The 56,151-nt window shown below is 43.3% G+C and carries 63 protein-coding genes, 1 rRNA gene, 2 riboswitches and 1 other annotated feature (1 of these 67 only partly in view); of the genes, 24 read left to right on the top strand and 40 right to left on the bottom strand.

The window, feature by feature from the left end:
* Positions 1-335 (bottom strand): 16S ribosomal RNA (locus ACFODW_RS01865); the annotation flags it as partial.
* Between the two features lie 496 nt (positions 336-831).
* The gene (locus ACFODW_RS01870; RefSeq protein WP_390302103.1) at positions 832-1,140 is read right to left on the bottom strand and encodes a rhodanese-like domain-containing protein; all 309 of its coding nucleotides are present in this window, start codon (positions 1,138-1,140) and stop codon (positions 832-834) included.
* 106 nt (positions 1,141-1,246) lie between these two features.
* On the opposite strand from ACFODW_RS01870, the gene ACFODW_RS01875 reads away from it, so the two are divergent.
* Positions 1,247-1,990 carry a hypothetical protein gene (locus ACFODW_RS01875; RefSeq protein WP_390302106.1) on the top strand — a complete coding sequence of 248 codons (744 nt, stop codon included), beginning with the start codon at positions 1,247-1,249 and terminating at the stop codon, positions 1,988-1,990.
* Between the two features lie 119 nt (positions 1,991-2,109).
* Here ACFODW_RS01875 and leuS read toward each other — a convergent pair whose 3' ends face one another.
* Positions 2,110-4,524, bottom strand: coding sequence for a leucine--tRNA ligase (gene leuS, locus ACFODW_RS01880; protein WP_390302109.1), 2,415 nt, complete (start codon positions 4,522-4,524; stop codon positions 2,110-2,112).
* 60 nt (positions 4,525-4,584) lie between these two features.
* Positions 4,585-4,808: a binding site (T-box leader), on the bottom strand.
* 107 nt (positions 4,809-4,915) lie between these two features.
* Here leuS and ACFODW_RS01885 point away from each other — a divergent pair.
* On the top strand, positions 4,916-5,473 hold the full coding sequence (locus tag ACFODW_RS01885; protein ID WP_390302112.1) for a class I SAM-dependent methyltransferase: 558 nt from the start codon (positions 4,916-4,918) through the stop codon (positions 5,471-5,473).
* A 22-nt stretch (positions 5,474-5,495) separates the two neighbouring features.
* Here the strand turns inward: ACFODW_RS01885 and ACFODW_RS01890 are convergent, their stop codons facing one another.
* Positions 5,496-6,566 (bottom strand): tetraprenyl-beta-curcumene synthase family protein, encoded by a 1,071-nt coding sequence (locus ACFODW_RS01890; RefSeq protein WP_390302115.1) that lies wholly within the window; start codon positions 6,564-6,566, stop codon positions 5,496-5,498.
* 88 nt (positions 6,567-6,654) lie between these two features.
* Between ACFODW_RS01890 and ACFODW_RS01895 the strand changes: the two genes are divergently transcribed.
* Complete coding sequence (locus ACFODW_RS01895) at positions 6,655-7,167, top strand: gamma carbonic anhydrase (protein WP_390302118.1); 513 nt, start codon at positions 6,655-6,657, stop codon at positions 7,165-7,167.
* A 38-nt stretch (positions 7,168-7,205) separates the two neighbouring features.
* Here ACFODW_RS01895 and metK read toward each other — a convergent pair whose 3' ends face one another.
* Positions 7,206-8,405 carry a methionine adenosyltransferase gene (gene metK / locus ACFODW_RS01900; protein WP_390302121.1) on the bottom strand — a complete coding sequence of 400 codons (1,200 nt, stop codon included), beginning with the start codon at positions 8,403-8,405 and terminating at the stop codon, positions 7,206-7,208.
* 207 nt (positions 8,406-8,612) lie between these two features.
* Positions 8,613-8,720, bottom strand: a riboswitch (SAM riboswitch).
* Between the two features lie 211 nt (positions 8,721-8,931).
* Here metK and pckA point away from each other — a divergent pair.
* The 4 genes from pckA (at position 8,932) to ACFODW_RS01920 (ending at position 13,303) form a co-directional block, all read left to right on the top strand.
* Positions 8,932-10,518: a phosphoenolpyruvate carboxykinase (ATP) gene (gene pckA / locus ACFODW_RS01905; RefSeq protein WP_390302124.1), complete on the top strand. Its 1,587-nt coding sequence runs from the start codon at positions 8,932-8,934 to the stop codon at positions 10,516-10,518.
* A gap of 176 nt (positions 10,519-10,694) precedes the next feature.
* Positions 10,695-11,684 carry an ABC transporter substrate-binding protein gene (locus tag ACFODW_RS01910; protein ID WP_390302126.1) on the top strand — a complete coding sequence of 330 codons (990 nt, stop codon included), beginning with the start codon at positions 10,695-10,697 and terminating at the stop codon, positions 11,682-11,684.
* Between the two features lie 13 nt (positions 11,685-11,697).
* Entirely contained in the window at positions 11,698-12,507 is an 810-nt protein-coding gene (locus ACFODW_RS01915) for an ABC transporter ATP-binding protein (protein ID WP_390302129.1), read from the top strand.
* Positions 12,497-13,303: an ABC transporter permease gene (locus tag ACFODW_RS01920; RefSeq protein WP_390302132.1), complete on the top strand. Its 807-nt coding sequence runs from the start codon at positions 12,497-12,499 to the stop codon at positions 13,301-13,303. The genes ACFODW_RS01915 and ACFODW_RS01920 overlap by 11 nt, the downstream gene beginning before the upstream one ends.
* A 9-nt stretch (positions 13,304-13,312) precedes the next feature.
* Here the strand turns inward: ACFODW_RS01920 and ytkD are convergent, their stop codons facing one another.
* The 8 genes from ytkD to ACFODW_RS01960 form a co-directional block, all read right to left on the bottom strand.
* On the bottom strand, positions 13,313-13,789 hold the full coding sequence (gene ytkD / locus ACFODW_RS01925) for an RNA deprotection pyrophosphohydrolase (RefSeq protein WP_390302135.1): 477 nt from the start codon (positions 13,787-13,789) through the stop codon (positions 13,313-13,315).
* A 21-nt stretch (positions 13,790-13,810) separates the two neighbouring features.
* On the bottom strand, positions 13,811-14,362 hold the full coding sequence (locus tag ACFODW_RS01930) for a hypothetical protein (protein WP_390302138.1): 552 nt from the start codon (positions 14,360-14,362) through the stop codon (positions 13,811-13,813).
* Positions 14,363-14,471: 109 nt separating this feature from the next.
* The gene (locus ACFODW_RS01935; protein WP_390302141.1) at positions 14,472-14,792 is read right to left on the bottom strand and encodes a hydrolase; all 321 of its coding nucleotides are present in this window, start codon (positions 14,790-14,792) and stop codon (positions 14,472-14,474) included.
* 104 nt (positions 14,793-14,896) lie between these two features.
* Entirely contained in the window at positions 14,897-16,345 is a 1,449-nt protein-coding gene (locus ACFODW_RS01940) for an o-succinylbenzoate--CoA ligase (RefSeq protein ID WP_390302144.1), read from the bottom strand.
* Positions 16,346-16,469: 124 nt separating this feature from the next.
* Positions 16,470-17,288, bottom strand: a complete 819-nt coding sequence (menB, locus tag ACFODW_RS01945; RefSeq protein WP_390302147.1) for a 1,4-dihydroxy-2-naphthoyl-CoA synthase — start codon at positions 17,286-17,288, stop codon at positions 16,470-16,472.
* 54 nt (positions 17,289-17,342) lie between these two features.
* On the bottom strand, positions 17,343-18,143 hold the full coding sequence (gene menH / locus ACFODW_RS01950) for a 2-succinyl-6-hydroxy-2,4-cyclohexadiene-1-carboxylate synthase (protein WP_390302150.1): 801 nt from the start codon (positions 18,141-18,143) through the stop codon (positions 17,343-17,345).
* Positions 18,133-19,887 carry a 2-succinyl-5-enolpyruvyl-6-hydroxy-3-cyclohexene-1-carboxylic-acid synthase gene (menD, locus tag ACFODW_RS01955; protein ID WP_390302153.1) on the bottom strand — a complete coding sequence of 585 codons (1,755 nt, stop codon included), beginning with the start codon at positions 19,885-19,887 and terminating at the stop codon, positions 18,133-18,135. Before menD ends, menH begins: the two co-directional genes overlap by 11 nt.
* A 2-nt stretch (positions 19,888-19,889) precedes the next feature.
* A complete protein-coding gene (locus ACFODW_RS01960) occupies positions 19,890-21,278 on the bottom strand; it encodes an isochorismate synthase (protein WP_390302156.1) in 1,389 nt (462 codons plus the stop codon).
* A 263-nt stretch (positions 21,279-21,541) separates the two neighbouring features.
* Here ACFODW_RS01960 and ACFODW_RS01965 point away from each other — a divergent pair, with 263 nt between their 5' ends.
* The 3 genes from ACFODW_RS01965 to ACFODW_RS01975 are packed head-to-tail and all read left to right on the top strand — an operon-like array spanning position 21,542 to position 23,255.
* Entirely contained in the window at positions 21,542-22,477 is a 936-nt protein-coding gene (locus tag ACFODW_RS01965) for a 1,4-dihydroxy-2-naphthoate polyprenyltransferase (RefSeq protein WP_390302159.1), read from the top strand.
* A 37-nt stretch (positions 22,478-22,514) separates the two neighbouring features.
* On the top strand, positions 22,515-22,883 hold the full coding sequence (locus ACFODW_RS01970) for a hotdog fold thioesterase (protein ID WP_390302805.1): 369 nt from the start codon (positions 22,515-22,517) through the stop codon (positions 22,881-22,883).
* Positions 22,884-22,898: 15 nt separating this feature from the next.
* Positions 22,899-23,255, top strand: coding sequence for a hypothetical protein (locus tag ACFODW_RS01975; protein WP_390302162.1), 357 nt, complete (start codon positions 22,899-22,901; stop codon positions 23,253-23,255).
* Positions 23,256-23,331: 76 nt separating this feature from the next.
* Here the strand turns inward: ACFODW_RS01975 and ACFODW_RS01980 are convergent, their stop codons facing one another.
* Entirely contained in the window at positions 23,332-24,330 is a 999-nt protein-coding gene (locus tag ACFODW_RS01980) for a M20/M25/M40 family metallo-hydrolase (RefSeq protein WP_390302808.1), read from the bottom strand.
* Positions 24,331-24,590: 260 nt separating this feature from the next.
* On the opposite strand from ACFODW_RS01980, the gene ACFODW_RS01985 reads away from it, so the two are divergent.
* The 3 genes from ACFODW_RS01985 to yugI all read left to right on the top strand — a co-directional run bounded on the left by ACFODW_RS01985 (position 24,591) and on the right by yugI (position 26,709).
* Positions 24,591-25,145, top strand: a complete 555-nt coding sequence (locus ACFODW_RS01985; RefSeq protein ID WP_390302165.1) for a thioredoxin family protein — start codon at positions 24,591-24,593, stop codon at positions 25,143-25,145.
* Positions 25,146-25,246: 101 nt separating this feature from the next.
* Positions 25,247-26,245 carry a potassium channel family protein gene (locus ACFODW_RS01990; protein WP_390302168.1) on the top strand — a complete coding sequence of 333 codons (999 nt, stop codon included), beginning with the start codon at positions 25,247-25,249 and terminating at the stop codon, positions 26,243-26,245.
* 98 nt (positions 26,246-26,343) lie between these two features.
* Positions 26,344-26,709, top strand: coding sequence for a S1 domain-containing post-transcriptional regulator GSP13 (gene yugI, locus ACFODW_RS01995; protein ID WP_390302171.1), 366 nt, complete (start codon positions 26,344-26,346; stop codon positions 26,707-26,709).
* Positions 26,710-26,752: 43 nt separating this feature from the next.
* Here yugI and ACFODW_RS02000 read toward each other — a convergent pair whose 3' ends face one another.
* Positions 26,753-27,001: a DUF378 domain-containing protein gene (locus tag ACFODW_RS02000; protein ID WP_390302174.1), complete on the bottom strand. Its 249-nt coding sequence runs from the start codon at positions 26,999-27,001 to the stop codon at positions 26,753-26,755.
* A gap of 146 nt (positions 27,002-27,147) precedes the next feature.
* Here ACFODW_RS02000 and ACFODW_RS02005 point away from each other — a divergent pair, with 146 nt between their 5' ends.
* Both ACFODW_RS02005 and ACFODW_RS02010 read left to right on the top strand, forming a co-directional pair.
* Entirely contained in the window at positions 27,148-28,494 is a 1,347-nt protein-coding gene (locus ACFODW_RS02005; RefSeq protein WP_390302177.1) for a glucose-6-phosphate isomerase, read from the top strand.
* Positions 28,495-28,796: 302 nt separating this feature from the next.
* On the top strand, positions 28,797-29,963 hold the full coding sequence (locus tag ACFODW_RS02010; protein WP_390302180.1) for a MalY/PatB family protein: 1,167 nt from the start codon (positions 28,797-28,799) through the stop codon (positions 29,961-29,963).
* 39 nt (positions 29,964-30,002) lie between these two features.
* Here ACFODW_RS02010 and ACFODW_RS02015 read toward each other — a convergent pair whose 3' ends face one another.
* Entirely contained in the window at positions 30,003-30,575 is a 573-nt protein-coding gene (locus ACFODW_RS02015) for a superoxide dismutase family protein (RefSeq protein ID WP_390302183.1), read from the bottom strand.
* Between the two features lie 115 nt (positions 30,576-30,690).
* Entirely contained in the window at positions 30,691-30,885 is a 195-nt protein-coding gene (locus ACFODW_RS02020; RefSeq protein WP_390302186.1) for a hypothetical protein, read from the bottom strand.
* A gap of 118 nt (positions 30,886-31,003) precedes the next feature.
* Here ACFODW_RS02020 and ACFODW_RS02025 point away from each other — a divergent pair, with 118 nt between their 5' ends.
* Positions 31,004-31,396 carry a kinase-associated lipoprotein B gene (locus ACFODW_RS02025; RefSeq protein WP_390302189.1) on the top strand — a complete coding sequence of 131 codons (393 nt, stop codon included), beginning with the start codon at positions 31,004-31,006 and terminating at the stop codon, positions 31,394-31,396.
* Positions 31,397-31,479: 83 nt separating this feature from the next.
* Here the strand turns inward: ACFODW_RS02025 and ACFODW_RS02030 are convergent, their stop codons facing one another.
* Entirely contained in the window at positions 31,480-31,743 is a 264-nt protein-coding gene (locus tag ACFODW_RS02030; protein ID WP_390302192.1) for a phosphocarrier protein HPr, read from the bottom strand.
* A gap of 210 nt (positions 31,744-31,953) precedes the next feature.
* On the opposite strand from ACFODW_RS02030, the gene deoD reads away from it, so the two are divergent.
* Entirely contained in the window at positions 31,954-32,661 is a 708-nt protein-coding gene (gene deoD / locus ACFODW_RS02035) for a purine-nucleoside phosphorylase (RefSeq protein ID WP_390302195.1), read from the top strand.
* Between the two features lie 227 nt (positions 32,662-32,888).
* Entirely contained in the window at positions 32,889-33,362 is a 474-nt protein-coding gene (locus tag ACFODW_RS02040; protein WP_390302198.1) for a divergent PAP2 family protein, read from the top strand.
* A 142-nt stretch (positions 33,363-33,504) separates the two neighbouring features.
* Here the strand turns inward: ACFODW_RS02040 and ACFODW_RS02045 are convergent, their stop codons facing one another.
* The 3 genes from ACFODW_RS02045 to ACFODW_RS02055 form a co-directional block, all read right to left on the bottom strand.
* The gene (locus tag ACFODW_RS02045; protein WP_390302201.1) at positions 33,505-34,167 is read right to left on the bottom strand and encodes a 3D domain-containing protein; all 663 of its coding nucleotides are present in this window, start codon (positions 34,165-34,167) and stop codon (positions 33,505-33,507) included.
* A gap of 59 nt (positions 34,168-34,226) precedes the next feature.
* Complete coding sequence (locus ACFODW_RS02050) at positions 34,227-34,538, bottom strand: YuiB family protein (RefSeq protein ID WP_390302811.1); 312 nt, start codon at positions 34,536-34,538, stop codon at positions 34,227-34,229.
* A gap of 272 nt (positions 34,539-34,810) precedes the next feature.
* A complete protein-coding gene (locus ACFODW_RS02055; RefSeq protein ID WP_390302203.1) occupies positions 34,811-36,028 on the bottom strand; it encodes an NAD(P)/FAD-dependent oxidoreductase in 1,218 nt (405 codons plus the stop codon).
* 316 nt (positions 36,029-36,344) lie between these two features.
* On the opposite strand from ACFODW_RS02055, the gene ACFODW_RS02060 reads away from it, so the two are divergent.
* Positions 36,345-37,331, top strand: a complete 987-nt coding sequence (locus ACFODW_RS02060; RefSeq protein ID WP_390302206.1) for an NAD(P)/FAD-dependent oxidoreductase — start codon at positions 36,345-36,347, stop codon at positions 37,329-37,331.
* 33 nt (positions 37,332-37,364) lie between these two features.
* Here the strand turns inward: ACFODW_RS02060 and ACFODW_RS02065 are convergent, their stop codons facing one another.
* The 4 genes from ACFODW_RS02065 to ACFODW_RS02080 form a co-directional block, all read right to left on the bottom strand.
* On the bottom strand, positions 37,365-37,496 hold the full coding sequence (locus tag ACFODW_RS02065; RefSeq protein ID WP_390302209.1) for a helix-turn-helix domain-containing protein: 132 nt from the start codon (positions 37,494-37,496) through the stop codon (positions 37,365-37,367).
* 160 nt (positions 37,497-37,656) lie between these two features.
* Positions 37,657-38,013 carry a HesB/IscA family protein gene (locus tag ACFODW_RS02070; RefSeq protein WP_390302212.1) on the bottom strand — a complete coding sequence of 119 codons (357 nt, stop codon included), beginning with the start codon at positions 38,011-38,013 and terminating at the stop codon, positions 37,657-37,659.
* 64 nt (positions 38,014-38,077) lie between these two features.
* Positions 38,078-38,950, bottom strand: coding sequence for a diaminopimelate epimerase (gene dapF, locus ACFODW_RS02075; RefSeq protein WP_390302215.1), 873 nt, complete (start codon positions 38,948-38,950; stop codon positions 38,078-38,080).
* A 14-nt stretch (positions 38,951-38,964) separates the two neighbouring features.
* Positions 38,965-39,300 carry a YuzD family protein gene (locus ACFODW_RS02080; protein ID WP_390302218.1) on the bottom strand — a complete coding sequence of 112 codons (336 nt, stop codon included), beginning with the start codon at positions 39,298-39,300 and terminating at the stop codon, positions 38,965-38,967.
* A 143-nt stretch (positions 39,301-39,443) separates the two neighbouring features.
* Here ACFODW_RS02080 and ACFODW_RS02085 point away from each other — a divergent pair, with 143 nt between their 5' ends.
* Positions 39,444-39,668, top strand: coding sequence for a NifU family protein (locus ACFODW_RS02085; RefSeq protein ID WP_390273917.1), 225 nt, complete (start codon positions 39,444-39,446; stop codon positions 39,666-39,668).
* Positions 39,669-39,863: 195 nt separating this feature from the next.
* Here ACFODW_RS02085 and ACFODW_RS02090 read toward each other — a convergent pair whose 3' ends face one another.
* On the bottom strand, positions 39,864-40,829 hold the full coding sequence (locus ACFODW_RS02090) for a 2-hydroxyacid dehydrogenase (RefSeq protein ID WP_390302221.1): 966 nt from the start codon (positions 40,827-40,829) through the stop codon (positions 39,864-39,866).
* Between the two features lie 25 nt (positions 40,830-40,854).
* On the bottom strand, positions 40,855-41,835 hold the full coding sequence (locus ACFODW_RS02095; RefSeq protein ID WP_390302224.1) for a hypothetical protein: 981 nt from the start codon (positions 41,833-41,835) through the stop codon (positions 40,855-40,857).
* Positions 41,836-41,973: 138 nt separating this feature from the next.
* Here ACFODW_RS02095 and ACFODW_RS02100 point away from each other — a divergent pair, with 138 nt between their 5' ends.
* Positions 41,974-42,441 (top strand): phosphatidylglycerophosphatase A family protein, encoded by a 468-nt coding sequence (locus tag ACFODW_RS02100; RefSeq protein ID WP_390302814.1) that lies wholly within the window; start codon positions 41,974-41,976, stop codon positions 42,439-42,441.
* Positions 42,442-42,488: 47 nt separating this feature from the next.
* Here the strand turns inward: ACFODW_RS02100 and ACFODW_RS02105 are convergent, their stop codons facing one another.
* Together ACFODW_RS02105 and ACFODW_RS02110 are read right to left on the bottom strand one after the other, a co-directional pair.
* Positions 42,489-43,262, bottom strand: a complete 774-nt coding sequence (locus ACFODW_RS02105) for a TIGR01457 family HAD-type hydrolase (protein ID WP_390302226.1) — start codon at positions 43,260-43,262, stop codon at positions 42,489-42,491.
* Positions 43,263-43,322: 60 nt separating this feature from the next.
* Positions 43,323-43,760, bottom strand: coding sequence for a DUF86 domain-containing protein (locus tag ACFODW_RS02110; RefSeq protein ID WP_390302229.1), 438 nt, complete (start codon positions 43,758-43,760; stop codon positions 43,323-43,325).
* A 139-nt stretch (positions 43,761-43,899) separates the two neighbouring features.
* On the opposite strand from ACFODW_RS02110, the gene ACFODW_RS02115 reads away from it, so the two are divergent.
* Positions 43,900-44,175 (top strand): hypothetical protein, encoded by a 276-nt coding sequence (locus tag ACFODW_RS02115; RefSeq protein WP_390302232.1) that lies wholly within the window; start codon positions 43,900-43,902, stop codon positions 44,173-44,175.
* 26 nt (positions 44,176-44,201) lie between these two features.
* Here ACFODW_RS02115 and ACFODW_RS02120 read toward each other — a convergent pair whose 3' ends face one another.
* Positions 44,202-44,477, bottom strand: coding sequence for a YutD family protein (locus ACFODW_RS02120; RefSeq protein WP_390302235.1), 276 nt, complete (start codon positions 44,475-44,477; stop codon positions 44,202-44,204).
* A gap of 133 nt (positions 44,478-44,610) precedes the next feature.
* On the opposite strand from ACFODW_RS02120, the gene ACFODW_RS02125 reads away from it, so the two are divergent.
* Complete coding sequence (locus ACFODW_RS02125; protein ID WP_390302238.1) at positions 44,611-45,156, top strand: YhcN/YlaJ family sporulation lipoprotein; 546 nt, start codon at positions 44,611-44,613, stop codon at positions 45,154-45,156.
* A gap of 33 nt (positions 45,157-45,189) precedes the next feature.
* On the top strand, positions 45,190-46,170 hold the full coding sequence (locus ACFODW_RS02130; RefSeq protein ID WP_390302241.1) for a M23 family metallopeptidase: 981 nt from the start codon (positions 45,190-45,192) through the stop codon (positions 46,168-46,170).
* A gap of 252 nt (positions 46,171-46,422) precedes the next feature.
* Here the strand turns inward: ACFODW_RS02130 and ACFODW_RS02135 are convergent, their stop codons facing one another.
* The 10 genes from ACFODW_RS02135 to ACFODW_RS02180 form a co-directional block, all read right to left on the bottom strand.
* On the bottom strand, positions 46,423-46,530 hold the full coding sequence (locus tag ACFODW_RS02135; RefSeq protein ID WP_390302244.1) for a MetS family NSS transporter small subunit: 108 nt from the start codon (positions 46,528-46,530) through the stop codon (positions 46,423-46,425).
* Position 46,531: 1 nt separating this feature from the next.
* Entirely contained in the window at positions 46,532-48,067 is a 1,536-nt protein-coding gene (locus ACFODW_RS02140; RefSeq protein ID WP_390302247.1) for a sodium-dependent transporter, read from the bottom strand.
* Between the two features lie 408 nt (positions 48,068-48,475).
* Positions 48,476-50,020 (bottom strand): Na+/H+ antiporter NhaC family protein, encoded by a 1,545-nt coding sequence (locus ACFODW_RS02145; protein ID WP_390302250.1) that lies wholly within the window; start codon positions 50,018-50,020, stop codon positions 48,476-48,478.
* A 168-nt stretch (positions 50,021-50,188) separates the two neighbouring features.
* Positions 50,189-50,364: riboswitch (Lysine riboswitch) on the bottom strand.
* Positions 50,365-50,413: 49 nt separating this feature from the next.
* On the bottom strand, positions 50,414-51,190 hold the full coding sequence (yunB, locus tag ACFODW_RS02150) for a sporulation protein YunB (protein ID WP_390302253.1): 777 nt from the start codon (positions 51,188-51,190) through the stop codon (positions 50,414-50,416).
* A 135-nt stretch (positions 51,191-51,325) separates the two neighbouring features.
* On the bottom strand, positions 51,326-51,634 hold the full coding sequence (locus ACFODW_RS02155; protein ID WP_390302256.1) for a YunC family protein: 309 nt from the start codon (positions 51,632-51,634) through the stop codon (positions 51,326-51,328).
* 59 nt (positions 51,635-51,693) lie between these two features.
* Positions 51,694-53,097 carry a bifunctional metallophosphatase/5'-nucleotidase gene (locus tag ACFODW_RS02160; protein WP_390302259.1) on the bottom strand — a complete coding sequence of 468 codons (1,404 nt, stop codon included), beginning with the start codon at positions 53,095-53,097 and terminating at the stop codon, positions 51,694-51,696.
* Positions 53,098-53,109: 12 nt separating this feature from the next.
* Positions 53,110-53,928 carry a sulfite exporter TauE/SafE family protein gene (locus ACFODW_RS02165; RefSeq protein WP_390302262.1) on the bottom strand — a complete coding sequence of 273 codons (819 nt, stop codon included), beginning with the start codon at positions 53,926-53,928 and terminating at the stop codon, positions 53,110-53,112.
* A gap of 116 nt (positions 53,929-54,044) precedes the next feature.
* Positions 54,045-55,442 carry a Fe-S cluster assembly protein SufB gene (gene sufB, locus ACFODW_RS02170; RefSeq protein WP_390302265.1) on the bottom strand — a complete coding sequence of 466 codons (1,398 nt, stop codon included), beginning with the start codon at positions 55,440-55,442 and terminating at the stop codon, positions 54,045-54,047.
* 46 nt (positions 55,443-55,488) lie between these two features.
* Entirely contained in the window at positions 55,489-55,923 is a 435-nt protein-coding gene (sufU, locus tag ACFODW_RS02175) for a Fe-S cluster assembly sulfur transfer protein SufU (protein WP_390302268.1), read from the bottom strand.
* Positions 55,910-56,151: the final stretch of a cysteine desulfurase gene (locus ACFODW_RS02180; RefSeq protein WP_390302271.1), read on the bottom strand. Its footprint extends 982 nt past the window's final position; only the last 242 of its 1,224 coding nucleotides appear in the window; its start codon lies beyond the right edge, outside the window — the gene reads right to left on this strand; the stop codon is at positions 55,910-55,912. The genes sufU and ACFODW_RS02180 overlap by 14 nt, the downstream gene beginning before the upstream one ends.

A 56,151-nucleotide genomic window follows, 5' to 3' on the forward strand; every position in this document is an offset into this window, starting at 1 on the left:
GGCCGATCACCCTCTCAGGTCGGCTACGCATCGTCGCCTTGGTAGGCCATTACCCCACCAACTAGCTAATGCGCCGCGGGCCCATCTGTAAGCGACAGCCAAAGGCCGCCTTTCAACTTCCGTCCATATGAATGGAAGTGTTATCCGGTATTAGCCCCGGTTTCCCGGGGTTATCCCAGTCTTACAGGCAGGTTGCCCACGTGTTACTCACCCGTCCGCCGCTCGTTCCACAGGTGTCACCCCCGAAGGGGTTCTACCTGCTTCCCGCGCTCGACTTGCATGTATTAGGCACGCCGCCAGCGTTCGTCCTGAGCCAAGATCAAACTCTCCAAAAAGTTTGGGCAAGATTGACACCAATCAATCCTACCGAATGTCTTAGCTTTGCAGAAGCAATGCTTCTGCTTGTTTATAAGAAAAAACGAGTTGTTTCTTCTTGACATACTGGTTGTTTTGTTCAGTTTTCAAAGAGCAAATTGTTTCAGTCGCTTTTTCAGCAACTTAATTAGTATACCATCGGAAACATCCGATGTCAACACCTTTTAGTACGAATAACTTATTAAAATTCCAGCAGGATGCAACAAATAATTCCTTCCCTGTCACCGAAGTATTATATTTCAATCTCATTCGATAACAGCCCGTTTATTTCGGGATATTTATTGTAGCATTCCCCCGCCCACATGTCAACAATGTCTATGAATTTTGTCGATATGCTGCTGCCTTTTTTGAAGCGCAAGAACAATAATATACCCACTCGAGGAAAAAGTCAATTTGAAATATTTCCCAGATATTACACCGTGGGTACATTATTGTATTACTTGAATGAAGTTCCGCTTACCTCGTAACTTTCCCTTTCCACTCAAGCATTCCTCCGGCCATATTTTCAACTTTAAAGCCATGTTCCTTTAAATAGTTGGCAGCGTTCATGCTTCGTCTGCCTGATCTGCACACTAAGACATAATTATCAGCTTTATCAAGGCTGCTTACAGATTCAGGTATTTCCCCAAGAGGAATATGTTTGGCACCTTCTATCATGCCTTGCTCCACTTCTTCATCCTCTCTGACATCTATCACTGTAAGATCATCACCATTATTCAGCCGATTTTCCAGCTCCTCTGGCTGTATTTCTTTTATATTGTCCATCTCTTTCACCCCATTTTTTATTCTGCTTTAATGATACGTATTCTTAGAATAGGTTGCAAACATCCTACACAAAATACTATGTAAGAAAATAGATAGGAGGCAAAATATGATTTTTTCCCATATATTATTGTTCTTCCTTGCAACCGCCCTCCCCTATAACATTCCAACCGACTCGGAAAGTCAGGAATCAAGCATTATACAAACATTCCAAGAGGATGTCACCGGAGATGGCTATGATGAAACAATCGAGCTTAAAGGGACATTATTTTCTGATGACACTAATTACTATCGTAATATATGGATTGATGTCTCCAACAAATTTGAAAAGGAATGGAAAACTTCTTATGGCGGCGGCTATGAACCGGAACTGTATTTTAATGATCTTAATCATGATGGGGTGAGAGATATACTCTACCAGAGCGCAACAGGTGGTAGCGGAGGATTGTATAATTATCAGCTGCACACACTCAAAGATAATAAATTGGATGAAATTTCTCTTCCTGAACAACCTGTAAGCGGAGAGTTCCGGGATGATTTCAAAGTGGAAATCAAACTCACTCCCACAGATAAAGGGCAAGTTATAGATGTCAGCAGCCGAAAAACAGAATATATCAAGCTGGGTATTTATAATGAAACCGGAAAGCTAATAGAAGCCAAATCAGTTATGATTGACCCGATTGCCTTTTTTGAACCCTCCTTAATCAGCGTGAGCAAAGGATACGGTTTAAAAAGCTATCAGCAAATCAGTGGTGCCTATCGTGCCGACCAGCTAGGAACAGTGGAAACTTTGTGGTATTACGAAGATGATAAATGGATTATACTGCAAACAAAATGGATTCCTTCAGAGTAGTAGGACAGAAAGAAAAAAGCTGCTGTCTGGTAGAGGCATAGACTTCCTGAGATATAAAAGACCCCTCCATAAATATATCCACGACAAGGATATTATAAAGAGGGGTTTTTTATTTAAAATCAGTTTGCAACGATATTTACAAGCTTGCCTGGGACAACAATCACCTTACGTATAGTCTTTCCTTCAATAAGCTCTTTAATCCTTTCATTATTCAAAGCTTTCTCTTGAAGTTCGTCTTTGGAGATATCCTTGGCAACATTCATCTTAGCTTTTACTTTACCCATAATCTGAATAACAATCTCAATTTCATCTTCGACCAATTTACTCTCATCGTACTCTGGCCATGGTTCATAACTGATCGTGTCAGAATGTCCTAGACGCTCCCAAAGCTCTTCGGCAAGGTGAGGAGCTACCGGGGAAAGCAGTTTGACAAAGCCTTCTATATAATCTTTCGGCAAGTTTTCCGCCTTATAACCTTCGTTGATAAAGACCATCATCTGGGATATCCCCGTGTTGAAATGAAGGTTCTCAAAGTCTTCCGTGACTTTCTTGACTGTTTCATGATAAACCTTCTCCAATTTGTCATTATGTTCATTGGTTATCTTTTCAGACAAAGATCCGTTTTCATTGATAAACAATCTCCAAATGCGGTCAAGGAAGCGCCGTGCACCGTCAAGGCCATTCGTAGACCATGCAACGGCTGCATCCAGCGGTCCCATAAACATTTCATAAAGCCGTAGGGTATCTGCTCCATGAGAAGAGACAATGTCATCCGGGTTAACCACATTCCCTTTTGATTTACTCATTTTTTCATTGCCTTCCCCAAGGATCATTCCCTGGTTAAATAATTTCATGAATGGTTCTTTTGTAGGAACCACCCCTATATCATAAAGGAATTTATGCCAAAAACGGGCATAAAGAAGATGAAGTACAGCATGCTCTGCTCCTCCAATATAAATATCAACTGGAAGCCATTGTTCCAGTGCTTCCGAGTCTGCCAATTTCTCTGAATTGTCCGGATCAATATAGCGTAGGAAATACCAGCAGCTGCCCGCCCATTGTGGCATCGTGTTTGTTTCCCTGCGCCCTTTCATTCCGGTTTTCGGGTCTGTGACATTTACCCATTCAGTCGCATTTGCCAGGGGTGATTCACCCGTACCGGATGGTTTAATTTCATCCATTTTTGGCAATTCCAGTGGAAGTTCCTCTTCAGGCACTGTTGTCATGGAACCATCTTCCCAATGAATTACCGGAATAGGCTCACCCCAATATCGTTGCCTTGCGAAAAGCCAATCACGCAGCCGATAGGTCACTTTCTTTTCACCGGTGCCTTCCTCTTTCAGCCAATCAATCATTTTGCTGATGGCCTCTTGTGTCTTTAGCCCGTTTAGAAAGTCGGAATTTACATGCTCGCCATCACCGGTATATGCTTCGGCGGAAAGGTCACCTCCTGCAACAACCTCTTTAATCGGAAGGTCGAACTTGGTGGCAAATTCGTAATCCCGCTCATCATGGCCGGGAACTGCCATAATGGATCCGGTCCCATAGCTCATCAACACGTAATCCGCCACCCAAACAGGGATCTTTTCCTGGTTTGCAGGATTGATGGCATAAGCCCCGGTAAACACACCTGTTTTATCCTTCGCCAGATCAGTCCGTTCCAACTCGGATTTTGTCTGGATTTCATTAAGGTATGCATCCACACTCTCCCTCTTCTCATCCGTTACAATCTTCTCTACTAACGGATGCTCGGGAGCCAGGACGGCATAAGTCGCACCAAATAATGTATCAGGCCTTGTAGTAAATACGGTAAACTTCTCATCATGGCCATCAATATAGAAGGTGACCTCTGCCCCTTCCGACCTTCCGATCCAATTACGCTGCATATCTTTAATGCTCTCTGGCCAATCTACTTCGTCCAGATCTTCCAGTAGACGATCTGCATAAGCTGTAATCTTCAGCATCCATTGTTTCATAGGTTTACGTACAACAGGATGCCCGCCACGCTCGCTTTTTCCGTCAATTACTTCTTCATTGGCCAGTACAGTTCCCAAAGCCGGACACCAGTTTACTGCCACCTCATCCATGTAGGCAAGGCCATGTTCGTAAAGCTTGGTGAAAATCCACTGGGTCCATTTATAATAGTTCGGATCCGTCGTATTAATTTCACGGTCCCAATCATAGGAGAAGCCGAGTTCCTGTATCTGTCGCTTGAATGTCGCAATATTCTTGGCCGTGAAAGCTTCCGGGCTGTTCCCGGTGTCAAGGGCATACTGCTCTGCAGGCAGGCCAAAAGCGTCCCAGCCCATGGGGTGCAGAACTTCAAACCCCTGCATCCGTTTCATTCGTGAAAATATGTCCGTTGCTGTATAGCCCTCCGGATGGCCTACATGCAGCCCCGCTCCGGATGGATACGGAAACATATCCAATGCATAAACTTTTTCCTTCTCCGAATAAGTATCCGTTTTGAATGTTTTGTTGTCTTTCCAATATTTCTGCCACTTGTCTTCTATGTGACGATGGTCAAAACTCATTGAATTTCCTCCTCTGATGACGATATAGAATGCAACAAAAAAAGCCACTCCTCCCTATAAATCAGGGACGAGCAGCCTTCAAGGGCCCCGCGGTACCACCCAAATTAACGTAATTAAACGTTCACTCGAATCTTTAACGCAGATTTACGGCAAGGACTACTAAACAAACCGTTCATCCCTGCAACTCCGAAGGCGAGTTCATAAATCTCCGGGAGCAGTTTCCACCTGCCACTGCCTCTCTCTACCCAGATTAATTTATTACTGATCCTTCTCCGTGTCGTTGCATTATGTATATAGAATAGTAATGAAATGTGGGGACTTTGTCAAGACAACCCCCTTTTCATCTGCTATGATGAATATTGTACAAGCAAAAAAAGGAGTTATCACCATTATGATCAAAGGAATCCTCGATTATTCACATGATTTACTGAAGCATTCTGTCGAAGAAGGAGACATTGTCATGGATGCAACTTGCGGGAATGGCCATGATACTATTTTCCTTAGCGGGCTGACAGGCCCAAGCGGAAAAGTGTTCGCATTTGATATACAGCAGCAGGCCATCCGAAACACTAAACAACTGCTCTCGGATGCCAAGCATCAAAATGTCACACTTGTCCACGACAGCCATGCTAATGCTTCTGAATATCTACCGGAAGGGGAACTTGGCGGTGCTATTTTCAACCTCGGATACCTTCCAAAAAGCGATAAATCAATCGTAACGAAAGGCAGCTCCACTATTGAAGCAGTCAATAATCTTCTGCCCCGCCTAGGCAGGGGGAAAATTATCGTACTTGTCGTTTACCATGGACACCCGGGTGGCAGAGAAGAGAAAGAAGCAGTAGTGAATCATGTTCAACAATTAGAACAAAAAGATTATGCTGTGCTCCGCTACGGCTTTATCAATCAAAGAAATAATCCGCCTTTTATATTGGCTGTTCAAAAGAGATAACATTCACCGTTCGGTTGCCTCCTCAGCCCCGCCCTCCATTCAGTTGGTAATAGAGTTTGGTATTTAAATGAAAGAAACGGCTTCTCCACCCTCTTTTCACCAATTTCCGTTTCATTTCCGGCCCATATTGCAAGCCGTTCACTTTAGGATCGCCTAAATAAAGTCCCACAAGCCCTTCCACTACCATCTGGTGGAATCCCGGGTCTGGCAAGCGCCGTCCTCTATCCTCTGCCTGCTGTATAAAATAAAGGAACCTTTCCCTCATTCGGCTGTAGTTTTCATAGTAATTGCAAAAGTTCAGGTCCCCTTCCTCCTGATCCTCCTGTTGGTCAATAAAGTAATCCAACAGTATGTGAATTCCCTGAATATATGGGAAGTATCCATGAATTATATCCTTTGCCATCGTTTCATTCAGATTACCTGATAGACCATAAGAAATAAGACAGAATATACCAAGGGTCGAACCTGCAGATGCTGCGAACTCGTGCCAGTCTAAATCTGGAAACTTCGCTTCGTAACCCTTATACCAAGACGTTAGCCTAGGCATGCGTTCTTCTTTCCTCACATGCTTATGCACTTGAAGGTCAGCATACAAGCCTTGTAATTCGAGAAGATGGCCTTCCACCATCTGGTAGTTGTCCAGCATGCCGAGTGATTCTTGACAGGTACGGACCAATTCAGCTAAGTATCCCCCATCATCCTGTTCCTCTCGTAGAAGATAATAATTCTTCGTCTTTGTTCCAGGTTTCAAAGCGTCGGACATTGCTTCATGCAATAAACAGAAGTCTTCCGGATTCATTGATGTGCTACGGTCACACAGATTATCCAAATAATCACTGATCGTCTGATATGCTACAATGAAGCGGACAGCCTCTACATGCTTCGCCCCTGCCAGCAGGCTGTATACCGCCCCTCCCTGACAATGGAACCGCTTTGCCTCCATACTGGAAAGCGCCTGGTTTCGCAATTCACGGTCTGGAATTTCCTCCGCCCTTTTTCTCCAATAGGAAAGTTCTTTGTCAACCGCCGGGAACACTTGCTGGTAAACAGATTTCATTAATGTAACCGCCCTGGTCGGAATATGCTTTGCCACTCCAATTCCTCCAACTGGAAATGCGCTTCCTCATCTCCGCTTTGTTATACTACTTATATATCACCATATTTCTTAGGAGGATTCAAATATGTATGCCTATAAAGGTAAAGAACCATCTATTCATGACACAGTTTTCCTAGCACACGACGCCATGATCATCGGCGATGTAACAATTGACGAATATTCGAGCATCTGGTTCAAAACCGTTATTCGCGGTGACGTCGCTCCAACACGCATAGGTAAGCGTGTCAACATTCAGGACCTCTCCATGTTGCATCAAAGCCCTGATCGTACATTGCTTATCGAAGACGACGTGACAGTCGGCCACCAAGTGACACTACACTCGGCTATCATAAGAAAAAATGCTCTTATCGGTATGGGATCGCTTATTCTGGATGGTGCAGAAATTGGGGAAAATGCCTTCATTGGAGCAGGGAGTTTAGTGCCGCCTGGAAAGAAAATCCCCGCCAACACAATGGCATTAGGGAGACCTGCAAAAGTTGTCAGAGAACTGACGGATGAAGATTATCAGGAGATGGAGCGAGTCAGGAAGTCATACGTGGAGAAAGGTCAATACTACAAAACAAATACTGTATTATAATAGAGGCCATGCAGGAAAATCCTGCATGGCCTGCTTGCTTACTTTTCAGCGAGTGCTTTCAACTCATCTACTTTATCTGTCTTTTCCCAAGGGAACTGGACATCCGTTCTGCCAAAGTGTCCATATGCCGCTGTATCCCTGAAAATAGGTTTTTGCAGATCCAGCATGCGAATAATTCCAGCCGGACGAAGGTCAAATATCTTCCGTATGGCTTGTACTAGTTCCTGCTCGGTAGCGATGCCGGTGCCAAAGGTATTAATGGAAATGGAAACAGGCTCTGCAACTCCGATGGCATAAGCCAATTGGACCTCGCAGGTCTTTGCCAATCCTGCTGCCACAATATTTTTCGCAACATAGCGGGCCGCGTAAGCTGCAGAACGGTCCACCTTAGTGGCATCCTTTCCACTGAACGCTCCCCCACCATGCCTTGCATAGCCTCCATACGTATCAACAATGATCTTCCTGCCTGTAAGTCCGGCATCCCCTTGTGGTCCGCCTATAACAAATCTTCCGGTCGGGTTGATGAAATACTTGGTTGTATCATCCAATAATTCAGCCGGCACCACTGGACGGATTACATGCTCTTTGATATCCTCTTCAATCCGGTCGAGTGGGATATCCTGGTGATGCTGTGTCGAAATAACGATCGTGTCCACTTTAACTGGGCTCCCATTTTCGTCATACTCAATGGTTACCTGTGTTTTCCCATCCGGGCGGAGGTAGTCGAGGACTTTATCTTTCCTGGCATCGGAAAGGCTCTTGGCCAGCTTATGCGCTAAAGAAATAGGTAAAGGCATCAATTCTTCCGTTTCATCACAGGCAAACCCGAACATTAAACCTTGGTCTCCGGCGCCGATGGCATCGATTTCCTTCTCTGTCATTTTGCCTTGCCGTGCTTCCAAGGCCTGGTTGACTCCTTCTGCTATATCAGGTGACTGTTCATCAATGGCAGTCAGCACAGCACAAGTATCCGCATCGAATCCGAATTTGGCCCGGGTGTACCCTATTTCCTTCACGGTCTGTCTTACAATTGCCGGGATATCTACATATGTACTCGTGGAAATTTCGCCGGCAACCAGTACGAGGCCAGTTGTTACAGTAGTTTCACATGCTACCCTTGCAAAAGGGTCCTTTTTTAAAATTTCATCCAAAATTGCGTCCGATATCTGATCGGAAATCTTATCCGGATGCCCTTCCGTTACAGATTCAGAAGTGAATAAACGCCGGTTTTCAGCCATTTGGCTAAATCCTCCCCTAATTGTATTACGGTACTCTATTTTTCCATTAGTTATCTTTTTTATCCAAAGAGGTCCAAAATATCAGAACATACCATGTTCCCATAAGCTAATATGGAAGCCTAAGGATTTCCTTTCAGGCAAACAATAATTCATTTGAACAAAGAAAAAACCTTTCCTGCAATGATGAGGAAAGGTGATAGCCTTTCACTCTTATTGTCCAAGGAAAAATCCTTGCATCAGGTAAGCACCTTTTCACTGAAAGTGATGGTTGCTGGGCTTCATCGGGTCTGTCCCTCCACCGGCTCTGAATAAGAGAGTATCCGTTCGAAATTTATCCTAACGGAAGAGGCCCGGCGTGTCAACCATTTCGAGAATCGCCCACAGGAAATTGTGATTTTTCTAAAATAATCCACCAATTAGTGTGGACTAATTTTTTTAATGTGTTATACTAATACTCATAAAAAGAAAAAAATGGATGCTTGATAAGTATATTGTGTAAATTCATCAAAAAAGGCGGGTTGTCAAAATGAAAATGGTGGAAAAATCATTAACCAAAGAGATTCACTCACATGTAAATCTCCAAGAGAACTTAACAGTACCACAGCTGGTCGAACAGATCCTGGCCCGAAATGAAGGAATCCTCACCGCTACCGGTGCTGTTCGTGCAACTACAGGAGCGTATACTGGACGCTCTCCTAAAGATAAATTTATTGTAAAAGACGAAATTTCCGAGGATCACATAGACTGGGGAACTGTCAACCAGGATATTGACGAATCCTCATTTAATAAATTGTATGAAAAGATGATCTCTCATTTAAAAGAGAGGGATGTATTATATAGTTTTAAAGGCTTCGCGGGTGCAGATGCCAAATACCGCCTCCCTATCCAGGTAATCAATGAATATGCCTGGCACAATCTTTTTTCGAGACAGCTGTTTGTCACCCCGACTGAGGAAGAACTTTCGGGCCATCAGGCAGAATTCACTGTAGTATCCGCCCCAGACTTTAAGGCCGACCCAGAGGTGGATGGAACCAACTCTGAAACCTTTATCATCATCTCGTTCAAGAAGCGGGTGGTATTGATTGGGGGAACAGAGTATGCCGGGGAAATTAAGAAGTCAATCTTTTCAGTAATGAACTACTTGCTGCCGCGTCAGGATATCCTCTCCATGCACTGCTCCGCCAATGTAGGCCAGGAAGGGGACGTAGCTTTATTCTTCGGTTTATCCGGTACGGGAAAGACCACCCTGTCTGCCGATCCCTACCGTCGCCTGATCGGGGACGACGAACACGGATGGGGGCCAAACGGCATATTCAATATAGAAGGCGGCTGTTATGCAAAATGCATCAATTTGTCTGAAGAAAAGGAACCGCAGATCCACAAAGCAATACGTTTTGGCTCTGTTCTTGAAAACGTCGTACTGGACCGGTCTTCCAGATTGCCGGATTATGATGATACTTCCCTGACTGAAAATACGCGTGCAGCCTATCCATTGGATAATATGGACAATATTGTCACTCCTAGTGTCGCAGGCCATCCGAACACGATTATATTTTTGACTGCAGATGCTTCAGGAACCCTGCCGCCAATTAGTAAATTAACGAAAGAACAGGCCATGTACCACTTTCTGAGTGGTTATACCAGTAAACTTGCAGGGACTGAGCGCGGAGTGACAGAACCACAGGCAACTTTCTCCGCCTGTTTCGGTGCTCCATTCCTTCCACTGAAACCTGCAGTTTATGCTGAGATGCTCGGTGAGAAGATTGACCTGCACAATTCCAATGTGTTTTTAGTAAACACCGGCTGGACTGGTGGTTCGTATGGCACGGGGCAAAGGATGAAATTATCTTACACGCGTGCGATGATCCACTCTGCATTGGAAGGTGAATTAAATTCCGTAGAGACCGTTACCGATGAAATCTTCGGTTTGAATATTCCTCTCCAGGTTCCTGGCGTACCCGATGAAGTGCTGGTACCCAAGAATGCTTGGGAGGAAAAAGAAGCATATGAAGAAACGGCTAAATCCTTAGCCATGAAATTCCACCGGAACTTCGAGAAATTTACGGAAGCCGGTGATGACATCAAGCAAGCAGGACCTGCATACCGGGTCTGAACCTAAGATTCCTCATCCCAAAAGGAATATTTATAAATAAAGCCGGCTTCCGTTCTCGGAGGCCGGCTTTTCAATTGTTTGAATTTCTCCTTTCCGCCCACACTAGGCATTCACACATTTTGCCCTCTAGCATAAACTATGTTGACATCACACTATTTATCAAGGGGTTGAACGTTATGAAAAAACTGATTGCGGCCGTTGCCACTGTCAGTATGATGCTGGTTTTCCTTGTAGCCTGCAACACAAACGGTACGGTCTCCGTCAGCCTTGCCGAAGTAACTCGTTCCCTGTTTTACGCCCCGCAGTACGTAGCTCTGGAAAAAGGTTTTTTTGAAGAGGAAGGATTGGATGTTGAGCTTCAAACGACCTGGGGCGGCGATACTACCATGACAGCGCTGCTCTCTGATGGTGCCGATATAGCCCTCGTAGGCTCGGAAACATCCATTTATGTATACGCCCAGGATTCCAGAGACTATGCAATAAATTTTGCCCAGTTGACACAGACGGATGGTACATTTCTCGTGTCAAAAGAACCTCGCCCTGATTTCAACTGGGAAGACCTGAAAAACAGCAACTTCCTTGGGCAACGTGTCGGGGGAATGCCACAAATGGTGGGAGAATTCGTACTGAAGAAGCACGGAATTGATCCGCATCGTGACTTGAATCTCAGCCAAAATGTAGACTTCGCCAACATACCAAGCGCATTCTCTTCCGGTGATTATGAGTATGTCCAGTTATTCGAACCTACTGCAAGCGTCTTTGAAAAAGAAGGAACAGGACATATCGTAGCTTCCTTTGGAGAGGAATCCGGAAAGGTACCGTATACAGTCTTTATGGCAAAACAGAGCTTCCTGAATGAGAATGAAGAAACCGTACAGAAATTTACAAATGCCGTCTATAAGGCCCAACAATGGGTACAGGAGCATAGTGCAGAAGAAATTGCTGAGGTCATTCATCCATACTTCGAGGACACGGAAATAGATATGCTCGCTGCCTCCATCGACCGCTATAAACAACAAGGATCCTTTGCAGAAGATCCTGTCTTAGACGAAGAAGAATGGGAGAACTTGAAGGATATCATGGATGAAGCTGGCGAACTGCCGACCGATGTGCCTTATGAAGAATTGGTAAACACAAAATTCGCTGAGGAAGTTCTCAGCAACTAAGGAAGGGGATATTATGTCATTTCTAACAATGGATAAGGTCTCCCATCACTACTTTTCTTCTAAAGGCTACACAAAAGCACTTGACCAGGTTTCCTTTTCCGTGAAGGAGGGGGAGTTCATTGCATTATTAGGGCCAAGCGGCTGTGGTAAATCGACCATCCTCTCCATCCTGGCAGGTATTATCCAACCTACAGGTGGAAATGTATTGCTTCAGGAAAAACCGATTTCCCATTCAACATTAGCTATTGGCTATATGCTTCAGCAGGATTACCTTTTTCCATGGAAATCTATCATGGAGAATGTCCTTCTCGGACCGAAATTGTCCCATACCGACACAGAGGAGATGAAAGCAGCTGCTCTAGATATGCTGGAAGAAGTCGGACTGCCGGAAGTAGCGGATTTCTATCCTAGTTCGTTGTCCGGCGGTATGCGTCAGCGCGCAGCATTAGTCCGGACATTGATCAATGACCCGAAAATATTATTGCTCGATGAGCCATTTTCTGCACTTGACTATCAGACAAAATTAAAGCTTGAGGATCTGGTTTCCAATATATTGAAAACTTATCGAAAAACGACCATCCTCGTTACCCATGATATAGGGGAAGCCATTGCTATGAGTGATCGGATTCTTATGATGAATGCCAACCCGAGGACAATAGCAAAAAGCTTTGAAGTCCCAGTTGAATTAAGGAACGAGGCACCATTCCAAGCTAGAAAGCACCCCAAATACCAATTGCTATTTGAAAAAATTTGGAGCGAATTGGATAAAAGAGAAAATGCCTCTCCAAATGCGAAGGTGGTGCCCAAAGATAATGGTGAATAAAACAGACCAGCAGCTTTATGAAGAATATAAGAATGGGCTAAAAAAAGAAAAGCGCATCGTCATTACCTGGCAGGCTGGGATCTTGATCACCTTTCTGCTCCTTTGGGAAATGGCATCAAGATATTATTGGATAGACCCATTGCTATTTAGTTCACCCAGCCGGGTGTTATCCTTGCTTACAGAGCGATTCTCGAATGGTTCCTTGCTCAGCCACCTGCAATTCACATTGTTTGAGACGGTGTTAGGATTCCTTATCGGAACAGTCGCTGGTATTATGATAGCCACATTACTTTGGAGTTCCAAGCGGTTATCGAATATACTTGACCCCTATCTTGTCATTTTGAACGCCATGCCTAAGGTGGCCCTGGGGCCGATTATCATAGTTGCACTGGGACCAGGATTTATCTCAATTATTGCAATGGGAGCAATTATATCTGTCATCATTACCACACTTGTTGTCTATTCCGCCTTTAGCGAAGTAGATCCCAATTATCAAAAAGTCTTAAAGAGCTTTGGAGCAACACGGAAACAGTGCTTCAAGGAAGCAATATTTCCAGCTGCCATGCCCACAATGATTTCGACATTGAAAGTGAATGTAGGATTGTCTTGGGTTGGTGTCATTGTAGGGGAATTCCTTGTATCCAAGCAGGGGTTGGGATATTTGATCATCTATGGGTTCCAGGTATTCGATTTTTCATTAGTAATGTCGAGCTTGGTACTGATAGCCATACTGGCAGCCCTTATGTATAAATTGGTGGAAAAGTTGGAAAAGTGGTTGACCCGTCATACTTCATAAAAAAATCGCCTATTTAGCAGGTAGGCGATTTTTAATATATTCGAGGCAGTGAACCAGTACATCATCTTTCATGATAAAACTGTAGGAAAGCTTTTCTTTAATATCAGCTGGGAGAGCAGAAAGAACAACAGGACCATCAGTCTCATAATAAGTCTGTTGCGGGGAAAGGCTATCTACTTGTGCGTAATAGACATTCTTGACGACCTTTTCCCTCTTCCCATCCACATGGTACTGACCGATATAGCAAATGGAGCCCACATCTCCTCCTGTTTCTTCCTTCACTTCACGAATTGCCGCTTCTTTTGTTGTCTCCCCCTTTTCCACCTTTCCACCAGGAAATTCTATTCCCCTTCCCTTATGCTTGGTCAGTAGCCATTTCCCTTTATACCTGCAGATTACCCAAACATGGCCTGGGGTTTTAGAAAAAGGGTGGTCCTTAAATGAAAGTGTTACTTGATTATTGTAATAGTCCTTAAATTGATACATGATTTCCACTGCCTTTGCCGCTTAAAAATGAGTAACATCCGTGATCAACCATTCATCCTTATACAAGGTGAATTCGATTTCGATTTGATAGGTGCCATACAATACCGAATCATTTTTCTGAATGACTTTCACTTTGTCATCTTCTAATTGTACCATATCATAGGAGTTATTCTCATCAAACCAAGGAGGTGTTTCTGTTGGCAGCAGGTAAAGGCCCTCCGATTTTTCTGTATAATAATAGTCTACGTAAGGTTCTGATACGCCCCTGTCTGCTACTTCATCAAAACTTTGAAGCAGCCCCTCTTTTGTTTTATGCTGTAGTACCCTATACTGCTCGTCGACATCCTGAACAAGTATATCCATGAACTGGTTGGTCACTCGGATGATTTCTTTATGGGAAGGCTGAACTTCCTCAAACATTATTTCCTTCTTGACGGACTGCGTTTCTGACTCTCCATGATCCTTCGCAATAACATGTGGCAGTCCGTATGTATTTATCGTACTTATTAAAAGCGCTGTAAGAATAAGTCCCGACAAGATAGTTAAATACCTTTTTGTATCTCTGTATTTCATGCTAGTCTCCCCTTTAGTTCTATCTAGTACTATTATTCCTATCTAATGGACTTGATAAACCACAAAAAATAGGAATAGAATACTACAATGTATCCTATTCCCTTCTGATTCACTTGTGTTCTTCCGTAAAAAGGCCTATTGATTCAATATGCGACTTAGTCTGTTCATCTCCCCATTCATGAAGCATTTCAAAAGCCGCAGTCATATTTTCATCGTACTCATCATTGGCTCCATCCTCGTGATAGGGCTTTATAGGCACATGAGAACGCCAGAAGGATCTAAAACTGGCTCCGTGCATATTTTCCATCCTAGCCCGAAGCAAACGTACGTCCTCTTCGGTAGCATGGATTACATAGCCATCATTATTATTGAATTGGATTTGGGAAATTTCCCCTGTTCCGATATTCACATAGTACTTTTTCTTTTCCATCATTGCACCTCCTGCCTATAATTTGGCTGAAAAAGGACCAGAGCATGTATGTACGCCATAAAGAAAATGCCCTGCAACAGATGCAGGGCATTTCTAAGACGGTATTATTCGTCCATTTGGTCTGTTAGGGCTGAACGAACTATCTTATTGGAGGCATTTCTTGGCAATTCTTTGATAAAGTAGAAATATTTCGGGATCTTATAACCAGCAAGAAACTTACGGGCATAAGCGCAAATTTCACCTTCCGACACTTCACGGGATTTTACAATGAAGGCAGCTGGAACCTGCCCCCATGTCTGGTCTTCCACTCCAGTAACCCCGACCTCCTTGATCTGTTCCATTCCGGAGAGCACACTCTCAATTTCAGACGGATAGATGTTTTCTCCACCTGAAATAATCAGGTCCTTTCTCCTGTCGACTACGTATAAAAATCCGTCCTTATCCAACCGCCCTAGATCGCCTGTAGCAAGCCAGCCATCGCTGAATGCCCGCTCACTGGCCTGCGAATTTTTGTAATATCCCCTTGTCACCATCGGTCCTTTAACATGGATCTCCCCTATTCCCTCATCATCCTTCCCACAGATTTTAAGCTGTGCCGGCATTAAAGGCTTCCCCGCAGAACCTATTTTTGTCAAAGCATCTTTCGGGCTGAGGGTAACGATCTGGGAAGAGGTCTCTGTCATTCCATAGGATTGGAAAACAGGGATACCCAGCTTCTCGGCCTCTTCTAGAAGAGGCTTTGGAGCCGGCCCGCCGCCTAGAAGCATACAGCGGAAGGCTTTTGGATATTTTTCCTCACCTAATTGCCGGAGAAGACGCTGAACCATCACGGTGACGACCGAAATGATGGTTATTCCCTTCTCCATAATGGCGTGGTGGGCCCTTTCCGGATCAAATTTCTCCATCATAAATATAGGCATGCCGTATATAACGCTTTTCATTAGAATGGACAGGCCGCTCACATGAAAAATCGGCATGGCCATAAGCCATTTATCCTCCTGGTTCAGACCAAGATTAAGAGCAGAGGATACAGCACTCCACCAATGGTTTCCATATGTATGGATAACTCCCTTAGGAAAACCGGTAGTGCCCGATGTATAAATAATGGTAAAGGGTTCATCCAGATTTATTTCTTCTGCTAGCTTCACTTCCATTTCTGCAAATCTTTCCACTTCCTGCATGGCATAGCTTTCAACAGGGAAGCTCATAGCCTTGAATCTTTCATCCTCACCCGTAAGAATGATGGATACTTCGGCGTCTGTTATTTGATGGGTAAGCTCTGCTTCAGTCAATCGGGTATTCAACATGACAGCAACGGCTCCCAAGTAGCTTATTGCGTGGAGCGAAATAATCATCTTTTCACTATTTCCGGATAATAATGCGACATGGGATCCTTTTTTTATTCCTAATGACGCCAACTTTGAAGCGAATGCTCGGCTCTTCCTCTCCAGCTCCGAAAAAGTGATGCTGCCTCCGTTCTCATATTCTATTGCGGTTTGGTCTGGGTCCAAATGAGCCTGTTTTGTCAACCAATGCGGTATCGTTTCGGCCATTAAACTTCTCCTTTCCTCTGTTTAAGTTACCGGATTTTCCACCTTTTAAATATAAAGGAAAAACCTTTGCCCTGTTAAAGACAAAGGTTTGGTAAGTTGGTATGTCTCTTTCCTTCTGATGTAATCATGGAAAACGAGGAAACTGTTTGAAGTCCGGTTTTCTTTTCTCTTTGAAAGCATCCCGTCCTTCTTTTGCCTCGTCTGTAGTATAGTATAGCAGGGTTGCGTCACCGCCCATTTGCTGTAAGCCTGCCAGCCCATCCGTATCTGCATTAAAGGAAGCCTTCAGGAACCTTAGTGCAGTTGGAGATTTATCAAGCATTTCTTCACACCACTGAATGGTTTCTTGCTCCAGCCGATCCAGCGGTACCACTGTATTGACCAGCCCCATCTCAAATGCTTCCTCTGCATTATATTGACGGCAGAGATACCAGATTTCCCGAGCGCGTTTGTGGCCTACCATACGTGCAAGCAATCCCGCTCCATAACCGGCATCGAAACTTCCAACTTTAGGACCGGTCTGGCCGAAAATCGCGTTATCTGCGGCAATTGTTAAATCACACACAACATGAAGAACATGGCCTCCTCCAATTGCATAGCCGGAAACCATAGCGACTACAGGTTTGGGAATGGTGCGAATCAAGCGTTGCAGGTCTAGTACATTCAAACGTGGGACCTGATCTTCCCCTACATAACCGCCATGCCCTCGCACAGATTGATCTCCTCCAGAACAGAAGGCTTTTTCTCCCTCACCTGCTAAAATTATGACACCGATAGAGGAATCATCCCTAGCATCGGCAAATGCATCGATCATTTCATTCACCGTGAGCGGGGTAAAAGCATTTCTTTTTTCTGGACGATTAATGGTCACTTTGGCAATTCCATTATATTTTTCATAAATAATCTCTTCATAATTTCTGACCTTTTCCCATTGTACTGTCATGGTAGATCCTCCTTCGACCCCTGATCGTTAAATAGTTCTATAGAACGACAGAGTTCATGAATATTTTTTTATAAATCCCGATACCAGTTTACCAAAAATCTCGGGTTTTTCCACATGAATTGCATGCCCGGCATCTTCTACAATCGTTAATGAGCCCGCAGAGCACTTTTTCGCCATGGAACGGTTGATTTCTATAAATTTCTCATCGTACTCTCCTGCCAATAAAAGTACGGGAAAATTCAAAGATGCGAGTTTATCCCACCAAGAAGGCTGGTTGCCTGTCCCCATCCCTTGCAAGGATTGTGCCAGACCTTTCTCCGACTGTGACAGGCGCTCTTCCCTGACTGCATCTCGAATGGAGGCAGGAAGCCTTTTTTGGCTCTCAAATAAAGGAATATTTTCCCAATAATCAACGAAAGAAGTGATTCCTTCCCTTTCAATCCAGGAAGAGAGTCGAGCATCTTTTTCTAATCTTTCCTTCTTTTCCTCGCCTAATAGACCGGGTGACGCGCTCTCTAGTACAAGGGTTTCCACTAGGTCAGGATATGTGACGGAAAAAGACAATGCAGTCCTCCCGCCCATAGAATATCCGGCCAAGTGAAATTTGTGTAATCCGAGAAAGCCAAAAAGTTTATGAAGATCACGGCAGCAATCCTCCATTGTTCGGATGGAAGGTGTTTCAGTCTTTCCGTGTCCCGGCAAGTCCACCGTAATGATTTTCATACCGCCTGAATACTTGCGAATAAAATCGGACCACGTAGAACTGCTGCCGGTGAAACCATGAAGCATAACCAAAGGAGTTCCCTCGCCATGTACCTGATACCAGTAGGATGCATCATTAATATTAAAATACATTCCCGAGATCACTCCCGGCAAGCAATTCTTCTTCAATTGCCTGCCACTTCCCCCTATGCCACTCAGCGTTGAGAACTCTATCTGTCTGCACTTCTATGATGGACAATCCTTCATGTAGGTAGCCTTCTTCCAGTGCTTCCTTCAATTCATCCAAATGCCCGGCTTTCTTATAAGTACCGCCGTACATGTGAGAGGCATATTTGAATTCGATATCTGTCGGTGTCCCGAATAGAGCTTCAAAATGCTTTTCATTTTTCAAATGCGGCAGAAAGGAAAAAATCCCTCCGCCATTATTATTGATCAAGAGAATGGTGATATTTAGTCCATAATGCTTCGCTGCCAGGAGTCCATTCATATCGTGGAAGAATGACAGATCACCAAGCAGCAATGTCACGGGATTTCCAGCCGCGGCAGCACCTAAGCCGCTTGACACCATCCCATCAATTCCATTGGCACCTCGGTTGGCATGAATGCGGATCCGCTTTTCTGTCGTCAGGAAAAAGGTGTCTACGTCCCTGACCGACATGCTGTTCCCGGTGTAAAGCCTGCTTCCATCAGGAATTACTTCCATCATTCCCCGTACGGCTTCGCCTTCTGTAATGGCCGGTTCTGTACCAGCCTTCAAATGTTTCTTGGAAACCATATTCGCTTTCTGCCATTTCTCCAACCATCCTTCCTCCATGGAGAGTTGCTCTTCCATAAGAGCTTCACACAGGCTCGCCGGGTCTGTGTAAATAAAATGGGCATGGATGCCAGCCGGCTCCCTGTACCCTGAGTTATTCTCAATGATGAAATGCTCTGCCTGTTTATGCTCCTTCGTGAAGAATAAATACGGTTTGGAAACCGGCATAGCACCGAAACGGATGACAAAGTCAGGCTCCAGTAACGTTCTAATTTCTTTATTTCTCATAAAGGCATCATACGACTCAATAATATGTTTCTTTGAGTGGCCGCCGGCACGAATTTGGGACAGGGGATCGGCAAGCAGCGGAATATCCCAGGCATCAGCCAATTTTACAATGGAGGCTGCAAAAGTTTCATCGGTCTGTGGCCCACAGACAATAATCCCTCTTTTCTTCTGCCGCAAGCTCTCTATCATTCGATTTACCTGATGTTTATCCAGTGTTTTGACTCCCTCTTCTACTATTGCTGACGGCTGTCCAGCCTCCCCATCATTTTCCCAGATATAATCCAAGCTGAAATCGGGCATCAAAGGTTCTCTTAAAGGGAAATTCAAATGAACTGGCCCGGAATTCCCTTCCGTTGCCATATAGACAGAGCGAGCTGCCTTGCTTCTGACATAAGCCAGCATGGACTCAGAGGAATCAGGCAGGGCCATTTCATGAAACCATTTGACATATTCACCGTATAATTTCAATTGCTCAATAGCTTGAGGTGCACCCACATCCCGCAGTTCATGCGGCCTGTCTGCAGTAATTACAATTAATGGGACACGGCTGTAGTGAGCTTCCACAATAGCCGGATAATAATTGGCGGCGGCTGTCCCCGAAGTACACAGAAGTACCACAGGCCGGTTTGTTTCCTTAGCCAGTCCCAACGCAAAAAAAGCGGCAGATCGTTCATCGAGAATGATCCACTCTTTTAAAGCATCATGTTCAGTAAGCATCAAAGCCAATGGGGTGGAACGGGAACCCGGAGAGATCACTGCATCTGTGATTCCCTGCCTGGCCAGTTCATCTGTAAAATTGGCTGTATAACGTGTTAGATGTTCTGTATGGTCCATATTCATTCTCCTAAAACTGTCAGCATTGGTAAGAATTTAATATTCGTTTCTTGGTATTCCTCCTTAGGGTCCGAGTCGGCTACTACCCCACAACCGGCGAATAAGGATGCCTCTTTTCCCCGAATAAGGGAAGAACGGATTGCTACAGCGAACTCACCATTATTATTGCTGTCAAGCCACCCGATAGGAGCACCGTACCACCCTCTGTCAAGATACTCATGTTTTCGGATGAAATCCAATGATTTCTTCCTTGGTGTACCCCCAAGCGCTGGAGTGGGATGCAATTGTTCAATGATATCAAAAATGCTGTATCCCTCTTTTAACCTGGCAACTACAGGTGTATATAAATGCTGCAGGTTTTTAAGCGGATAGAGTACCGGCTCTTCAGGAATTGATATATCGGTGCACCGGTACGCCAAAGCATTTCTGATCATACTCACTACAAAGTCGTGTTCTTGACGGTTTTTCTCATCATTTAACAGTTCTCTGCCAAACCGCTCATCTTCTTCCGATGTTCTTCCTCTCGGCGCGGTGCCTGCCAGACATGTCGACAAGAGTCTGTTTTCCTCCAGGCGGACAAGCCTTTCTGGAGTCGCTCCAACAAAGCAGTCATCGCCCTTTTCAAAAGAAAATATATAGCTGTTGGATTGGGTATCCATCAGTCTCTTCATTATTTTGCCTATGTCAGCTTTCCGATCAAATTTGAGACGCAGCTCGCGGGCGAGTACAATTTTTTCGGCTTTCCCCTGTTGAATTTCCTCTGTAGCCCGACGAACTGCTTCCTTCCATTCTTCCGGGCCGATTTCCTCCCTGGCTGTCACATAAAAATCCTGTGTTGGTCTTTTGCTGCCGGCAAGCAGTGTTCCACCCATTTCCTGAACCTGCCTGGACAGCTGTACAGGATGGTCTCCCTCCTGGACATAAACATTAATGGTTAAATAACATTTCCCCTGTTGCTTCGTTAATATATATTCAGGAATCGTGAAGTGGCCAGGGCGGAAACTCTCCCATAACCCCGTTCTTTTCTTAACGGGGTCGAAAGCCATGCCGCCCAGTGCCAGGACACCTGTTCCTGGTACTTTATATGGATTATGGATAACAGCTTCTTTCAACATACGGTCCCACTGTTTTTCCATTAGCTCAAAGCGGTTATCCTCTGCTGTAATTTCAACTGCGCTACCTGCTCCGACCAGGAAAAACTCATCTTCCGTACTCGCCCAAAAAACACGGTTCTTTCCCGTGTCCTTTGCCGCCTCAAAAAATTGCAGCGGATTTGTATCAGTTATTTCTTTTGTGATACTTACGAGCCGTGAATTATTTTTATTGGGATCCAAGCTTTGGATTGCATGCTGAAGCAGTTCTTTCGTTGTCTTATCCTTTATACCAATCATTAGCTTAAACCTCCGTTACTGCATAAATAACAGAATATCATATCTATTTTATTCTCTTTTTATTTGTTTCTCAAGGAAAGGGAGTGATATTTAATAATTTAAATAACTGTTCTACAACCAAAATGAAGTATCCCCATAATGTGCGCTTCTTCCAAAACATATCTCCTGACATAACGGCTGGAACGAACAAAACCCGCATTGACACCTAATGGCAAATTACTTAATATTAGTATGATATTGTCACATTCCAGGAGGAGTTTTAAATGCAATCTACAAATAAAATCGATGTTAAGAAAGCATTGAATGAAAAAGAGGGATTCCAGGTATGGTGGCGCCTGCTTCGCCCCCATACACTTACAGCCTCATTTGTCCCCGTTTTTATCGGATCCATGCTTGCTTTGACTGAGGAATCTATAAATATTATATTATTTCTTGCAATGCTCGCAGCCAGCATGCTTATCCAATCCGCAACCAATATGTTTAATGAGTATTATGACTTTGTACGAGGACTAGATACGGAGGATTCTGTAGGTATTGGCGGAACAATCGTCCGAGATGGAATAGCACCAAAAACCATCCTGAATCTTGCATTGGTCTTCTTTGGTATTGCGATTCTGTTGGGAGTTTATATTTGTATGCAGTCCAGCTGGTGGATAGCGGTCATTGGTTTAGTCTCAATGCTATTCGGCTATTTATATACTGGAGGGCCTGTACCGATTGCTTACACCCCGCTTGGAGAGGCCTTTTCCGGTTTCTTCATGGGAACGATCATCATCGGGATCAGCTACTTCATCCAAACCGGAGAGCTGACTGCCGGAGTTGTTTTGGTCTCCGTGCCTGTCGCTCTGTTCATCGGTGGAATTATGATGTCGAATAACATACGCGACCTTGAAGGTGATAAAGAAAATGGCCGGAAAACCATAGCTATTCTTTTAGGCAGAAAAAATGCCATACGCTTTTTAGCAGGCATGTTTATAGCTGCCTATATAGCCACCGCGATTCTAATTTTTGCAGGAGTGCTACCTTTATGGTCGATTATTACATTTCTGAGCATCCCGAAAGCTGTGGAAGTGATTAGGAAATTCCGCACGAGCAGCACACCGCTGGAAATGATGCCGGCAATGACCGCTACAGGAAAGACGAACACCATGTATGGGGTGCTGTTAGGATTATCTCTATTGATCAGTACATTTTTTTAAGGAGATGCTTTAATTGAACAGCTTTAATAATACACTGATGGAAGCCTTGGGAATGGAAGTTCTCTCCCTGAAAGAAGACGCTGTTCTGGTGACTATGCCTGTAGATGGACGGACACGCCAGCCAGCAGGATTCCTGCATGGCGGTGCTTCCGCGGCCCTTGCAGAAACCGCAGCAAGTATAGGAGCGGTTTCTCATGTCGATGTAGATAAAGTGAATATCTTCGGAACAGAAATCAATTCCAGCCACATCAAGAGCAAACGGGACGGAGTAGTTACAGCAAAGGCAATTCCTATTCATAAAGGAAAAACTTCCATGGTATGGGAAGTGAAGATTGTAGATGAACAGGAACAGCTCATAAGCATCTCCAGATGTACGGTAAGGATCATGCCTAAAACCGGGAAATAGGAAAGGAGATCAAGAATGAGTAACCATCTCAATAAGGATCAAATAGAATATTTCAAAAAACGCTTACTAGAGATGAAGGAAGAGAACGAAGAAAAAGTGACAGAGAACAGGGAAAACAGCCCGAATGATAACATCCAGGAACTTGCTGACTATGACAACCACCCCGGCGATATGGGTACCGAGCAATTCGAACAGCAAAGGGATGCCGGTCTCAACATGGTACGGGAAGAACGACTTCAGGATATTGACGATGCCTTGGAGAAGATCGAGAAAGGAACATTCGGATTAAGTGAAAAGTCCAGGAAAGAAATACCTGTAGAGCGACTGGAAGCATTACCTACTGCCCGTAACCTTGTAGAAGAGGAAGAATAGAGGAACAAAGAAGAGCTGACCAACTGGTTAGCTCTTCTTTGTTGCACCAGAATTTTTTATCGGCCTGCATAAAGAATCAGTCTTCTAAAGGATTCAGACTCTCCTTTCCAGTCAGTGACGAAAGCATGTTGACAAGCAGCTCGATCTCCTCCTCCATATCTTTTAGGCTGACAGTTTCGACCGGAGAGTGCATATACCTTAAAGGCAGGGAAACTAAAGATACTGGCACACCCTTGCCGGTCAACCGCATCCGGTCAGCATCGGTTCCCGTCATCCTAGGGGTAAGTTCATACTGAACATTCATTTTCAATTTTTCAGCTGTCTCTTCCAACATCTTATTTATTTTAATGTTTACCGGTGCCCCTTTTGCCAATACCGGCCCATTTTCCAAGCGGACATCTCCGTGCTTATTTTTATTTACTCCCGGATAGTCAGTAGCAAATGTTACATCACAGGCAATCGCCAAATCCGGTTGGATTCCAGCAGCTGCAAAATAAGCTCCTCCCATATTGGTTTCTTCATTGACAGTGCTGGCTGCATAAATACCTACCTTAGTTCCGCCCTCAGCCAATCGTTTCAGCACCTCCGCTACAATGAAAGCACCCGTCCTATTATCAAGCCCTCGTCCAGAAACATAACGGTCCATCAATATCTCTGATTCCCTTTTATAAACAGCCAGGTCCCCTATCTGTACATGTGCTTTTGCCTCAGCTTTCGTTTTGAACCCACAGTCAATAAAAAGATCGCTCAAGTCAAAGTCATCTTTCAAACCGCCATGGTGCTGCGCATTAACTCCAATTACTCCAGTAATAGTTTTACCTGCACCGAGGACTGTCACCTTCATTCCTACTGCAGCTTTGGGATTAATCCCCCCCATTTTTTCAAAGTGGAGAAAGCCTTCCTCATCCACACGATTTATAACAAGCCCGATCTCATCTATATGGCCGGCAATCATTACCTTGAATGGTGCCTCGGGATTCAATATCCCTATGGCATTTCCGGCATGGTCAGTCCTAATTTCATCTGCAAATCCCTTTACATAATTAATCCATTTCTTCTGTATTTGCATCTCCATGCTGGATGGGGATGGGGTATGTAACAGCTCCAATAAAAAATCTTGATTATCTATAGACAATGGATTTCCTCCTTTTATTTGTTTGTTTTCATCATAGCAAATAACATGGTAAAGGAGAAACATCCTATCAAGAGAGAACTGGTAGATGTCCCAGCATGCCATTGTCTTTTGCCTATGTCTCTCGCCCTGCCTTTAGACTTTACGGAGGAGGGATTAATCGGTAAAATTTAAAATAACTGATTAACGAGGAGCGAGCATATATGGAATTGAATGACTGGTTTGAAAAAGGAATGTCACCAGACACGTACATCGAGTCGATGAATAAGCATAAGGAAAATCTCCTGCATGTGTATGACCATTTTCAACTGCCTGAGGATGAAGAAGTCTTTAGACAAATAAAGGACAGGAATCTGAGGGCGATCATATTGACCGAGGATTGGTGTGGAGATGCCATGATGAATGTACCAGTGCTCCTTCGCCTTGCGGAAGCAGCTGATATCGATATCCGTATGCTACTGAGGGATGAGAACCTGGAATTAATGGACCAATATCTGACCAACGGCACATCCCGATCCATTCCCATATTCATTTTTATAGATGAGAATGGAAATGAAGCAGCAGTCTGGGGACCGCGTGCCAAAGAAGTCCAGCAATTTGTAGACAATGCAAAAGACGCCCTGCCCGAAAAAGATGCGGAAGGGTATGAACAAAAATTCAAGGAGATGCTCTTCTTCATGACAAAAACTTTTCGGGACAACCAGGACTTCTGGCTGGATACCTATAAAAGTATCAAACAAGAGCTCAAGAGAATATAATATAAAGCAATGGCTGACATCATTGAATGTCAGCCATTGCTATTTGTATAAGCATCCCCGCTTTCCACCATACTAGATAAATGTGTGGGGTGAAATGGATTATGTCGATAAAACTATTCAAACAAGTCTACTATAACATTCCTATAATCATTAGACTGCTGCTCATTATTGTTCTCATCATGACGCTTGCCGGAACTGCTATCCACTATATTGAACCGGATCAGTTCCCTACCGCATTTGAGGGGGTCTGGTGGGCGTTTGTCACTGCTGCTACAGTGGGGTATGGGGATTACGTTCCTTTGAGCCTGCCCGGAAGAATTCTTGCATTGCTGTTAATATTGACAGGTGGAGGACTTATAGCTTTCTATATCTCACGCTTTTCTGCTGTTGCAATCAACCATGAATATAATCTAGAAAAGGGGAAAGTTGCTTTTAAAGGCGGAGGGCACCTTGTATTTATAGGATGGAATGAACGTACCAGGCAGCTTGTTGATATAGCATTGGACAAGAACCCCGATTTACGCATTGTCCTTATTGATCGTACCCTGAACTCTCTTGCTTACCAGCACTATCCTGTCCATTTCATTCATGGGGATGCAACAGAAGATTATACATTGCAACAGGCAAACATAAAGCATGCAAAGTGTGTCATTATAACAGCGGACACAACAGAGAAGGAGCGGCAGGCTGACAATTTCACCATTCTGACAACCGTAGCGGTACGAGGCAATAATGAGGATATCCCCATCATTGCAGAGATTCTGTCGGGAATACAAGTCGAGAACGCCATTCGGGCAGGAGCCACCACCATCTTGAGAACAAATGATTTCATGAGTGCCCTTTTGTACCACGAAATGTCCAGAGATAAAGCTGCCATGCCTTTTGAAGACACATTGAACCTATTGAAAAGCCAGGCATTCCGCCATAGAAATGTCCCTTCTGAACTGGTAAACCAGACGTTCCAAGCGGCCTCCAAAAAACTTCTTCTTGATCAAATGCTACTGATCGGTATATTAAGAGAGAAAGAATGGATGGTGAACCCTGGACATGAGTTCCGGCTTCAAAAAGATGATATACTTATCTGCCTTCTTCCTAGGTGAACTGGGGCATCAATTTATTTTTGCTATATCAGCTTTCTTCTGATATAATAATATATTGTGTAAAAAGAATCGAATATAGGTATAGGAGTTGTTCAAGCGTGAGTGTAAAATTTGAGAGCGGGCAAATAATTGAAGGTAAAGTTACTGGGATTCAACCATACGGAGCATTTGTAGCCCTGGACGAAGAAGTTCAAGGGTTGGTTCATATTTCTGAAATTACCCATGGATATGTAAAAGATATAAATGAACATTTATCCGTCGGTGAAGAAGTCAAAGTGAAGGTATTAAACGTGGATGAAGAAAAGAATAAAGTATCTCTGTCCATCCGTGCTACAGAAGAAGCACCGAAAAAACCTGCTGGCAATCCAAGAAATAATTCCCCTAAACAGCAGGATAATGATACTGCCGGCTTCAATACATTAAAAGACAAGCTGCAGGAATGGATCGACCAATCTAAAAAATAAAGCGATAAAGGCATAGTCATAGAGATATGGCTATGCCTTTATTTTATCTGTTAGCGTGTCTCGGTACACGGCGTCTTTCGCCCTCTTCCGATCCTTCTCCCCGAAAAAGGAGGGCAAGATTGATCAAACCGGCGATTCCGACTAATGCATATATGAGGCGTGCAAAAGCAGCACTTTGTTCTCCTCCACCAAAAATAGCTGCTACCAGATCAAATTGGAATAGGCCAATGAGTCCCCAATTGATCGCGCCGATAACAGTAAGTACCAGAGCAGACCGCTGCAAACCATTCATATAGAAACACCTCCATTTCTTCCTTAGTCATGCATTATTGTAAGCGCTTAGGTGAAATATATGCATACTCTACCCTTGATTTCCTTCGGGTGCTTGGTTAAAGTAATACACATAACTAATTTATTCCACCCAAGGAGGATTTTCAGATGACACATGTATCATTCAACTACGACAAAGCACTAACATTCTTTAAAGAAAATGAACTCGAGCACCTCAGCAGATATGTTGAAACAGCTCATAATGAACTTCACAATAAAACTGGAGCCGGCAATGATTTCACCGGTTGGGTTAACCTGCCGGAAAATTATGATAAAGAAGAGTTTTCCCGTATACAGGCAAGCGCTGAAAAAATTCGAAAAGATTCCGATATCCTGCTTGTCATCGGAATTGGCGGATCCTATCTTGGGGCGAAGGCTGCATTGGAAATGCTGAACCACTCTTTCCAGAACTTGCTCTCTAAAGAAGACAGAAATGCCCCGCAGGTTATTTTTGTCGGCCATCACATGAGTTCCACTTATATGAGTGAACTGTTCGATGTGTTAAAGGATAAAGACGTATCCATCAATGTTATTTCCAAAAGCGGAACGACTACTGAACCGGCTCTGTCCTTCCGTATCTTCAAAAAATACCTGGAAGAGAAGTATGGTGTAGAAGAAGCTACAAAACGAATCTATGCAACAACAGACAAGGAAAAGGGTGCCCTAAAGACTTCAGCCGATGAAGCGGGCTATGAAACATTTGTCATCCCTGATGATGTTGGCGGCAGATATTCTGTTCTCACTGCCGTAGGATTGCTGCCGATTGCTGTAAGCGGAATTTCCATTGAGGATATGATGCAGGGAGCAAAAGATGCAATGGTCGATCTGAGCGACTCAAGCCTCTCCAACAATCCTGCCTATCAATATGCTGCGGCAAGGAATATTCTCTACAATAAAGGAAAGGTAACAGAACTGCTGATCAATTATGAACCCCACCTGCAGTATTTCGCCGAATGGTGGAAACAATTATTTGGTGAAAGTGAAGGGAAGGATCAAAAGGGCATCTACCCTTCTTCCGCCAATTTCACTACTGACCTCCATTCTTTAGGGCAGTATATCCAGGAAGGACGAAGAAACATCTTCGAAACCGTTTTGCATGTAAATAAGCCTAAGAAGGATATGACTCTTGAAGCAGAAGATAACAATTCCGACGGATTGAACTACTTGGCAGGAAAAACTATCCATGAAATTAATGACAAAGCATTCCAAGGTACCTTATTGGCACATACTGACGGTGACGTACCAAACTTAATTGTAGAAGTTCCTGAATTAGATGCTTATACATTCGGCTATTTGGTCTATTTCTTTGAGAAGGCATGTGCCATCAGCGGATACCTTCTAGGTGTCAACCCGTTTGACCAGCCTGGAGTGGAGGCATACAAGAAAAATATGTTTGCTCTTCTTGGTAAGCCCGGATTTGAAAAAGAAAAAGAGGAATTGGAGAAAAGACTCTAATTCCCCATATGAGCGATGTAAAAGCTAGGCGCGCCGAACAGCGTTGAAAGTGCTTTAGCACTAACCGTGAGGGACAGCATTAAAATTTTATTCCCTTTCTGAAAAAAGTTTTATAAAAAGATGTTTATATTTTTTTTACCCGGGGTAATACTATAACTGTAAGACTTTCTCGTATTCCCCCTGTAGGCAAAGCGTTTTTAACGCTTTGCTTTTTTTTGGGCAATTTACCTTCAAACTGCTGAAAAGAGTTTTTAATCAAAGTTTGTTATAATAGATGGTAACTTAGCAGCAGGAGGTTTATTATGGGTATTTTTGATATTGTACACGACCGTAAGAATACACGATCCATGAAATGGGACATGCTTCAACCTGTTTTTCAATCTTCAGATGTGCTTCCTATGTGGGTTGCAGATATGGATTTCCAGGCGCCCCAAGCAGTGAACGATGCCATCATTCAGCGGGCAAAGCATGGAATTTACGGCTATACGGTAACCGATGATGATGTTAAATCTTCCATTATTAATTGGATCGGAAAAAGGCATAACTGGGAAATCAATCCAGATTGGCTCACATTCAGTCCAGGAGTAGTAACCAGTTTACATATGGCTGTACAGGCATTTACATCTCCAGGTGATGATATTCTTATTCAGACCCCGGTGTACACACCATTTTATAAGGTTATCCAGCAACATGACCGCAACGTCATCAAGAATCCGCTCGTGCTCGAAGGGAACTATTATACCATCGATTTTGCAGATTTCGAGGAGAAATTAAAACAGGGAGTCAAAGCTTTCATCCTATGTTCCCCGCATAATCCGGTAGGCCGGGTATGGAAGAAAGACGAGCTCGAAAAAATGGCGGAGCTTTGCAACAAGCATCATGTTTTAATCCTTTCAGATGAAATACATGCAGATATCATCTATCCGGGGGAACAAAAGCATATTCCTATAGCTTCCCTATCCAAGGAAACTGCAGACCGTACCATCACCTGTATGTCGCCGTCCAAGACCTTCAACCTTGCGGGGCTGCAAGCTTCATATATCATTACAACGGACATGGAGAAAAAGAAGGCGCTGGGTGAACACTTGGCTAAACAAGGCCATGGAATGTTGAACACCATGGGAGACACTGCAATGGAAGCAGCATACCTGCATGGGGAAGAGTGGCTTGATGAATTAAGAGCCGTGCTGAAGGACAATTACAACTATGCTAAAGAACAGTTAGAAAAGCATACAGATATAAAAGTCATTCAGGCAGAAGGAACCTATCTCTTATGGATGGACTGTACTGCTTTAGGAATGAACAGTAATGAGCTGAAAAAATTCATGACATATGAGGCAAAGGTAGGCTTGAATACTGGAAAGGATTACGGTACCGATGGAGAGACGTTCATGCGTATGAATCTGGCCTGCCCAAAAGCCACTGTAGAAGAAGGCGTAAAACGGATTATCGATGCACTTAATAAATAGGCAATAAATAAAACGGCCTGTCTCCTCAGGCCGTTTTATTTATTCTTCTTGATCTTCATTTTGATCTGTCGGATCGGTAGGAGACTCGCCGGTTTCTGGTTCCTGCTCTGCTTTAATTTCCCCACAGATTATTCGGTTCCCCGATTCCCCACCAGGCTGGCTTACCCCATCATCTTGGCCTTCATGGACGATAATGGATGTCCCCTCTTCTCTTAGAATAGAATTTTTTCCATCCTTCAAAGTCGCTTCCGGCAACATCAGCTCCGCTTCCACGAGCCCACCGGCGTCCGCCTCTACATTCGGCATATCACCGAGGTGAGAGCCCTCCGGATGCATCAGTCCATGCTCATTTCCATCCGGGTTGAAGTGGTTTCCGGCAGAAGTGAAATCCGGCCCTTCACACTTGGGGAATTCATGTATATGGACCCCATGATATCCGGGCTCCAATCCCTCCAGACTAATCTTCGCCTGAACACCGGATTCCTGTTCACTAAGCTCCACTGTTCCCACCATGTCACCAGAACCGTTATACATTTCGACCGTCCTGCTTGTTTCACTGTCAGTCTGACAAGAGGCAAGCATGATAGTAAAAAAAAGAATTAATAAACGCATACCGTCTGCTCCTTTGGTTTCTTTTGGTATAAGTATCAACAAGAAACCCAAAGGGTAAACATAAAAACCCTCCTTGCTGAAAGAGGGAAACTAGTAGTTATCATAATTATTTAACTCAGTAACGGTCATCATTTTCCTCGGCATAACGGATTTCTTCTTGATATTTTTCATTAAACCTGCGTTCTTCTTTTTTGGAGTATTTATAGAAACCGTACAGAGCACCGACGGCAAGAATGATAAAAAGAGTTAAAATCAATATAGCTGGCAGATATTCCGATTTATCCTCAGGAAAATACAAAAATGGCATCATTTCTCTCACATCCTTTGCAGATATTATATCAAAGATCTTAGTCTTCCTAAACATCAGCAGGAAAATGTTCGCTATTCTGTTACATTTTTGCGAGAATATGTTTAAGGGGGAGATGATTATGGCTGAAGTGAAAATAGGCGAAACTGTAAAAGCCCACTATAAGTCAGGGACTTACATCGGAAAAGTTGTAGAGGAACGGGGAAGCCATTATTTGGTTGAAGTACTAGCTGTCGCAAAACACCCTATGCAAGGAGATCTGCATAACCCCGGCCAGGTAGAAGGAGTGTTTTTCCATGAACGAAAAGCACTGGCCCACCATGAAAAAATGAATGTAAAAAAACCTGCGGTGCATGCATATCCCAATGCCATTCCGGAATATGGAATATCCTTGAAGCAGGCTGTCGAGGCCTATAGAGAAAAGCTTACTTCTGAAAAAACGGCGTATAATGACAAAGCACTTCAGACTCTTAATGGCCTCGAAGAAAACTATTACAGAAAACACTTCTATTGATTGATCCTATAAAACGGTCGGTATACCTGCTCGGATTGTTGCTAAAAATAACAAAAGCCGGAGATTAATCTCCGGCCCAGCTTTTACTCTCCTAAATGCTCTTTTACTACTTCAGAAACACCTTCAAGCGCTTCTTCCTCATCACTGCCTGACGCAATAATCTTGATCTCGGCATTTTTAGGGATACCAAGTGACATAACTCCCATGATGGATTTCAGATTAACTTTCTTATCATTGTAGGAAACTTCCACTTCAGACTCATATTGACCTGCTTTATTCACCAGCAAAGTGGCTGGACGTGCGTGAACCCCAGTCTCTGCAGTAATTGTAAACGTACGTTCTTTCATTAAAAATCATCCTTCCAACGCTATTTTTTCTGAGATGTTAAATTTTGTACAGGATCACTGGGTCAGTGAAATCTGGACTACGTATAGTATATACAAAAATATGTGGTTTTGAAACAAAAAAGCGCTTGTTTCGACAAGAATAATTTGTCTTTCCATACGGGTTGTGATAACTTTACTTTGTAACTTACCCTTTTCTAGGAGGAATAAACCATGAGTGTGCATATTGGAGCAGAACAAGGAGCAATTGCTGATAAAATCCTATTGCCAGGTGACCCGTTAAGAGCGAAATACATTGCTGAAAATTTCCTCGAAAATGTAACCCAGTACAATGAAGTACGGGGAATGCTGGGGTTTACAGGCACATATAAAGGCGAAAGAGTATCCGTACAAGGAACCGGAATGGGGGTTCCTTCCATTTCCATCTATGTTGATGAATTGATTCAAAGCTACGATGTAAAGAAGCTGATCCGTGTCGGGACATGCGGAGCGATCCAGGAAGATGTAAAACTCCGTGATGTCCTCTTGGCTCAAGGCTCCACGACCGATTCACGGGTAAACCGTATGGTTTTCGGCGAGATTGATTACGCACCCATTGCAGACTTTGACCTTCTGAAGAATGCCTATGATGCAGGCATGGAAAAAGGTCTGAACCTTCGTGTCGGAAATGTCTTCACCAGTGATACCTTCTATAGAGATAATGCAAAAGAAGTTAATGAACTGCTAGCCAAATATAAGGTGCTGGCGGTCGAAATGGAAACTGCCGCCCTTTATACCTTGGCTGCAAAGTATGGACGTCAAGCCCTTTCCGTATTAACGGTTTCCGACCATATCCTCACAGGCGAGGAGACTACCGCCGAAGAACGGCAGACAACATTTAACGAAATGATGGAAATTGCCCTTGATTCGGCTGTAAAGTAATCGTCGGTATTTTAAAGATTATCCCCTTCTCGCTCGTGATGAAGGGGATCTTTTATTAGCACCCGACCGAAAGAGCAACAATTTTCTTTTACTACTAATTCGAAGCCATGTGTTATACGTGGTCTTTCCCCCTTCTCTTATGATAAAATTGACGATAATTAACAGAGTTGCCATGGAGGCGATCTCTGTCTGACTCTTAACCTCATTGGAAGGATGTCTGCACGCTTATGGAATTATTTCTAAACTTCCCTATCATGGCTGCTTTGTCAGCGATCATCTTTGCACAGGTAATTAAGATTCCGATTAAACTGCTGGTGGCAAGAGAATGGAACATCAGCTTGGCCTTCAGCACAGGCGGAATGCCAAGCAGTCATTCGGCTGCAGTAGCTGCACTTACGACAGGCATTGGAATTATTGAGGGAGTTACCTCGAGCGTTTTCGCGGTGGCCTTCGTTTTCAGTATCATCACCATGTATGATGCCTCCGGAGTCCGCAGACAAGCTGGAGAGCAGGCAATAGTCATTAATCAATTGATCAAGGACTTTCAATATTTTGTGGACGGCGCAAAAGACTGGAACAGGAAGGAAGAATATGAAAAACGGGAGGAATTGAAGGAGCTTCTGGGACATCAGCCGATCGAAGTCTTTTTCGGCGGAATAACCGGTGTTGTCATTGCGTTTTTGCTCTATCCACTGTTTTAGTCAGACACAATGGGATAGGACACCTGTGTACCGCCTTACCGAATGCCGCTCAAGGACAGCTGATAGACGGTACAAGCCTAAGCTTTTTATTTCTTACTTACTGAAAAGAAAAGAAGCTTCCTGTTGGAAGCTTCTTTTCTCTTCATTTCATTATTTCTTGCCTGAAAACCTGCATGGATTCATCTTCATTGAGTTCAGTTAGCACTTCCTCACTTAGTGTCCCCTCACCCAACTCCACAATATAAACATTTAGCTCCTGTTTGCCCCATTGTTCATATACATCCTCTACCGTAGGATAATATAAATCAATCTTATTTCCTTTGATTGCACTTCCCTTGTCAGCGACCACTCCATAACCATAGCCCGGAATATACATAATCGTACCAAGTGGATAAATATCTAAATCTGCTGCAATCGTGGAATACAAGTCCCTCTTCACCTCGACACCTGAATAGGTAATACCATAATTAGGATGTCCTTCTGTTTTTCCAGTGGATTCTGCACCCGCTGTATATCCAGTAGCTACAACTTGAGCTGTCGGATATTGCTCCAGATCCAGGGCTTCTTCAAGGTTTACACTTTCCATATATGTGTGTTCTGAATCTAGCTGGTTCACCTGCTTTTCCTTAATGACAGTTTCCTTTTCCTCCACATTAGCAGGGGGAAATGCAGAAAACTGTATTTCCTTCTTCCATCCGCCTAGTTCCGCGAAGGAGATATTTGAAATGGAAGACATCGTTGCTATAAATGCAAGCATAAATAGCAGCATCATTCCTGATCTGCGGATGAAGTTCTTAAATTTCATGGATAACACCTCTCTGGATGTCATCCTTCCCTATTTTGCAAAAATTTATGCAAAGAAAACTAGAACATTTGATATCCTCTCTTTCTTAGCATTTTAATAACGATTCCTGATACAATGGTGCCTGCAAAACCTGATAGTAATATAACTATATCCATAGGCATGATATTGGCGAATCTTTCGGCAAGAATGGAGAATGCTTCCCCTGTATCTGTAAAATATAATAGAGTGGATATATCATCAACAATCATAATTACGATAATCGGGTACAGAAAAGCCATCAGCCATTTCGTCCTGAACAGCATATTCAAAATAAATGCAATACCAAAAAATATGACAAAATACAATAAAATAGACATGAATATCTGGATGATCAAAAATTTTCCCCCTCAAGACTCTCGATATACAACCTTCATTCTATAATACAGCTTGTTTGAAGGGCAAGCCGCATGTCTCTTAATATGGACATAGAAAAAAAGCAAGAGGTTGGGATATAACCAGGCTGTTTAACTCTGAAGATGAACTAGAGACTAAATTAGCAAGGTATATATCCACAGCGGCTAACTCCGCCATCTAAATTAGTAGTCAGTTCATATTCTTCTTTTGATAAACTCTTCGATCCCAATCTCTTGCCCTATTTTTATTCCTAATAGAAAAAGTTGAATTTCCCTTTTTTCATTAATAATCTAAAACCGCCAAGCTTAAAAAGATACTGATTTTCACTCATCTTCTTTGCTACCGTTGCTTTCCACCCCCGCAGTTTGTACTGCCGGTAAATCGACCCAACAGCATCATTATTGCCTAGCGAAGCTATCGTTCCTATCAAGCGGGGTTTAAATTCTTTCATCTCTCCCCCGTCTACTAAACTCTTGATGTTATGGGCAACGATTTTCGATTGCTGAATGGCAATCTGTGCCGTTGGCGGGCATGGATTGCCTGTGTCCGTATTACGGACCAGCGCACAATCCCCCATAACAAAAATATCCTCATATTCTGTTGTGCGCATGTCTTTACGTACTTCCACTTTTCCATGAGTGGTCCCCAACCCGGCATGTTCGACAATAGAATTAGCCTTTACTCCAGCAGCCCATACGGTAGTCATGGTCGGTAGTTCTTCTTTTTTTCCATTCTTCTCATATACGATACTATCAGGATTGCATTCTGTAACTACCGCCTCTGTGATAAATTCTACCCCCCGTGCTTCGAGAGAATTCATGGCATATTCCGCAAGCTGCTGATCAAACTCAGGCAAGATTGACGAGGATGCCTCCACATTGATCAGGCGCACCTGTGTCTTCTCAATATCATATTCCTCACATAGTTCTGGAATCCTATTAGCTAGCTCCCCTATGTATTCAATTCCAGTAAATCCTCCACCACCCACTACAATATTCAGCCTTGCTGGATTTTTCTCCCGTTCATTATGATAAAGGGCAAAGTTGTACTCTAAATGCTCTCTTAGTAGTCTGGCGCTGTTAATATCACTTATGGTAAAAGCATGGTCCTCCAAGCCGGGGATTCCGAATGTTGCAGCTTCAAAGCCCAAACTGATCACCAGGATATCAAAGTCGATTTCCTGTCTCTTCAACTTTACCTTTTTCTCACGTGGTTTGATGCAAAGTATTTTATCTTTGATAAATTTCACTTTATTCAAATCGACCACATCTTTTATATCAATGCGAGTCCGCTCATGATGCAATGTTCCTGCTGCATTCTCGTGAAGCCATGTTGCCTGGTAATGGTAATCATTTATATTTACCAGCGTAATCTCCGCTTCGTTGACATGCAGCATTTTCTGCAACTTTATAGTCGTCATGATTCCCCCATATCCAGCCCCGAGGATCACTATACTTTTCTTATGCATGTCCAATCACTTCCATTTGCTAATTTACTGCAGGCGACTGTTCCCCGGTATATAGCAGAATTTTCCCGAGGCTGCCGCATGCAGTACTATATAAATTAATATAAAAATAATATTTTTGTTACACAACTGTAATGCCAAACTTAATCATAACTTCTCCTTAAGCTGATTTCAACTGCAAATCCAATTTTGCCAATTATATCCATCTATAAAGAAAATCAAAAGCAACTGGCTATCTGAACACAGGAAACATACAACATACATCTTATTTATGGTAGTATGGAAATGTCTGATGATTTTAGTGAAAAGAGGTTTTCTCATGACGGAAAAAGTGTATGACGTAACCATAATTGGTGCAGGCCCTGTCGGATTGTTCACTGCTTTTTATGGGGGGATGCGCCAAGCAAGCGTGAAAATACTTGAAAGTCTACCACATACTGGCGGGCAGCTCACCGCTCTTTATCCAGAGAAATATATATACGATGTTGCAGGTTTCCCTAAGGTACGTGCACAAGAGCTTGTTGATAATCTGGAAGAACAGGCAAAGATGTTCGATCCGGAAATTGTACTGGAACAGGCAGTTGAGAAAGTGGAACGCCTGGAAGATGGTACCTTGAAGCTGACTACTGATAAGGAAGTTCATTATACAAAGACAATAATTATAACAGCCGGCAACGGAGCCTTCCAGCCGCGTCGTTTGAATGTAGGTAACAGCGAGGAATTTGATGGGGTGAATCTGCATTATCATGTCAAGGATATGAACCAGTATAAAGACCAGAATGTAGTATTGCTGGGTGGTGGAGATTCAGCAGTTGATTGGGCCCTCATGTTAGAGCCCATTGCTAAAAGTGTCACTTTGGTTCACCGCCGGGAAAAGTTCCGTGCTCACGAACATAGTGTAGAGAAACTGATGGATTCCAGCGTGGAAATACTAACTCCCTATGTCCCTTCGGATATAGTAGCGAGCAGCCAAATTGACCGGCTTATTTTAAATGAAGTTAAGGGGACTAATCAAGTCGAATTGGAAGTGGATACGGTTCTATGCAATTATGGCTTTGTTTCTTCACTCGGCCCTATCAAGGAGTGGGGACTTGATATTGAGAAAAACAGTATTGTGGTGAACTCTAAAATGGAAACAAATATACCCGGTATTTATGCTGCAGGTGATATATGCACTTACGAGGGAAAAGTCAAATTGATTGCCACTGGGTTTGGTGAAGGGCCCACAGCCATTAATAATGCAAAAAATTATATGGATCCTAAAGCAAGAATACAGCCTAAACATTCTACCGCCATGTTTTCATAAAAGCTGGAGCAGGGAAGCATCCCTGTTCCTTTTTTATTCTTCGGAAACAGCAGAGAGTGCTTCTATATCCAGCCATTTTATTTCTCTTTGCCCTTTTTGATTAATCCAGCCATTCATCTGGAACTGAGATAGCCTTCTGCTAATGGTTTCCTGAGTGATACCCAAATGGTGGGGATACGCTTCAATCCTTGTTCATTGTTCATAAGGGGCGGGTTAAAATATTTCAGCTGTTCCCTTCAGGAAAAGAAAGCCTAAAGTCAACATACATGCCAAGCATATCTAAAAAGGCTGGGAAGCATAAGCATCCCAGCCATATTCAAAAAACTTAACAATCTCCTGGCGTACCAACCTTATCCTTGGTACGAAAAGAGGAGCCGCAACCACAGGAAACAATTGCATTCGGATTATCAATACTGAATCCGCCGCCCATCATATTCTGTTTGAAATCAATAGTGGTTCCCTCAATAATAGGGATATCCTGATTGCTAAGCACAACAGGAATACCGTTGATTTGCTGCACACTGTCAAGTTCGTCATTAACCTCGTATTCAAATCCTAGTGAATAGGACAAACCGCTGCATCCTCCGCCCTTTATTCCAAAACGCAGGATTGCACCTTCTGACTCTTCCTCCATCATCTCTTTGATACGGGCACTTGCGTTATCTGTCAAGGTAATAACCATTTTCCGGAACCTCCTATAGGCGAAAGGTTTATTCATTAGTTCAAGTATACAACCAGCATTAGAACTATTCAACCTTTTGCTGTTGATTGTAGTAATATGTTCCCTTGGCAATAGTTTCTGCATCCCCTGTCATCCATACTGCGCCGTCCACGCTCCAACGGATGGTAAGGTCGCCACCCTGGAGATGGACCGTGATATCCTCGTCCAAGTCGGCCTGATCATTCAATACAGCAGCCACCACTGCGGCACAGGCACCAGTACCACATGCCTGCGTAATGCCGGATCCCCGCTCCCATACACGGAAATTTAATTCCCGTTTGGAAATTGCCTCAACAAATTCCACATTGACGCCTTCCGGGAAACGCTGATCTTTTTCTATAACAGGGCCGAGTTCCTTCAGCGGGGCATTTTCAATCGCATCTACAAAGAAGACAGCATGGGGGTTTCCCATTGATACAGCGGTAACTTTCCATTCACCTTGATTAACCTGAAAAGGTTCAGCCACCACTTCTGGATCATCATGGCCCATCATCGGGATTTCTGATCGGCGCAGATAAGGTTTCCCCATATTAATGGTAACCCTATGAACTGCCCCTCTATCCGGTTTAACTTCTGCATCTACAACATTTGCCTTGGTTTCAATCTGGAACTGCTCCGTTGAGACATAGCCTTGCTCATAAGCATATTTAGCTGTACAGCGCAGCCCATTCCCGCATGTATTGCCTTCCGAACCATCCCTGTTGAATATTCTCATGGCAACATCTGCTCGCTCACTTGGTTGGATCAAAATCAATCCATCCGACCCAATCCCAGTATTTACATTAGAAACTCCCCTGGCAATATCCGGGATTTCTTCCTCTTTCAATTTATTTTGAAATAAATCTACATAGATATAATTGTTTCCCAGCCCGTGCATCTTAATAAACGGTACTTCCATCTTTTATCCCTCTTTCACTTATTCTCCTGAAGCATTACCCCTTGCTTTTCCAGCTCTTGGTATATCGGCTTCAGTCTAGGAATGCCTTCTGCCACTATCTTATCATTCACTAGTACCAATGGATATAAATATTCATCGTCCTGTATCTTTTGAGCATACTTCCTATGGTATTCCATATCCGGAGGACTTTCTACATCTATATATTCATATTCTACATGATCGGACACATATTTTCTTGCAATTGCGGCCTGCAGCCATTCATAGGTATCCCATGACCCCGGCGCACCGACACAGCTTGCACATATCTGCTCTGCACCATATACAGTAATCTTTACTTTTTCTTTGCTCACCGAATTTCCCCCTTTATTTCATTTTACAAAATCCTGAAAGAAAGATAAAATGAAAGTGATCGTTTATATAGAAAAGGAATTTTCAGATAGATTTTTCAAGGTGAAGCAAGTATAATGAGGATATGGAAAGGAGAAGATGGATAATGCAAGAACAAGTACAAGAAGTATTGAACAAATTACGTCCATTTTTACTTCGTGATGGAGGAGATGTCGAATTAGTGGATGTGGATGAAGACGGCATTGTACTTCTTCGTCTGATGGGAGCGTGCGGCAACTGCCCGAGTTCCACCATCACACTGAAAGCTGGGATTGAACGGGCATTGATGGCTGAAGTCCCAGGTGTTACAGAAATCGAGCAGGTATTTTAAACATATAGGTAGAGCAGCAGACAGGCGGGTAGCACTGTCTGCTTTTTTTCTTGTTAATAACCTATAAAATCCAAGAATAACCACTTAAAAGTTCTCCTGACCATGTATTTCCCCAAACTCCCTATCATGATCTCCGTGGGTACATGCTCAACTCACGGCTCTTCCTTTGGTGTGACCTTCTTCCCTATATGACAATTAAAATACTGGTGTTTTCGGGTCTTCCCCGCCTAGAACGGCTGTTAGATTCTCCAAGCACAGATTAATCATTTGTGCTCTGGTCTCCATACTTGCGGAACCAATGTGCGGAAGGCACACGCAATTCTCCAGTGCAAGAAACGGATGGTCTGACCGAATCGGCTCCTCACGGAAGACATCCAGCCCTGCCGCTTTTATTTCTTTGGCCTTCAGCGCTTTCAACAAAGCATTTTCATCGACCACACCGCCCCTTGATACATTAATGAAAATCGAAGTTTCTTTCATTAATCTGAAAGCCTGTGCATCGAATAAATCGGCAGTTTCATCAGTTAATGGCAATACAGAGACAACATAATCAGCTTCCTGCAATAATTGATCAAACTCTCTGTAAACTGCCGGCAATGTCTTTTCTGCTTCATATTTGCGGGTCCTATTATGATACAGAACCTTCATGCCAAACCCGCGAGCCCTTTTGGCAATCGCCTCACCAATCCTGCCCATCCCTACAATACCAATGGTTTTATGGTGAATATCCGATCCCGCGAGCAGAAAAGGTGACCAATTTCTCCACCTATCCTCTCTTACGAAGTCAGTTGCTTCCGCCAACCTCCGTGCTGTTGCCATCAGTAGCGCAAATGCCAGATCAGCAGTAGTATCTGTCAACACATCAGGAGTATTTGTAACGGCGACCCCTCTTTTACGCGCCTCTTCCACCTCGATATTGTCATACCCTACAGCCAAGTTCGAGACAACTTTCAACCGGGTTGCACGATCTAATAATTCTTGATCAATTTTATCGCTTAACATGGTCAACAATCCATCGGCCTTTTCAGCTTTTTCCAACAGTATCTCCCTCGGAACCGGCTCTTCCTCTTTGTTCCAGCATTCAAAGCGAAAATGATTTTGATAGGTTTGTAGAAATTGCTCTGGTATTTTTCTAGTAACGTAAATTAGCTGTTCAGCCATCTTCCGAATCCCCTTCCTTCAAATACTACAGCCAGTGTAACACAGGAATCTGATCTGCCTCATGATTAATGCCAGCATATTTAAAAAAGTTTCTCAATCCTTGTTCATATCTTTTCTGCCTTTCCATCATATTCACCAATTCTTTGTCAGGCAGCTTCTCCCTCTCCATACGAAAACATTTTTCAAGCCAATCGAAGATATGCACAGGGAACAGCAGCCTTGCATACAATGAACGCCAGCCGAATATGGATAATGGTCTAACTAACTGATAATCCTTAAGAAATAAGCTCATTTCTTCCCCGCTCTTCTCATTCAGCATCAATATTCTGATATATTCGGCAAGATCTCTTGCTGGATGATCATACAGCAGGTCCTCCATCCAGATTAGAGAGCCAGTTAACTGATCCCGGTACCTTCGAAAAGCAATTACTCCTTGATCATAGTGATGGAACCTTTTATCTCCCTCTGTTTCCTGGATATATTGGATAGCATTCTCGCTGATTCCGATAATATAAGGCATATAATCCATCAGGGACCGATAGAAAGAGGAATGCTTCTGGTTGCTCTCATGTTCTACCTTTTGTTCGAACATCGTCAGTTTTTCCGTCCATAGGTAATGCCATTGACCGTAACTGGAGGCAAAATGAGGTTCATAAGGATATCCTGTACCTGTCTCATGGAACTCAGCCAGCTCCCTGCCTGCAGATGTACTTATATCTTTCCTGGATTTGAGCTTTGTCCTTAAGACCAAATGTTTTTTGCCTCGGTAGTCGGTATACCAGTTGCCATGTACATTGGGAATGGGTACAGCCATATGCGTGTAATTGCGCTCTGCCATGTAATAGGCAAGTGACGCCTGTTCCATATGAATCATTTCCTTATTATCAGCCGTGATGGTAAAATATACATTATCATCCATTACATAGCCTTCTCTCCCATCATCCAGCCTTATTTTCTCCTTAGTATCCACTACATAATCGGATGCGAGCAGTTCTCTAAATGGCAATGGAATCTCCCCCCATATTTTTATGATTAGTTTATGAGTATTAAAGGGAATACTTAACCAAAATACCAATTTAAAAGAAAAGGTGATATCGTGGAAAACAATACAAGACAAAGTGAATTGGAAGTAAAAGCTAGACAGATGCTCTCGGAAAGAGGTGTAGAATTAGAAGATATTGCAGAACTTGTCTACTATCTGCAATCAAAGTATCACGAAAATCTCTCCATGGACGAATGCAGACATAATGTGGATCGTGTACTTACGAAGCGGGAAGTGCAAAACGCCATTTTGACCGGTATCCAGCTCGATGTTATGGCGGAAAAAAAGATGCTTGACCAACCGCTCCAAAAAACAATTGATACCGACGAAGGTCTTTATGGAGTGGACGAAATCATTGCTCTTTCTATCGTGAATGTATATGGTTCCATTGGCTTTACAAATTATGGATATATTGATAAACAAAAACCAGGCATCCTCAAGAAACTGAATGATAAATCCAGCGGAGAAGTACACACTTTCCTGGATGATATCGTAGGTGCCATTGCAGCTGCAGCTTCGTCCCGCCTGGCTCATAGTGAATCGGCCGATGAAGAGGCTGTTGATGACTGATCGAGCTTCTATATAAAGAAAAAGGAAGAGCCGGCTTTAGGCTCTTCCTATATTCTTTCTATCCATTCTTTCAGGTTATGAACATAATATGTCGGCTTTACCTTCAGCCCTTCCAATCTTTCAAACGGTGTAACTCCTGTAAATACCATCAAGGTATCAATCCCTGCATTGATCCCTGCTTTAATATCTGTCAGATAATTATCTCCAACCATCAGTGTTTCCTCTTTGGATAGCTGAATCATATCCAAGGCCTCCTCCATAATAATGGACTCCGGCTTTCCGATGAAAATGGGATCTACTCCTGTACTGACTGATACGACGGAGGTAAGTGAACCATTACCCGGAAGCATGCCCCTTTCTGTCGGGATGGAAACATCACTGTTAGTGGAAATGAATACAGCCCCATTACGGACATTCAGGCATGCTTTAGCAAACTTTTCATAGGTCACCTGACGATCTATTCCTACTACTACAAAATCACAATCTTCGTCATCGGATACTGTCAGCCCTTCCTCTTTCAGAGCCTGCAGTATACCTTCTTCCCCAATTACATTACACTTGGCGTCAGGGTTTTTCTCTCGTATATATTTCGCTGTGGCCAGACTTGTCGTAACCACATTTTTCGGGCTTGATTTGATGCCGAATTGATTAAGTTTGTTGGAAACCCTCTCCTGTGTCGCCGATGAATTATTGGTGACAAACAGGTATGGGATACCTTTTTCACTTAGTGCATCCACAAATTCCCTGGCACCATCTATCGGGTCCTTTCCTAAATACATTGTTCCGTCTAAATCAATTAGATACCCTTTATATTCGTTCATTTTTCTGCTTCACTCCTTGCTGCTATAACGGGAGATTTACTGTCCTCTCCCTCCCATTTTCTATTCATTGGTAAATGCGTTGGCAACTCCCAGTTCATTATCCATATACTTTCTGATCCGGGCGCTGAAATTTTGAAGTGAACCCCAGTTTTTATGTACAGACTCATACAATGAATAATGGTCGACTGCGGTGTACTCATTCACCAGCGTTTTTCTTAATCGGATGACTTCCTTGTAATTTTCTTCTTCTTCAGAAGGCAGCACCTTTTCGTCGATCAAGATATCGATAATATCCTCGTAGCTCCCGGGATCCCGCATAATAAACCCATCAATCATCATATTACCCACATCAAGCGTAGACTCAATCAGAACATGGACCATACGTTCCAACGCGTATTTTTCATAGGATGACGTGAAGCTTCCTTTTTTTAATTCCCCAAGGACTCCTTCCATATATGTAAGAATTTCTTCAATTCTCCCCCTGTCAACAAAGTACATGTGCATTACCTCCATATATGATCTCACTTTTCAATAATACCATATTCCTCAACAGTTGAATAATCGATCAACCTCTCCACGATTATTACTCATATATTCACTATTTCCGGAGAAGATACAGGAAGAAAGGAAGGATAACATGCCAAAAAAACACAATGCTAAGTACTCGGACTTTTCTACTGTTGACAGGGTCAGGAATGAACTCATCCCGGAAGAATTTCCTGAAGGGCCCTTCGGCTCCGCAATAAATGAGGAACAAGCGGTCCAGGGTAAATCATCACCCTGGAAAGAAGGCCAGCAGCGGCAGAGCGCTTTCACTTACCCAAGTGAAGACCTGCATGATGATCTGCCGAGGCAAACTCCAGGGGCCCACCCTCTCCACGATGAAGAGGGTAATATACCAGAAAAGGAGTAGCAGTCACACTGTGTCTGATACTCCTTTTATCTATCCACTTTTTTTAGGACAAAATACGCACAGCCAAAGTTACAATATTCGTAAAGATAATCGTCCAGTGTACTGATACGGGAATCAAGTGGTGCTTTCGTATTCCGATCAGTATAAAAACCTTTTAATCGGAGTTGTTCGTATCCCCAGTCCCCGACAATAAAATCATACTTTGCCAAGATTTCCGAGTATCGTTCTTTCAGGGCCGTTTCATCAAAACCATTTTTTTCATTTTCAATTAATTCATATGTCTTTCCATGCAGTTCCAACAAACTTGATCACCCCTCTTTATCTTTTTTAGTTTATCACAAGTGATACTCCAGTTACCATGATAATCATGAATGATTTTGCTTACCTTCGACAAACTAAAAAAGAGATAACTGAATAGTAATTAGGAGGATTAACATGAAAAAATCTTGGGCTTCAACAGCCATTCTTTCACTTGCACTTCTGGGAGCATGTGCTCCTGGGGATAACGCCGCTAATGATCAAGAAGAGATTGCAGATGAATTAGATCCAAACACTCAAATGGAGGGGAACGCCGATCCTGAATTGGATGAACGGCTGGGTTTTGTTCATTATCAGAGAGATGAATTGGATAGAAATGACCAAAACCGAGAAATAGATATCAATCGCCCCGAAATGGCTGATATGATTACCAGAACAATTCTTCAGAGTGAAGGATTTGAGCAAGTAGCTACATTAGTAACCGATCAGGAAGTGCTGATTGCGTACGAAAAAAACGATGTACTTGATGATACAGTTGCTGAGGATACAGCAACTCGGACAGCTGAATCTGTAATGCCCAGATATTTCGATATCCATGTTTCAAGTGACAAAGGTCTAATCGATGATATTCAAAGTCTGCACAACTCTACCACCCAGAACAGAAATTTTGATAATACAATTGACCAAATCATCAGGGAAATGGACAAGTCCAATGCAGAATAACCTGATGACATGCCATATAAAGAGGTGAGAACATTGATTGCGAAATATATAAGGCTCCTCGGTATCCTATTGCTTCTTCTCACCATTGGTCCTTCGCTAGCCCTTGCTGAGGCCGAGGATAATGAAGAGGAGAATATTTACGCAAAAAGGATGGCCCTATTTAAAAAAACCGAGACACTAACCCAAATCCCCTGGTATTACTTTGCTGCCATCGACAATTATGAGAGGAACATGCTGGAAAATGAAGAAGAGGAAAAGGTAGTCTCCATCTCCCTGAAACCTGAAGTATGGTTTGGTGCGGGCAACATTGCATCCATCAAGGAGCAAGAGATTATCGAACTGTTCAATGGCAAGGGAAAAGACGGGAACGGTGATGGGAAAGCCGATCCAGACGATCCCGAAGATATGCTTTACTCCTTTGCGAATATTCTTCTGGAGGAAGGGCCGACAAGAGATGATATTAAAATTGCCCTATGGAACCACTATAAACGAGATCTGACGGTACAAACAATTATGAACACAGCTAAGGTGTTTAAGCGGTTCCAAAACATCAATTTAACGGATCGTGACTTCCCTGTGGCTACCGGATATAATTACAGCTATAACAATACTTGGGGTGACAGACGTGGATTTGGCGGCCTCCGTATTCATGAAGGTACTGACATTTTTGCGGATTACGGAACACCAGTCAAATCAACAACTTATGGTGTGGTAGAAATGATGGGATGGAACCTATATGGTGGATGGAGAATTGGTATCAGAGATATATATAACATCTATCACTACTATGCACATATGAGCGGGTATGAAGAAGACCTTGAAGTAGGCCAGGTTGTCAAGCCAGGAGATGTACTTGGGAGTGTAGGATCGACAGGCTACGGCCCCCCTGGGACTTCAGGAAAATTCCCTCCCCATCTTCATTATGGAATGTATAAAGATAACGGCAAAAAGGAATGGTCATTCGACCCATATCCATTCTTAAAGAAATGGGAGAGAATGGCTAAAAATAAGTAAAGTCAAAGGTTACCTGCAGATGACTCCTTAAAAGTAGACAGGTCATGAGTAAAGGCTGTCTACTTTAAGGGGGATTTTGCTGATTTCTATGTACTCACTTGGGAAGCAAGGAGACTGCTAATATGGAGAAGAACCACCCATCTTCAGAATCATTCAACGGCCCCACCCCTAAAAAGTGTAGGAGTGAGGCCGTTGAATTATTTTTCAATTATCTGCCTAGACAGAGGATATTCCAAAACAATAGTTTCTATACTATTTGGATTCCTTTCCTTTTTTTATAGCATAACCGATACTGCCGGCTAAACCTCCCCATATTACTGTCATACCGATAATCATTACAGTAATTGCACCAGCACTCATACTATTTGACCTCCCTTGATTCATTCTCTTGATAACCTGTTTCTGAGGAAGCCTTCCAATTGGTAAGGGAGAGGGCAATGCCAATAATTAATGCGGCTGCGGCAACTGCCCATCCCGTAAACATAATAAATGAATCGGTATACCCACCATAGTTACCGGTCTCTGTATCAAACCGCTGTAAAAAGTTCTGGGTAAACAATCCAAACATCATATATCCAAGCACAATAGGAGTTATGACAGTCAGACTAATCGTCCACCAGGAACCCAGTCGAATATCGGAAATTTCATTGGCATGCGACTGCAAACCACTAAGTTCGCGTAAGAACCATGCAATCACCACAACTTCCACCAGGCCTATAAGGGCAACGCCGAACTGGTTGATGAAGTAATCTACAGAGTCAAGGAAATTCAGACCGCCCTGCGTGGCATAAAGCAGAGAAATAAGCGCGGCCAGACCTCCGCCGAATAAGACTGCCTTACCCCTGGATATATTAAATTTATCTACCAATCCGGAGATGTATGTCTCTGAGATGGACATAAGGGAAGATAAGCCCGCGAGTACAAGTGATGCAAAAAACAGGAATCCGAACAGTTCATTCATTGCTGGAAATTCATTGATGATAGCCGGGAAAACAACAAATGCAAGGCCTACCCCGCCGGCAACTACTTCATCAACAGCCACGTTGGACTGTACTGCCATGAAACCAAGAATACCGAAAACGCCGATCCCTGCCAGCAATTCAAAACTGGAGTTACCTAAACCAACGATAAATGCGTTATTTGTTATATCTGATTTCTTTGGCAAATAGCTAGAATAGGTAATCATAATCGCAAATGCGATGGACAAGCTGAAAAATATTTGGCCATAGGCGGCAATCCATACGTCCGGCGACATAATTTGTGAAAAGTTCGGTGCGAAAAACGCTTCAAGTCCCTCGACCGCACCTGGCAGTGTTACAGCGCGCAGTACGATGATAAGAAATATAATTACTAATAATGGTATGAATATCCTATTTGCAACTTCAATACCTTTCTTGACCCCTTTAAAAAGGATGCCCAAGACCACAGCCCAAACAACAATCAGTGGAATCAGTACGCCCGGAACAAATCCTCCGATCTCCCCGGGATCCGCCAAATTAAGATAATTGCTGAATAAAAATCCTTCTGTGTCTGATCCCCAGCTTAAATTAAAGGAAAACAGGGTATAAGAAATTGCCCAAGCAATGATTACAGAGTAATAAGTCGAGATAACAAAAGCAACCAGTACTCCCCACCAGCCAATCCATTCTGTTTTCTTGTTCATCCTGCTGAACGTCAGTGGTGCAGAGCCACGGTATTTATGCCCCATGGTAAATTCCATAATCAAAATAGGTATACCGGCTGTCAGCAATGCAAACAAGTACGGAATAAAAAATGCTCCCCCACCATTTTCATACGCAACGGCCGGGAATCTCCAGATATTTCCAAGTCCGACTGCGGAACCTACAGCTGCAAGAATAAACCCTGCTCTTGTCCCCCATTGAGAGCGTGTATTCATTTGCAGACCTCCTCCTTTTAAATTCCCCCTTGATATAACTAATCTATGTCTGAGCATATCAAGGAATGTTTAAAAATTTTTCTTTTTTCAGATATTAATAGTATTATAACGGTACTTTTCTCCTATGTCAAAGTAATATTTTAGTTTTTCCCTAAAGAAATTAGGATACTTCGCCTGTTCCGATGGAGGACAGAGAAAAATAGCTCAGGATACCTGTTCATTGAAAATGGACGTTTGAAGAGTACCTGTGAGCGATCGTAGTTTTGATGAAGAAGGAAAAGGTGACAGTTGTTAGGCTGGGCTTATTATTCTCTCCCTGGGAAACCAGATAACTAGATCTTTTCCACTTATAAATAAAAACGCATTCCCCCTTTTTATTAAAGGAGAAATGCGTTAACTGCCAATCTTCTATTGTTTTTTGGCTGTATGAAGAATCAACGAGGTAAGAATAATTATTCCCAGTGTCAGTAATAGGGCTAGCCATACCTGACTTGTTAATCCCAATAGTAAATACCCTGCTCCGGCAGCTCCAGCTGAAATGCTGGCATATGGCAGCTGCGTGATGACATGGTCTATATGATTGGAGCCTGCTCCTGTCGAAGAAAGAATGGTGGTATCCGAAATTGGTGTACAGTGATCACCGAAAACGGCACCTGCCAAGACGGCTGCTAATGAAGGCAGCAGCATATTTACATCGGTCAATACAGCCACTTCCGCCGCAATTGGAAGCATAATCCCGAATGTTCCCCAAGAAGTTCCAGTTCCCAATGCCATTAGTCCGGCAATCAAGAAAAAGATGAATGGGAGCATCGATCCGCCGATATTTGCGTCACTTACTATTTGAGCAAGGTACTCACCTGTTTCCAAGGTACCTATTATATCACCGATCATCCACGCAAGTATCAAAATATAAATTGCAGGAAGCATGGTTTTTATTCCTTCTAGCAGCACTTTCCACGTGTTGGCACGCGGAGCCTTCTGCAGGAAGTGGAGAACAAGGCCAGCTAATACAGCTGCTGCCCCTCCAAGGAAGAGTGAGAGGTTAACGTCCGTATTTGCAAATATAGACAGGATATCAACTTCACCTTCAGATGCCTGGGCACCGGTAATAATCATAGAAGCTACCGTTACACCAACCAGCACAGCGATCGGAGTCAGCAAATGATGGACCCTTCCATCGTTGTGTGGTGCAAAGGTATCTCCCAAATCTCCAGGAACATTATCCTGCTCCGGGTTCAACAGGTGACCTTTCTCTACGGCTCTTTGCTCATGACGGCGCATAGCACCAATGTCGAGATTGAAATAAGCCGTTATAAAGACGAGGAGCAAGGCTGCCAATGCATATAAATTGAGGGGGACCATTTGCAGGAAAGCAGATAGAGGCTGATAATCCGTCACCTCATTTGCAGCAAATAAACCGCCTAATATGCCAATAATATACGCCCCCCAGCTGGATATCGGCGAAACCACCGTGATCGGGGCCGAGGTGGAATCGATAAAATATGCAAGCTTAGCCCGGGATACGCGGTGTCTGTCTGTAATCGGGCGAGCAATCTGTCCAACTGCTAATGCGTTGAAATAATCATCAATAAAAATAATAATACCCAATACTGGTGTCATCAGCTGGGCACCTCTTCTCGTCCGGATACGTTTCATCATCCAGTCTCCGAAGGCGCGGCTTCCACCCGAAGCTTGCAGAAATGCCGTCATAATTCCAAGAAGAAGAAGGAAGGAAATGAGCAGGATATTGCCTGTATTCAAGGCCCCCTCAGTGATGAAAATAGTATAGAACACATTCCATACTTCTTTTATTGCGTCCCATACGGAGAAATTGTGAATAAGCAGAGCGCCTACAATAATCCCCGCTCCCAGAGAAATGAGCACCTTCCTTGTAAGTAAAACTAAAACCAGCATTAGTATTGCCGGTATAATTGAAAAAATTGTACCTTCCATTCTGTTACCTCCAAAAAATATTTGCTGGTGCCTGAAAGATAACTAATAGGAAATGGGGCAGATTGAATCAAAGCCTGTGACTTCTCTGGCTTTTCCGAAAAAAGCACAAAAAAACACAATGATAGAAAATAACCTATCATTGCATCACAATATACGTTATCCTCCATTTCGATCAGTAGTTCTCCATGCACACTGCAGCATGACAGTACACCCCTTATTCAAGGATATACCAGCAATAATAAGTATGACCCCTTATTATCCTTCGGCAGACAATCCTTTCGACAGCCATCATCGTTGTCATTCTCCTGCTGACTACTTATATTATCTGCACCTCTACCTCACCGATCTGATAAGGTTATATTATTCAATTAACGATAATACTATACTAGATTTTCATTCATTCTGCAAGTCATCTTTTGGAACTGCTATAGAAGGACCTGAACTGCTACCACCATAGAAATCGGGAACGTCCCCCATTATAGCGCCGCTGTCAATATATATTTCTGTCTGTACCGTCTTAACTTCCGTGGTAAATGGGATAACAATTTGTACATCTGCTTCGACGTTTACGTAAAGAGAAACCCATGCTCCGTTTATGCCAAACTCTTCCTCTTCCCGGACAATATTGGTACGCACACTTCCTACCAGTTCCAAGTTGACTGGTATGGTTGGACCGAGATTTGCAAGTACCGTATTTCCCGTTACCTGGCCGAGAGGGATCTCTACCAGTGTCGGATCATGTTCGGCTCTGTCCTCAGCACCTTCATTGTAATCATAGGGATCATGCAATGAATAATCATATGTAATAGGGTCTCCCCTGTTCACATGCATGAAAAATTCTTCTACCCTGTCGGTGGCCACTCGATTTATTTCACTGACAACTGCCGGATTCCATGTATAAGTAGCCACGTTTCCCTCGTCATCATATGTGATCCGCAATACTTCATCATAATTATAGCTTTCAGCAAATCGAACAGCAGAATTAATGGCACGGGTAGCAAACTCATCTGTTTTGACTTCTGCTATTTCCATCAAGGTAGGTTCAATTCCTTCATCGATCAGCCAGATGCTCAACATTACAAATAATGTGAAGAATACTGTAGTGATCAGAAATAGATTTTTTCTTGGAGGTGGCGAAAAACTCTTTTTGAAACCCATTTTCTTTCTCAACGTCAACCCCCCTTATTACACCTTATGCTTGTATTAAGGAGGGTAGACGTCCAAATATTAACTTAGGGACAATGATACTAACGCTACTCTTAAACCATATTAGAATAGAAAACACCTTCCAGTGAGGAAGGTGTTTTAAGAGATGTTAAGAAGAGCCTCTTTTCCAGTCATTCCCGGCTCCCAGCCATATTCCTTGGAAGCATCCGTAACTTTTTCCAAAGGTGCATGAAGCAATTCTTCAATGGTTCTGACTCCAACCGCCCTGCCGGCGATTACATTTCTCTTCCTTAATTTCTCATTTTCATTAAAAATATCCACATCCAGTGCTGCACACATAATATAACCGATGTCATTGGAAATCATCAGCAAATTGGTTTTTGGCAATTCAACTCGAATGGCTGTGAAAATCATGCCGTCAACCTCTAATGGATTCACTGTGATCATCTTTAAAATGCCCCCTTCGTAACTAACACTATATTTGTATGCAAGGGGGCATTAAAGTGTCACGAATGGATCCCGTAATTCTTTCGCAGCGTATCTGCCAGCAGGTTCCTCAAGAATTCCGGCAGAAAATATTCTTTTCTTTCCGACTTAGCAACCTCTGGAAGCAGCCGGCCAAATGTAAAGGTATCTGCCGTTGCCACTGTATAGTTCCTCTCCATATCTAACGGCTGGCCGTTCATGGTGACTTTCCTCACATATTCCTCTCCATCCGGCCTACACCCGGTTTCTACGTCCACTCCTGTAAATACCATTCTGCCGAGCACTTCTCCTCGAAACCCGAACCCCTTCAATTTCAATTCCATGAAGTCTTTCGTGAGGGAAGCACGGATAACCTCTACTAGTTCATCTCCTTTGAGTTCCACGACAACCGGATTAATTGGATGAGGGCATATCCGATGAATATCATGATAAGTAACTTCTCCCGCCGGAAAATGATCAAGGAGCAAGCCGGCATTTAGCATGGCACAATCCGCCTTTGTCCAATCCTGCACCCTTTCGGTCAGCCGCTCCATCAAAGGAGTCGGTGAAAACCATTGTACCTCTATCGGCTCCTGGATAGTCACAACGTTTTCGCCCATAATTTCCTCGGCTTTCTCGTAGAGTTCAAGCAACTTTTGCTCTGTTGGAAGATCCTTAGCCAGCTTTGTTATATCCCTTGTATAGGCTTCTTTATTTACCAGCTTTTTCTGATGGTGGTCCCATGTCAGAATGACCTCTCCCGCGTAAGTACAATGTTTGCCAGCCGCCGTGATAAGTGTATTATTCACATTCTCACCACTATGGAGAAGATGATGTGTATGCCCTCCAATGATTACATCAATCTCAGGATGGCGTCTCGCTATCTCCTGGTCCTCGTTTAAACCAAGATGAGATAGAAGAATAATTACGTCAGCGGACTCTTTCATCTTTCTTATATGTGCTTCCAATGTGGCATACGGGGAGGAAATGTGCCAACCCAACAGTTCATAGAAAGCATTGAATGGAGCCGTCAATCCAATTACACCAACTTTCACACCATTATAGGAGGTGAGAGTGGAGACTGACTTCAACCAGTCTGGGGATTGCTGATCCAGACTATGGAGATTTGCACATACCACCTCGAATTCAGCCTCATCGTATAAATGGAATAAATCCTGATGTGCTAACGTAATCCCCTCATTATTTCCAATAGTCGCCAAGTCATATCCCGCATCATTCAAGAGACCCACATTGGCCTTTCCCATAAATGCTTCGGCGATGGGGTGGACTCTGTCTACATGGTCACCGATATCTACTAGCCAGCATGACTCTCCCGCGTCTAGCCGGCTATCTTTTGCGTTCTTCAGATATCCTGCGGCTTTGGCCCATTGTTCAAAGTTGCTATGTAAATCGTTAGTATAGTAAAAATATAATTTTTCCTGCATATGGCATACTCCTTACGAAATACCCTGGAATATCATACGGATACCTATCATAATCAGCAACAGACGTAGTATCCACTCCAGTGCTCTTCCATGTAGTCTCTGATTAACAAATGCACCAATTTTCCCGCCAAACCAAGCTCCTGGTATGAAAAAGACAGCATATTGCCACATAATATGTCCGAGTGCCAGGTGAGTGCCGGCGCCTATGAGACTTACAAACAGAATCATAAACATCGATGTCGCGGTAGCGAGGTGTGCTGGCAGTCCAAAAAGGAGAATCATGGCTGGAACCATCACCGATCCGCCTCCGATACCGAATAATCCGGACATTACTCCTACAAATAAGGAGAGCAGAAAGGCAGGTCCGATGGTTACTGTATATTCATATGTTTTGCCATCTATCCAGAATGTCCGGACTCCCCGCCTTCTTTTGGTTGCTTTGCTTCCGAATGTCTGCCGTCTAATAAAAAAAAGCAGAGAAATACAGATCATCAATAAACCGAAGAACAATAGGAACTGCTCTGTTTCGACAAACTGGTTCATCCAGGACCCGGCTATTCCACCTGGGATGCTGCCGGACAGAAGAAGCCAACCTGTTCTGAAGTCGATCCTTCCTTTTTTATAATAGGCAAGAGTGGATGACAAAGCTGTAAATACCATGGTCACTAAAGATATCCCAACAATTGCCTGAGGTGTTGCCCAGTTGAAAGCATCCATATACGTATTCAAAATCAATAGGCTGGGTACTAATATTATTCCCCCGCCCAACCCTGCCAAACTTCCTACGAAGGAAGTCAATAATCCAATAAGCAAGCAAATTACATATACCAAACTCTACCACTTCAATTCTTATGTATTCTTTATTTATCTTAGCATTAATTCCTCCTTTTTCCCATACACATGGATGAAAAAGAAAAAGCCCGCATATGCGGACTTTTATAAATCACTTAACCGATAGAACCTTCCATCTCAAATTTGATCAGGCGATTCATTTCTACGGCATATTCCATAGGCAGTTCCTTAGTAAACGGCTCAATGAATCCCATGACGATCATTTCGGTTGCTTCTTCTTCACTCAACCCTCTGCTCATCAGATAGAATAATTGTTCTTCCGAAACCTTGGAAACCTTTGCTTCGTGTTCAAGAGAAATATTGTCATTATAAATTTCATTATATGGAATAGTATCCGAGGTGGATTCGTTATCCATAATCAGGGTATCACATTCAATATTAGAACGGGAACCTGAGGCTTTACGACCGAAATGGACGAGGCCACGATAGGAAACCTTTCCGCCTTGTTTGGAAATAGATTTGGATACGATGGATGAATGCGTATTTGGCGCAAGGTGATGCATTTTCGCCCCTGCATCCTGCAATTGCCCTTTTCCGGCTATTGCAATGGAAAGAGTATTCCCACGTGCACCTTCCCCTCTAAGCAGTACAGCAGGATATTTCATGGTCAACTTAGAACCAATATTTCCATCAATCCATTCCATGGTTGCATTCGCATCACAGACTGCCCTTTTCGTTACAAGGTTATAGACATTGTTCGCCCAGTTCTGGATGGTCGTATAACGGCAGTACGCATCTTTCTTTACAATAATCTCCACTACAGCACTGTGAAGAGAGTTGGTTGTATAGACTGGTGCTGTACATCCTTCTACATAATGTACAGAAGCTCCTTCATCAACAATGATCAATGTCCGTTCAAATTGCCCCATATTTTCGGAGTTTATCCGGAAATATGCCTGCAGCGGGGTAGTCGTTTCTACTCCCTTTGGAACGTAGATGAAGGATCCGCCTGACCATACAGCTGAGTTGAGTGCTGCGAACTTATTATCGGAATAAGGAATTACTTTTCCGAAATGTTCCCTGAAAAGATCCTCATTTTCTTTGAGGGCTGTGTCTGTATCTTTAAATACAATACCCAATTCTTCCAAATCTTCTTTCAAGCTGTGATAGACAACTTCTGATTCATATTGTGCGGATACACCAGCCAGATACTTCTGTTCTGCCTCCGGAATACCCAGCTTATCAAATGTCTGTTTGATTTCGTCAGGCACTTCATCCCAAGACTTTCCCTGTCTTTCGGATGGTTTTACATAATAGACGATTTCATCAAAATCAAGGCCAGACAAGTCGCCGCCCCATTGAGGCATTGGACGCTCATAAAAATGTTCCAGTGACTTCAGACGATATTCCAGCATCCACTCAGGTTCCTCTTTCAATCTGGATATTTCTTCGACTACTGTTTTGGTTAAACCGCGCTCTGTACGGAAAACAGAAACGTCTTTATCAGAAAACCCATATTTATATTCTTCAATTTCAGGCATTTCTTTTGCCATTCAAAAAACCTCCTTTAGGTGTCTAAAAGCTTAACCTCTTTTGCCTCTAGTCTTCCTTAACACCTTTTTCCATCGCTTTCCACGCCAAGGTAGCACATTTAATCCGTGCTGGGAATTGGGATACCCCCTGAAGTGCAGCGACCTCACCAAAATCATCATCTTCAATCTCTATATCTTCGCCGAGCATCATCTTCGAGAAGTCTTCGGACATCTTCAATGCTTCCTCGGCGGATTTCCCTTTGACTGCCTGGGTCATCATTGAGGCGGAAGACATACTGATAGAACAGCCTTCCCCTTCGAATTTAGCATCCTTTACCAATCCATCTTCCAGCTGAAGCTGAAGTTGGATACGGTCCCCGCAAGTCGGGTTATTCATATCCACTGTCAGTACATCGCCTTCAATGGAACCGCGGTTGCGCGGATTCTTATAATGATCCATGATGACCTGTCTGTATAGTGTATCAAGGTTATTTAAAGACATTACCAAAATACTCCTTTGTTTTTAAAAGTCCATCAACCAAACGGTCAACATCTTCATTCGTATTATACAAATAAAAGCTGGCTCGTGCAGTTGCGGAAACGTCCAACCACCTCATCAATGGTTGTGCACAGTGATGACCTGCCCGTACAGCGATGCCTTCTGCATCAAGGGCAGTTGCTGCATCATGTGGGTGGACATCATCCAAATTAAAGGTAACAAGCGCTGCAC

Origin of the sequence: Virgibacillus sediminis (assembly GCF_042643265.1) — a bacterium.
Classification (GTDB): Bacteria; Bacillota; Bacilli; order Bacillales; family Amphibacillaceae; genus Virgibacillus_O; species Virgibacillus_O sediminis.

Coding starts and splice junctions, on each gene's coding strand:
- ACFODW_RS01875 (WP_390302106.1), top strand. CDS start 1,247: ATGATTTTTTCCCATATATTATTGTTCTTCCTTGCAACCGCCCTCCCC.
- ACFODW_RS02110 (WP_390302229.1), bottom strand. CDS start 43,760: ATGTACTTTGTTGACAGGGGGAGAATTGAAGAAATTCTTACATATATG.
- pckA (WP_390302124.1), top strand. CDS start 8,932: ATGAAAATGGTGGAAAAATCATTAACCAAAGAGATTCACTCACATGTA.
- ACFODW_RS02135 (WP_390302244.1), bottom strand. CDS start 46,530: ATGAGTGCTGGTGCAATTACTGTAATGATTATCGGTATGACAGTAATA.
- sufU (WP_390302268.1), bottom strand. CDS start 55,923: ATGTCTTTAAATAACCTTGATACACTATACAGACAGGTCATCATGGAT.
- ACFODW_RS01980 (WP_390302808.1), bottom strand. CDS start 24,330: ATGGAGATGCAAATACAGAAGAAATGGATTAATTATGTAAAGGGATTT.
- ACFODW_RS01985 (WP_390302165.1), top strand. CDS start 24,591: ATGGAATTGAATGACTGGTTTGAAAAAGGAATGTCACCAGACACGTAC.
- ACFODW_RS02100 (WP_390302814.1), top strand. CDS start 41,974: ATGCTCTCGGAAAGAGGTGTAGAATTAGAAGATATTGCAGAACTTGTC.
- ACFODW_RS02105 (WP_390302226.1), bottom strand. CDS start 43,262: ATGAACGAATATAAAGGGTATCTAATTGATTTAGACGGAACAATGTAT.
- ACFODW_RS01970 (WP_390302805.1), top strand. CDS start 22,515: ATGGAAGCCTTGGGAATGGAAGTTCTCTCCCTGAAAGAAGACGCTGTT.
- ACFODW_RS02015 (WP_390302183.1), bottom strand. CDS start 30,575: ATGCGTTTATTAATTCTTTTTTTTACTATCATGCTTGCCTCTTGTCAG.
- ACFODW_RS01990 (WP_390302168.1), top strand. CDS start 25,247: ATGTCGATAAAACTATTCAAACAAGTCTACTATAACATTCCTATAATC.
- ACFODW_RS01940 (WP_390302144.1), bottom strand. CDS start 16,345: ATGGCCGAAACGATACCGCATTGGTTGACAAAACAGGCTCATTTGGAC.
- ACFODW_RS01885 (WP_390302112.1), top strand. CDS start 4,916: ATGATCAAAGGAATCCTCGATTATTCACATGATTTACTGAAGCATTCT.
- ACFODW_RS02045 (WP_390302201.1), bottom strand. CDS start 34,167: ATGAAATTTAAGAACTTCATCCGCAGATCAGGAATGATGCTGCTATTT.
- ACFODW_RS01960 (WP_390302156.1), bottom strand. CDS start 21,278: ATGATTGGTATAAAGGATAAGACAACGAAAGAACTGCTTCAGCATGCA.
- metK (WP_390302121.1), bottom strand. CDS start 8,405: ATGGCTGAAAACCGGCGTTTATTCACTTCTGAATCTGTAACGGAAGGG.
- ACFODW_RS02025 (WP_390302189.1), top strand. CDS start 31,004: ATGGCTGAAGTGAAAATAGGCGAAACTGTAAAAGCCCACTATAAGTCA.
- ACFODW_RS02160 (WP_390302259.1), bottom strand. CDS start 53,097: ATGCAGGAAAAATTATATTTTTACTATACTAACGATTTACATAGCAAC.
- ACFODW_RS02040 (WP_390302198.1), top strand. CDS start 32,889: ATGGAATTATTTCTAAACTTCCCTATCATGGCTGCTTTGTCAGCGATC.
- ACFODW_RS01895 (WP_390302118.1), top strand. CDS start 6,655: ATGTATGCCTATAAAGGTAAAGAACCATCTATTCATGACACAGTTTTC.
- leuS (WP_390302109.1), bottom strand. CDS start 4,524: ATGAGTTTTGACCATCGTCACATAGAAGACAAGTGGCAGAAATATTGG.
- ACFODW_RS02090 (WP_390302221.1), bottom strand. CDS start 40,829: ATGGCTGAACAGCTAATTTACGTTACTAGAAAAATACCAGAGCAATTT.
- ACFODW_RS01910 (WP_390302126.1), top strand. CDS start 10,695: ATGAAAAAACTGATTGCGGCCGTTGCCACTGTCAGTATGATGCTGGTT.
- ytkD (WP_390302135.1), bottom strand. CDS start 13,789: ATGTATCAATTTAAGGACTATTACAATAATCAAGTAACACTTTCATTT.
- ACFODW_RS01930 (WP_390302138.1), bottom strand. CDS start 14,362: ATGAAATACAGAGATACAAAAAGGTATTTAACTATCTTGTCGGGACTT.
- ACFODW_RS02125 (WP_390302238.1), top strand. CDS start 44,611: ATGAAAAAATCTTGGGCTTCAACAGCCATTCTTTCACTTGCACTTCTG.
- sufB (WP_390302265.1), bottom strand. CDS start 55,442: ATGGCAAAAGAAATGCCTGAAATTGAAGAATATAAATATGGGTTTTCT.
- menB (WP_390302147.1), bottom strand. CDS start 17,288: ATGACAGTACAATGGGAAAAGGTCAGAAATTATGAAGAGATTATTTAT.
- ACFODW_RS01870 (WP_390302103.1), bottom strand. CDS start 1,140: ATGGACAATATAAAAGAAATACAGCCAGAGGAGCTGGAAAATCGGCTG.
- ACFODW_RS01935 (WP_390302141.1), bottom strand. CDS start 14,792: ATGGAAAAGAAAAAGTACTATGTGAATATCGGAACAGGGGAAATTTCC.
- menD (WP_390302153.1), bottom strand. CDS start 19,887: ATGGACCATACAGAACATCTAACACGTTATACAGCCAATTTTACAGAT.
- ACFODW_RS02070 (WP_390302212.1), bottom strand. CDS start 38,013: ATGGTTATTACCTTGACAGATAACGCAAGTGCCCGTATCAAAGAGATG.
- ACFODW_RS02005 (WP_390302177.1), top strand. CDS start 27,148: ATGACACATGTATCATTCAACTACGACAAAGCACTAACATTCTTTAAA.
- ACFODW_RS01965 (WP_390302159.1), top strand. CDS start 21,542: ATGCAATCTACAAATAAAATCGATGTTAAGAAAGCATTGAATGAAAAA.
- menH (WP_390302150.1), bottom strand. CDS start 18,143: ATGTATTTTAATATTAATGATGCATCCTACTGGTATCAGGTACATGGC.
- ACFODW_RS01915 (WP_390302129.1), top strand. CDS start 11,698: ATGTCATTTCTAACAATGGATAAGGTCTCCCATCACTACTTTTCTTCT.
- ACFODW_RS02000 (WP_390302174.1), bottom strand. CDS start 27,001: ATGAATGGTTTGCAGCGGTCTGCTCTGGTACTTACTGTTATCGGCGCG.
- ACFODW_RS02010 (WP_390302180.1), top strand. CDS start 28,797: ATGGGTATTTTTGATATTGTACACGACCGTAAGAATACACGATCCATG.
- deoD (WP_390302195.1), top strand. CDS start 31,954: ATGAGTGTGCATATTGGAGCAGAACAAGGAGCAATTGCTGATAAAATC.
- ACFODW_RS01975 (WP_390302162.1), top strand. CDS start 22,899: ATGAGTAACCATCTCAATAAGGATCAAATAGAATATTTCAAAAAACGC.
- ACFODW_RS02020 (WP_390302186.1), bottom strand. CDS start 30,885: ATGATGCCATTTTTGTATTTTCCTGAGGATAAATCGGAATATCTGCCA.
- dapF (WP_390302215.1), bottom strand. CDS start 38,950: ATGGAAGTACCGTTTATTAAGATGCACGGGCTGGGAAACAATTATATC.
- ACFODW_RS02115 (WP_390302232.1), top strand. CDS start 43,900: ATGCCAAAAAAACACAATGCTAAGTACTCGGACTTTTCTACTGTTGAC.
- ACFODW_RS02055 (WP_390302203.1), bottom strand. CDS start 36,028: ATGCATAAGAAAAGTATAGTGATCCTCGGGGCTGGATATGGGGGAATC.
- ACFODW_RS02085 (WP_390273917.1), top strand. CDS start 39,444: ATGCAAGAACAAGTACAAGAAGTATTGAACAAATTACGTCCATTTTTA.
- ACFODW_RS01920 (WP_390302132.1), top strand. CDS start 12,497: ATGGTGAATAAAACAGACCAGCAGCTTTATGAAGAATATAAGAATGGG.
- ACFODW_RS02140 (WP_390302247.1), bottom strand. CDS start 48,067: ATGAATACACGCTCTCAATGGGGGACAAGAGCAGGGTTTATTCTTGCA.
- ACFODW_RS02155 (WP_390302256.1), bottom strand. CDS start 51,634: ATGATCACAGTGAATCCATTAGAGGTTGACGGCATGATTTTCACAGCC.
- ACFODW_RS02060 (WP_390302206.1), top strand. CDS start 36,345: ATGACGGAAAAAGTGTATGACGTAACCATAATTGGTGCAGGCCCTGTC.
- ACFODW_RS02030 (WP_390302192.1), bottom strand. CDS start 31,743: ATGAAAGAACGTACGTTTACAATTACTGCAGAGACTGGGGTTCACGCA.
- ACFODW_RS02145 (WP_390302250.1), bottom strand. CDS start 50,020: ATGGAAGGTACAATTTTTTCAATTATACCGGCAATACTAATGCTGGTT.